The organism is Vibrio sp. 10N.237.312.B06 (assembly GCF_041464685.1).
Taxonomy (GTDB): Bacteria; Pseudomonadota; Gammaproteobacteria; order Enterobacterales; family Vibrionaceae; genus Vibrio; species Vibrio tasmaniensis_A.
Genome location: NZ_JBFSPI010000008.1, coordinates 1 through 57671, shown reverse-complemented (window position 1 = coordinate 57671; position 57671 = coordinate 1). Strand labels below are relative to the sequence as shown.

The 57671-nt window shown below is 44.1% G+C and carries 52 protein-coding genes and 1 pseudogene (1 of these 53 running past the window's edge); 32 read left to right on the top strand and 21 right to left on the bottom strand.

From position 1 onward, the window contains the following. The 5 genes from hutI to AB6C75_RS03805 form a co-directional block, all read left to right on the top strand. A protein-coding gene (gene hutI / locus AB6C75_RS03825; RefSeq protein WP_372106964.1) for an imidazolonepropionase crosses the window boundary here: on the top strand, window positions 1-406 show its 3' end. Its footprint begins 845 nt before the window's first position; 406 of the gene's 1251 nt are visible here — the last part of the coding sequence; the start codon falls outside the window, past its left edge; it ends in the stop codon at window positions 404-406. Continuing rightward, complete coding sequence (gene hutG, locus AB6C75_RS03820) at window positions 393-1460, top strand: formimidoylglutamase (RefSeq protein WP_372106962.1); 1068 nt, start codon at window positions 393-395, stop codon at window positions 1458-1460. The genes hutI and hutG overlap by 14 nt, the downstream gene beginning before the upstream one ends. Before the next feature lie 84 nt (window positions 1461-1544). After that, complete coding sequence (gene hutU, locus AB6C75_RS03815) at window positions 1545-3239, top strand: urocanate hydratase (RefSeq protein WP_017078666.1); 1695 nt, start codon at window positions 1545-1547, stop codon at window positions 3237-3239. Window positions 3240-3253: 14 nt separating this feature from the next. Next, a complete protein-coding gene (gene hutH / locus AB6C75_RS03810) occupies window positions 3254-4786 on the top strand; it encodes a histidine ammonia-lyase (RefSeq protein WP_017085756.1) in 1533 nt (510 codons plus the stop codon). A gap of 225 nt (window positions 4787-5011) precedes the next feature. Beyond that, window positions 5012-5737 (top strand): DUF3581 domain-containing protein, encoded by a 726-nt coding sequence (locus tag AB6C75_RS03805; protein ID WP_372106960.1) that lies wholly within the window; start codon window positions 5012-5014, stop codon window positions 5735-5737. Window positions 5738-5875: 138 nt separating this feature from the next. On the opposite strand, the gene AB6C75_RS03800 is transcribed toward AB6C75_RS03805, so the two are convergent. Together AB6C75_RS03800 and AB6C75_RS03795 are read right to left on the bottom strand one after the other, a co-directional pair. After that, a complete protein-coding gene (locus AB6C75_RS03800; RefSeq protein ID WP_372106958.1) occupies window positions 5876-6337 on the bottom strand; it encodes an isoprenylcysteine carboxylmethyltransferase family protein in 462 nt (153 codons plus the stop codon). Window positions 6338-6403: 66 nt separating this feature from the next. After that, window positions 6404-9439 carry an FAD-binding and (Fe-S)-binding domain-containing protein gene (locus AB6C75_RS03795; protein ID WP_372106956.1) on the bottom strand — a complete coding sequence of 1012 codons (3036 nt, stop codon included), beginning with the start codon at window positions 9437-9439 and terminating at the stop codon, window positions 6404-6406. Window positions 9440-9658: 219 nt separating this feature from the next. Between AB6C75_RS03795 and AB6C75_RS03790 the strand changes: the two genes are divergently transcribed. The 7 genes from AB6C75_RS03790 to AB6C75_RS03760 all read left to right on the top strand — a co-directional run bounded on the left by AB6C75_RS03790 (window position 9659) and on the right by AB6C75_RS03760 (window position 15709). Next, complete coding sequence (locus tag AB6C75_RS03790) at window positions 9659-10342, top strand: DUF3334 family protein (protein WP_009846485.1); 684 nt, start codon at window positions 9659-9661, stop codon at window positions 10340-10342. Window positions 10343-10562: 220 nt separating this feature from the next. Continuing rightward, on the top strand, window positions 10563-11252 hold the full coding sequence (locus AB6C75_RS03785; RefSeq protein ID WP_009846484.1) for a DUF2786 domain-containing protein: 690 nt from the start codon (window positions 10563-10565) through the stop codon (window positions 11250-11252). Between the two features lie 105 nt (window positions 11253-11357). After that, window positions 11358-12026, top strand: coding sequence for an OmpA family protein (locus AB6C75_RS03780; protein ID WP_372106953.1), 669 nt, complete (start codon window positions 11358-11360; stop codon window positions 12024-12026). Between the two features lie 142 nt (window positions 12027-12168). Further along, the gene (locus AB6C75_RS03775; RefSeq protein WP_372106951.1) at window positions 12169-13269 is read left to right on the top strand and encodes a hypothetical protein; all 1101 of its coding nucleotides are present in this window, start codon (window positions 12169-12171) and stop codon (window positions 13267-13269) included. A gap of 165 nt (window positions 13270-13434) precedes the next feature. Next, the gene (locus AB6C75_RS03770; RefSeq protein ID WP_017098749.1) at window positions 13435-13623 is read left to right on the top strand and encodes a hypothetical protein; all 189 of its coding nucleotides are present in this window, start codon (window positions 13435-13437) and stop codon (window positions 13621-13623) included. Window positions 13624-13944: 321 nt separating this feature from the next. Then, complete coding sequence (locus AB6C75_RS03765) at window positions 13945-14352, top strand: SulA-like leucine-rich domain-containing protein (RefSeq protein ID WP_269334863.1); 408 nt, start codon at window positions 13945-13947, stop codon at window positions 14350-14352. Between the two features lie 253 nt (window positions 14353-14605). Next, window positions 14606-15709 carry a phosphoribosylaminoimidazolesuccinocarboxamide synthase gene (locus tag AB6C75_RS03760; protein WP_371695729.1) on the top strand — a complete coding sequence of 368 codons (1104 nt, stop codon included), beginning with the start codon at window positions 14606-14608 and terminating at the stop codon, window positions 15707-15709. A gap of 219 nt (window positions 15710-15928) precedes the next feature. On the opposite strand, the gene AB6C75_RS03755 is transcribed toward AB6C75_RS03760, so the two are convergent. Together AB6C75_RS03755 and AB6C75_RS03750 are read right to left on the bottom strand one after the other, a co-directional pair. Continuing rightward, window positions 15929-16306 carry a hypothetical protein gene (locus AB6C75_RS03755; RefSeq protein ID WP_004733416.1) on the bottom strand — a complete coding sequence of 126 codons (378 nt, stop codon included), beginning with the start codon at window positions 16304-16306 and terminating at the stop codon, window positions 15929-15931. 203 nt (window positions 16307-16509) lie between these two features. Beyond that, window positions 16510-18888, bottom strand: coding sequence for a helicase-related protein (locus tag AB6C75_RS03750; RefSeq protein ID WP_372106948.1), 2379 nt, complete (start codon window positions 18886-18888; stop codon window positions 16510-16512). Window positions 18889-19072: 184 nt separating this feature from the next. Here AB6C75_RS03750 and AB6C75_RS03745 point away from each other — a divergent pair, with 184 nt between their 5' ends. From AB6C75_RS03745 to AB6C75_RS03735, 3 genes are all read left to right on the top strand, one after another. Then, the gene (locus AB6C75_RS03745; protein WP_004733414.1) at window positions 19073-20761 is read left to right on the top strand and encodes an NAD-dependent malic enzyme; all 1689 of its coding nucleotides are present in this window, start codon (window positions 19073-19075) and stop codon (window positions 20759-20761) included. A gap of 235 nt (window positions 20762-20996) precedes the next feature. Beyond that, window positions 20997-21797, top strand: a complete 801-nt coding sequence (locus AB6C75_RS03740; RefSeq protein WP_265123348.1) for a vancomycin high temperature exclusion protein — start codon at window positions 20997-20999, stop codon at window positions 21795-21797. Between the two features lie 196 nt (window positions 21798-21993). Continuing rightward, the gene (locus AB6C75_RS03735) at window positions 21994-23364 is read left to right on the top strand and encodes a DASS family sodium-coupled anion symporter (RefSeq protein WP_017082762.1); all 1371 of its coding nucleotides are present in this window, start codon (window positions 21994-21996) and stop codon (window positions 23362-23364) included. A gap of 301 nt (window positions 23365-23665) precedes the next feature. Here the strand turns inward: AB6C75_RS03735 and AB6C75_RS03730 are convergent, their stop codons facing one another. Beyond that, window positions 23666-24961, bottom strand: coding sequence for a GGDEF domain-containing protein (locus tag AB6C75_RS03730; protein WP_372106945.1), 1296 nt, complete (start codon window positions 24959-24961; stop codon window positions 23666-23668). A 302-nt stretch (window positions 24962-25263) separates the two neighbouring features. Between AB6C75_RS03730 and AB6C75_RS03725 the strand changes: the two genes are divergently transcribed. Next, complete coding sequence (locus AB6C75_RS03725) at window positions 25264-26088, top strand: DUF2797 domain-containing protein (protein ID WP_372106943.1); 825 nt, start codon at window positions 25264-25266, stop codon at window positions 26086-26088. 132 nt (window positions 26089-26220) lie between these two features. Here the strand turns inward: AB6C75_RS03725 and AB6C75_RS03720 are convergent, their stop codons facing one another. Beyond that, window positions 26221-27513: a diguanylate cyclase gene (locus AB6C75_RS03720; protein ID WP_372106941.1), complete on the bottom strand. Its 1293-nt coding sequence runs from the start codon at window positions 27511-27513 to the stop codon at window positions 26221-26223. Between the two features lie 205 nt (window positions 27514-27718). After that, window positions 27719-28597: pseudogene (locus AB6C75_RS03715) on the bottom strand (LysR family transcriptional regulator). A gap of 204 nt (window positions 28598-28801) precedes the next feature. Between AB6C75_RS03715 and AB6C75_RS03710 the strand changes: the two are divergent. Then, a complete protein-coding gene (locus AB6C75_RS03710; RefSeq protein ID WP_372106939.1) occupies window positions 28802-29473 on the top strand; it encodes a type 1 glutamine amidotransferase domain-containing protein in 672 nt (223 codons plus the stop codon). A gap of 187 nt (window positions 29474-29660) precedes the next feature. Here AB6C75_RS03710 and AB6C75_RS03705 read toward each other — a convergent pair whose 3' ends face one another. Further along, window positions 29661-30896, bottom strand: coding sequence for a cysteine desulfurase-like protein (locus AB6C75_RS03705; protein WP_372106937.1), 1236 nt, complete (start codon window positions 30894-30896; stop codon window positions 29661-29663). Beyond that, window positions 30880-31536 (bottom strand): 2OG-Fe dioxygenase family protein, encoded by a 657-nt coding sequence (locus AB6C75_RS03700; RefSeq protein ID WP_029223059.1) that lies wholly within the window; start codon window positions 31534-31536, stop codon window positions 30880-30882. The genes AB6C75_RS03705 and AB6C75_RS03700 overlap by 17 nt, the downstream gene beginning before the upstream one ends. A 907-nt stretch (window positions 31537-32443) precedes the next feature. Here AB6C75_RS03700 and AB6C75_RS03695 point away from each other — a divergent pair. Genes AB6C75_RS03695 through AB6C75_RS03680 form a run of 4 tightly spaced genes read left to right on the top strand, consistent with a single transcriptional unit; the run spans window position 32444 to window position 34900 of the window. Further along, window positions 32444-33193 carry a serine/threonine protein kinase gene (locus AB6C75_RS03695; protein ID WP_372106935.1) on the top strand — a complete coding sequence of 250 codons (750 nt, stop codon included), beginning with the start codon at window positions 32444-32446 and terminating at the stop codon, window positions 33191-33193. After that, window positions 33190-33939, top strand: a complete 750-nt coding sequence (locus tag AB6C75_RS03690) for a PP2C family serine/threonine-protein phosphatase (protein WP_372106933.1) — start codon at window positions 33190-33192, stop codon at window positions 33937-33939. Before AB6C75_RS03695 ends, AB6C75_RS03690 begins: the two co-directional genes overlap by 4 nt. Window positions 33940-33996: 57 nt before the next feature. Continuing rightward, window positions 33997-34716 carry a zeta toxin family protein gene (locus AB6C75_RS03685; protein ID WP_372106931.1) on the top strand — a complete coding sequence of 240 codons (720 nt, stop codon included), beginning with the start codon at window positions 33997-33999 and terminating at the stop codon, window positions 34714-34716. A 16-nt stretch (window positions 34717-34732) separates the two neighbouring features. Next, the gene (locus AB6C75_RS03680; RefSeq protein WP_017078686.1) at window positions 34733-34900 is read left to right on the top strand and encodes a hypothetical protein; all 168 of its coding nucleotides are present in this window, start codon (window positions 34733-34735) and stop codon (window positions 34898-34900) included. A 100-nt stretch (window positions 34901-35000) separates the two neighbouring features. On the opposite strand, the gene AB6C75_RS03675 is transcribed toward AB6C75_RS03680, so the two are convergent. Continuing rightward, complete coding sequence (locus tag AB6C75_RS03675; RefSeq protein ID WP_372106929.1) at window positions 35001-35390, bottom strand: DUF6575 domain-containing protein; 390 nt, start codon at window positions 35388-35390, stop codon at window positions 35001-35003. Window positions 35391-35703: 313 nt separating this feature from the next. Here AB6C75_RS03675 and trxB point away from each other — a divergent pair, with 313 nt between their 5' ends. From trxB to cydC, 3 genes are all read left to right on the top strand, one after another. Then, window positions 35704-36663: a thioredoxin-disulfide reductase gene (trxB, locus tag AB6C75_RS03670; protein WP_372106927.1), complete on the top strand. Its 960-nt coding sequence runs from the start codon at window positions 35704-35706 to the stop codon at window positions 36661-36663. A gap of 161 nt (window positions 36664-36824) precedes the next feature. Then, entirely contained in the window at window positions 36825-38609 is a 1785-nt protein-coding gene (gene cydD / locus AB6C75_RS03665; protein ID WP_372106925.1) for a heme ABC transporter permease/ATP-binding protein CydD, read from the top strand. Then, a complete protein-coding gene (cydC, locus tag AB6C75_RS03660) occupies window positions 38602-40323 on the top strand; it encodes a heme ABC transporter ATP-binding protein/permease CydC (RefSeq protein WP_372106923.1) in 1722 nt (573 codons plus the stop codon). The genes cydD and cydC overlap by 8 nt, the downstream gene beginning before the upstream one ends. A 154-nt stretch (window positions 40324-40477) precedes the next feature. Here the strand turns inward: cydC and AB6C75_RS03655 are convergent, their stop codons facing one another. Continuing rightward, complete coding sequence (locus AB6C75_RS03655) at window positions 40478-41344, bottom strand: LysR family transcriptional regulator (RefSeq protein WP_372106921.1); 867 nt, start codon at window positions 41342-41344, stop codon at window positions 40478-40480. A gap of 142 nt (window positions 41345-41486) precedes the next feature. Here AB6C75_RS03655 and AB6C75_RS03650 point away from each other — a divergent pair, with 142 nt between their 5' ends. Then, a complete protein-coding gene (locus AB6C75_RS03650; RefSeq protein ID WP_372106919.1) occupies window positions 41487-41861 on the top strand; it encodes a nuclear transport factor 2 family protein in 375 nt (124 codons plus the stop codon). A gap of 171 nt (window positions 41862-42032) precedes the next feature. Here AB6C75_RS03650 and proX read toward each other — a convergent pair whose 3' ends face one another. From proX to proV, 3 genes are read right to left on the bottom strand one after another with little or no spacing between them, the layout of a single operon-like run. Then, window positions 42033-43040 (bottom strand): glycine betaine/L-proline ABC transporter substrate-binding protein ProX, encoded by a 1008-nt coding sequence (proX, locus tag AB6C75_RS03645; RefSeq protein WP_372106917.1) that lies wholly within the window; start codon window positions 43038-43040, stop codon window positions 42033-42035. Next, the gene (gene proW / locus AB6C75_RS03640; protein ID WP_009846456.1) at window positions 43033-44127 is read right to left on the bottom strand and encodes a glycine betaine/L-proline ABC transporter permease ProW; all 1095 of its coding nucleotides are present in this window, start codon (window positions 44125-44127) and stop codon (window positions 43033-43035) included. Before proW ends, proX begins: the two co-directional genes overlap by 8 nt. 3 nt (window positions 44128-44130) lie before the next feature. Next, entirely contained in the window at window positions 44131-45318 is a 1188-nt protein-coding gene (gene proV, locus AB6C75_RS03635) for a glycine betaine/L-proline ABC transporter ATP-binding protein ProV (protein WP_009846455.1), read from the bottom strand. Window positions 45319-45998: 680 nt separating this feature from the next. On the opposite strand from proV, the gene AB6C75_RS03630 reads away from it, so the two are divergent. Continuing rightward, entirely contained in the window at window positions 45999-46736 is a 738-nt protein-coding gene (locus AB6C75_RS03630; RefSeq protein WP_029224018.1) for an HAD-IIB family hydrolase, read from the top strand. 38 nt (window positions 46737-46774) lie between these two features. Here the strand turns inward: AB6C75_RS03630 and AB6C75_RS03625 are convergent, their stop codons facing one another. The 3 genes from AB6C75_RS03625 to AB6C75_RS03615 all read right to left on the bottom strand — a co-directional run bounded on the left by AB6C75_RS03625 (window position 46775) and on the right by AB6C75_RS03615 (window position 50695). Further along, window positions 46775-46987 (bottom strand): TIGR02450 family Trp-rich protein, encoded by a 213-nt coding sequence (locus AB6C75_RS03625; RefSeq protein WP_009846453.1) that lies wholly within the window; start codon window positions 46985-46987, stop codon window positions 46775-46777. 145 nt (window positions 46988-47132) lie between these two features. After that, window positions 47133-49580, bottom strand: a complete 2448-nt coding sequence (locus tag AB6C75_RS03620) for a molybdopterin guanine dinucleotide-containing S/N-oxide reductase (RefSeq protein WP_029225303.1) — start codon at window positions 49578-49580, stop codon at window positions 47133-47135. A gap of 20 nt (window positions 49581-49600) precedes the next feature. Continuing rightward, a complete protein-coding gene (locus AB6C75_RS03615) occupies window positions 49601-50695 on the bottom strand; it encodes a NapC/NirT family cytochrome c (RefSeq protein ID WP_102250602.1) in 1095 nt (364 codons plus the stop codon). 316 nt (window positions 50696-51011) lie between these two features. Between AB6C75_RS03615 and AB6C75_RS03610 the strand changes: the two genes are divergently transcribed. Further along, window positions 51012-51287, top strand: coding sequence for a nitrogenase-stabilizing/protective protein NifW (locus AB6C75_RS03610; protein WP_372106914.1), 276 nt, complete (start codon window positions 51012-51014; stop codon window positions 51285-51287). Window positions 51288-51439: 152 nt separating this feature from the next. Continuing rightward, the gene (locus AB6C75_RS03605) at window positions 51440-52564 is read left to right on the top strand and encodes a M14-type cytosolic carboxypeptidase (RefSeq protein ID WP_372049817.1); all 1125 of its coding nucleotides are present in this window, start codon (window positions 51440-51442) and stop codon (window positions 52562-52564) included. Between the two features lie 138 nt (window positions 52565-52702). Here the strand turns inward: AB6C75_RS03605 and AB6C75_RS03600 are convergent, their stop codons facing one another. Both AB6C75_RS03600 and AB6C75_RS03595 read right to left on the bottom strand, forming a co-directional pair. Continuing rightward, window positions 52703-53059 (bottom strand): hypothetical protein, encoded by a 357-nt coding sequence (locus AB6C75_RS03600; RefSeq protein WP_012603678.1) that lies wholly within the window; start codon window positions 53057-53059, stop codon window positions 52703-52705. Between the two features lie 250 nt (window positions 53060-53309). Beyond that, a complete protein-coding gene (locus AB6C75_RS03595; protein ID WP_012603677.1) occupies window positions 53310-53936 on the bottom strand; it encodes a LysE family translocator in 627 nt (208 codons plus the stop codon). 210 nt (window positions 53937-54146) lie between these two features. Here AB6C75_RS03595 and AB6C75_RS03590 point away from each other — a divergent pair, with 210 nt between their 5' ends. The 3 genes from AB6C75_RS03590 to AB6C75_RS03580 all read left to right on the top strand — a co-directional run bounded on the left by AB6C75_RS03590 (window position 54147) and on the right by AB6C75_RS03580 (window position 56321). Beyond that, complete coding sequence (locus tag AB6C75_RS03590) at window positions 54147-55385, top strand: DEAD/DEAH box helicase (protein WP_372106912.1); 1239 nt, start codon at window positions 54147-54149, stop codon at window positions 55383-55385. Window positions 55386-55652: 267 nt separating this feature from the next. Beyond that, a complete protein-coding gene (locus tag AB6C75_RS03585) occupies window positions 55653-55874 on the top strand; it encodes a hypothetical protein (RefSeq protein ID WP_009846448.1) in 222 nt (73 codons plus the stop codon). Between the two features lie 144 nt (window positions 55875-56018). Beyond that, complete coding sequence (locus tag AB6C75_RS03580; RefSeq protein ID WP_017065764.1) at window positions 56019-56321, top strand: thiamine-binding protein; 303 nt, start codon at window positions 56019-56021, stop codon at window positions 56319-56321. A gap of 75 nt (window positions 56322-56396) precedes the next feature. Here AB6C75_RS03580 and AB6C75_RS03575 read toward each other — a convergent pair whose 3' ends face one another. Together AB6C75_RS03575 and AB6C75_RS03570 are read right to left on the bottom strand one after the other, a co-directional pair. Then, window positions 56397-56564 carry a hypothetical protein gene (locus AB6C75_RS03575; protein WP_009846446.1) on the bottom strand — a complete coding sequence of 56 codons (168 nt, stop codon included), beginning with the start codon at window positions 56562-56564 and terminating at the stop codon, window positions 56397-56399. Between the two features lie 109 nt (window positions 56565-56673). Further along, window positions 56674-56934: a DUF1289 domain-containing protein gene (locus tag AB6C75_RS03570; protein ID WP_009846445.1), complete on the bottom strand. Its 261-nt coding sequence runs from the start codon at window positions 56932-56934 to the stop codon at window positions 56674-56676. A gap of 191 nt (window positions 56935-57125) precedes the next feature. On the opposite strand from AB6C75_RS03570, the gene AB6C75_RS03565 reads away from it, so the two are divergent. Beyond that, a complete protein-coding gene (locus tag AB6C75_RS03565) occupies window positions 57126-57572 on the top strand; it encodes an META domain-containing protein (RefSeq protein WP_009846444.1) in 447 nt (148 codons plus the stop codon). The last annotated feature ends 99 nt before the right edge of the window (window positions 57573-57671 follow it).

Here is a 57671-nt window from a genome sequence, read left to right as displayed (position 1 = left end):
AGCACTGGCTGAATCAGGCACAGTTGCCACCTTGCTACCCGGCGCTTTCTATTTCCTAAAAGAGACTCAACAACCGCCCGTTGCCCTACTTCGTGAACACAACATTCCAATGGCGATCGCGACCGACTTAAACCCCGGCACTTCTCCCTTTGCTGATTTAACGCTGATGATGAACATGAGCTGCACCCTGTTTGGCACGACGCCTGAAGAAGCGCTACGCGGTGTAACTTGTAACGCTGCGGCTGCCATTGGCGACTCACAAACCAAAGGCAAAATTGAAATTGGTTATGCCGCTGATTTTGCTATCTGGAATATCGAGCACCCTGCCGACTTAAGCTATCAAGTTGGTGTTCCTCATCTGCATAAACGCATTGTTAATGGCGAGGTATGTCATGACTCAATCTAATTCCAACAGCATTCAAAAGAACGCAACAACCGTGCATAACTTTGTGTGGACAGGGCGTAATGATCTTGAAGATGGCGCACTCGGTACTCGCGTTCATCACATTACCAAACAAGTGCAAAGTAGCGATTTAAGTAACGAGCTGACTGACGGTGCTATCGCCTTGGTAGGCTTTGCCAGCGACGCCGGTGTTGCAAGAAATAAAGGACGCGTGGGCGCGAAACAAGCGCCTAACCTGATACGCCAAGCTCTGGCGAATATGGCTTGGCACAGTGACGCTCACATCGCGGACCTTGGTGATATCGAATGCAATGATGGTCCACTCGAAGTCTGCCAAAAACAGTGTGCTTCGGTTATTGCCAATGCTTTAGCAACCAACAAAGTGATTACCCTTGGCGGAGGTCACGAAGTGGCTTGGGCATCTTTCCAAGGGCTTGCTGAGCATCTACATAAAAAAGCTGAACACCTACATCAAACGGAACACCTTGATAAAGGTCAGACAGAACGCAAACCTAAGATCGGCATCATTAACTTTGATGCTCATTTTGATCTTCGTGAATTTGAAAGCAACATCGCCGACGTTAAACCCAGTTCAGGTACGCCTTTTAATCAGATCAGCGATTACTGCCACACACATCAATGGCCGTTTCATTACGCTTGCCTTGGCGTGAGTGCTGCTAGCAATACCAAAGCGCTGTTTAATAAAGCTGACCAACTGGGCGTTTGGTATGAACACGACCGCAACATGACCCAAGTGAACCAAGTCGCTCAACTGGTTAAGTTACAAAAATTCATCGCTGAGTGTGATTACCTCTATCTCACTATCGACCTTGACGTATTTCCAGCAGCGACAGCGCCGGGCGTCAGTGCACCAGCGGCAAGAGGCGTGAGCTATGAAGCACTCGCTCCTTTTCTAGAACAGATTTTCAAACACAGTGAAAAACTCATTATCGCGGACATTGCGGAATACAACCCAGACTACGACATCGATAGCCAAACTGCTCGATTGGCGGCACGTTTGTGTTGGGATATAGCCAGTGCAATGGCCAGCGACTAATCCAGCTATACCGATAACTACAACTACAACTACAACTACAACTACAACTACAACGATATAACGTGAAACAGAAGGAATTCCAAAATGACGGAACACCACAACAGTGACCCTCGTCTCGACACGACTCGCGAAATTCGCGCACCTCATGGCACCACTTTGCGCGCTAAATCTTGGTTAACAGAAGCACCACTGCGTATGCTGATGAACAACCTAGACCCTGATGTGGCAGAACATCCACATGCACTGGTTGTGTATGGCGGTATTGGTCGCGCTGCGCGTGATTGGAAATGTTATGACAAGATTGTTGAAGTATTAGAGCGTTTAGAAGACGACCAAACGTTGCTTGTTCAATCAGGTAAACCTGTGGGCGTGTTCCCGACTCATAAAAACGCGCCTCGCGTACTGATCGCGAATTCTAACCTTGTTCCACACTGGGCGAACTGGGAGCACTTCAACGAGCTAGATAAAGAAGGCTTGATGATGTACGGCCAGATGACCGCAGGCAGCTGGATTTACATTGGCTCTCAAGGCATCGTTCAAGGTACTTATGAAACGTTTGTCGCTATCGCGAAGAAGCACTTTCAAGGAGAAGCAAACGGCAAGTGGGTTCTAACGGGTGGTCTTGGCGGTATGGGCGGTGCTCAACCTCTCGCAGCTACAATGGCTGGCTTTTCAATGATCGCGGTTGAATGTGATGAATCACGAATCGACTACCGCTTGCGTACTGGCTATGTAGACAAAAAAGCCACCAGCATCGATGAAGCGATGGCAATGATTAAAGAATCAGACACGCCAATCTCTGTTGGCTTGCTTGGTAACGCAGCAGACGTATTCCCAGAGCTTGTTGAACGCAATATCACGCCTGACGTAGTGACTGACCAAACCTCTGCCCACGATCCGCTGAACGGCTACTTGCCTCAAGGTTGGACGATGGAGAAAGCAGCACAAGAACGAACCATTGATGAAGCTAAAGTAGTGAAAGCCGCTAAGCAGTCCATGGCCATTCAAGTACAAGCTATGCTAGATCTTCAGTACCGTGGCGCTGCGACCGTCGATTACGGCAACAACATTCGCCAAATGGCACTGGAAGAAGGTGTGGAAAACGCGTTTGATTTTCCAGGCTTCGTTCCAGCCTATATACGACCTTTATTTTGCGAGGGCGTCGGACCTTTCCGTTGGGCTGCCCTTTCTGGCGATCCTGAAGACATCTACAAAACAGATCAAAAAGTAAAAGAACTGATTCCAGATAACCCGCATCTACACAACTGGCTAGATATGGCGCGTGAACGCATTCAGTTCCAAGGCTTACCGGCTCGTATTTGTTGGGTTGGCTTGAAAGATCGCGAACGTTTAGGCCAAGCATTCAATGAAATGGTTAAAAATGGCGAACTGAAAGCGCCGGTTGTTATCGGTCGTGACCACCTAGATTCAGGTTCAGTGGCAAGCCCGAACCGCGAAACAGAAGGCATGATGGACGGGTCAGATGCCGTATCAGATTGGCCTCTATTGAACGCTCTGCTAAATACTGCAGGCGGCGCGACATGGGTTTCTCTGCACCATGGTGGTGGCGTTGGTATGGGCTTCTCGCAACACTCAGGAATGGTGATTTGTTGTGACGGCAGTGAAGATGCTTCACAGCGCATTGCTCGTGTACTTCACAACGACCCAGCAACAGGCGTAATGCGTCATGCTGATGCAGGTTACGATATTGCCAAGCAGTGTGCTAAAGAACAGAAGCTTGATTTGCCTATGCTAAACGAAGAACTTCGTCGCCTTTAATGTCTGGAGAAAACATGTTGAATTTATTACTTAAACCAGGACTTCTTGGCCTACCTGAACTGCGTAAGATTAGCCGTAGCCCTGTGAACTTATCACTTGATCCCGCAGCTATTCCTGATATTGAAGCGAGCATGCACGTTGTCGAACAAGTGATTGCGGAAGATCGTACCGTGTATGGCATCAATACGGGTTTTGGCTTGTTAGCAAATACCAAAATCGCCCCTGAAGATTTAGAAGTACTACAAAAAAGTATCGTGCTTTCTCACGCTGCGGGCATTGGTAAATTCATGTCTGATGAAACTGTGCGCTTGATGATGGTGCTAAAAATTAACAGCTTGTCTCGTGGCTACTCGGGTATCCGCCTCAAAGTGATTAATGCCCTTATCGATCTTGTGAACGCACAGGTTTACCCATGTGTTCCACAAAAAGGATCTGTGGGTGCTTCAGGAGATCTTGCTCCCCTCGCCCACATGAGTACGGTACTGCTAGGTGAAGGCCAAGCACGTCACAACGGAAAGATCATCACTGGCTTAGAAGCAATGCAGATCGCTGGCTTGGAACCAATCACACTTGCGCCAAAAGAAGGCTTAGCGCTGTTAAACGGCACACAAGCATCGACAGCATTTGCATTAGAAGGTCTGTTTGCAGCTGAAGACTTATTCGCGTCTGCAACCGTATGTGGTGCGATGTCCGTAGAAGCAGCGCTGGGTAGCCGTCGTCCGTTTGATCCGCGTATTCATCGCGTTCGTGGTCACCGTGGCCAAATGGATGCAGCACTTGCTTACCGTCATATGCTTGATCAAAAGAGTGAGATTGGTGAATCACACACTTGTTGTGAAAAGGTTCAAGACCCTTACTCACTGCGTTGTCAACCTCAAGTGATGGGGGCGTGTTTACAGCAGATTCGTAATTCAGCAGAAACCTTAAATATTGAAGCAAATGCCGTATCCGACAACCCGCTAGTTTTCGCTGACGATGGCGACATCATTTCGGGCGGTAACTTCCACGCAGAACCTGTCGCAATGGCAGCAGATAACCTTGCATTGGCCATTGCAGAAATTGGCAGCCTTTCTGAACGAAGAATGGCACTGCTGATTGATAGCGCGCTAAGCAAACTTCCACCTTTCTTGGTCGATAACGGCGGCGTGAACTCGGGCTTTATGATTGCTCAAGTAACGTCTGCAGCACTCGCTAGTGAGAACAAAACCTTGGCTCATCCGGCGTCAATAGACAGCCTGCCTACTTCTGCAAACCAAGAAGACCACGTATCAATGGCCACCTTTGCCGCTCGTAGGCTTAGATACATGGCTGAAAACACCCGTGGGATATTAGCAGTAGAATATTTAGCAGCAGCACAAGGGCTCGATTTCCGTGCTCCGAATCTATCTTCTCCTCGTGTGGAAGAAGCGAAACAGATTCTGCGTGAAAAAGTCAGCTTCTACGACAAAGACAGATATTTTGCTCCAGATATTGAGCAAGCTAACCTGTTACTCAAGTTATCCGTTCATAACCACTTAATGCCAGAAGGTACTTTATGTAGCTTTTAAAGCAAAAACATACTGAACAACACCATTAGAGTGTCATATAAACAAGGGCTATCGATTAGCCCTTGTTGCATTGAGCCAAAGGCCATATCTCCCTTGAAATCGTCACATACCATCCAACGTATTTATCTAATTGACTGATATATAAGCAAAGTTAACTGGATAGACCATTAGAACGAAGTTAGTTAGCTATAATCCCCGCCAGATTTGATGACTAATAGCGATACTATGTTTCTGACACCTTACTTTTCTACTGAAGACAATCAATTTCAATTCACTCGTGAACAGGCTAGCCACTTTGCTAAAAAAGTAGCTGCTGACTTCAACCCAATTCACGATGAAGACAACAAGCGCTTCTGCGTGCCTGGCGATCTTTTATTTGCAGTACTTCTGCAAAAAGAAGGCATCAGCCAAAAAATGCGTTTTGATTTTTCAGGTATGGTGGGTAACGGTATTGCGCTAAGCGTTGACAACAAATGTGAGAAAGAAAGCTCATTGGTTGACGAGAAAGGCAAAGAGTACCTACACATGTCTTGTGACGGTGAAAAGAGCCACGATCAAGCATTCATCGAGCACGTAGTAACAAATTACGTTAAGTTTTCAGGTATGAACTTCCCACATATCATGGTTCCTCTTATGGAAGAACAGCAAATGATGATCAACTGCCAACGTCCTCTTGTGATTTACGAGAGCATGGAAGTTGAATTTACTCGCCTAGACCTATCTCACCCAGAAGTTGAGTTCTCTAGTGCGACTTTTGATGTTGAAGGCAAGCGCGGTATCGTGACACTAAACTTTGATTTCAAAGAAGACGGCGAAGTAGTCGGTAAAGGCGTAAAGCGCATGGTAGCAAGTGGCCTTAAGCCATACGACCAAGCTTCTGTAGACGACCTAGTAAACCGCTTCAACGAACGTAAAGAGATGTTTCTAGCTCAGTTCGCAGCTGCCGCTTAATCAGCATCCTTATTTACATCACTTGATGTAAACAGCTAAAAACAAGATCAATAAAGCCCAGCTTGGTATCACAAGCTGGGCTTTTTCATTTCGATGACTAATGACATCAAGTCACTCAAGCCTGTATTCAAGTAAGAACTAAATCCAGCGCCTAACCTTTTGTTTGTAATCAACATATTCCGCACCGAATAATTGCTCTAGAGCGCGTTCTTCTGGCTTAATTTGGAACTGATTCATGTAGATTACGAATACAAAACTGAGTAAGACACTGAACAGGTTTTGGAAGAAGTAGCCAAAACAAAACAGTAGGATAAATAGCCCTAGATACATTGGGTTTCGCGTGTAGCCAAAGATTCCACTGTCCACAACTGCAGAAGCGGTGTCGACTTTGATCGGATTAACGGTGGTTTTCTGTTTGCGAAACTCCCATATGCCTGATATTCCAATAACACCACTCAAGACAATCCCGATACCGAGCACAACCATTCGATAAGGCAGTGCCAATGTTCCTTGGCTCAACTGCTGAGCGCAGAAGTATGATGCTACGAATACAATAATGAACAGTACAACGGGTGGTACTTTTAACTCTAGAAATTTCATACTTTTCCTTATTAACATTCCTTTGTTAGTTTAGAAAAAAGCCCAGCAATTGCTGGGCTAAATGTATTAAAGAATTTTTGCTAGCGCTTGTAATGGGTGAGCAAGCTTCTCACCTTCAAAACGCTTCACTTGGCTACGGCAAGAATAACCCGTCACCAAACAACGATCTTTTGGTAAGTCCTGCATTTGAGGCTTCCAGCTTAAACCGTATATGTCTTTCGACATTTGTAACTTATCAACTTCATGCCCGAAGGTGCCCGCCATACCACAACAGCCAACCGGAACGCTGGTTAACGCAGCACCAAAGTGCTTGAAGATAGTGCCCCACTCTTTTTCAGCGTTCGGCATTTTGGTTTTCTCAGTACAGTGAGCAAACAAGTACCACATATCTTCACTTGCTGAACGTGCTTCGAACTCACCTAACGATGGCATTAACCATTCATGCACGGTAAGCACATCAAAGTCGCCACGTTTGTCACCTAAGATCTCTACGTATTCATCGCGGTAACAAAGCACAAGAGCCGGGTCCACACCCACCAAAGGAATACCGATATCCGCCACCATCGACAAGAAATCCGATGTTGATTTCGCTTCACGCGCAAAACGACTTAAGAAGCCTTTAATGTGCAGAGCTTTACCATTTGGCTTAAACGGCAGCAACACCGGAGTTTTACCAAGTTTTTGAGCCAGAGTGACGAAGTCTTCAATCACCTCCGCATCATAAAAGCTAGTGAACGGGTCTTGAACGATCAGCACATGCTGTTTCTTCTCTTCAGAAGACAAGCCTTCTAAGTACTGTAAGTCGAAGAGTTGCAGCTCTTTGCTCGCCAGACGATTTTTAAGTGTAGGTACCGACATCAAAGGAGCATCAACATAACCGACCGTCCTAGCCGTTGCCGTTTGTATCCACTTTTGACCCAATGCAGCGTTCACTACTTTTGGCGCTTTCGCCATCAGCGGCAGCATGGTTTCAATGTTAGCGACTAAATAGTCTTTTGCTGGGCGCTGGTAACGCGAATAGTAGATGTTTAAGAATCGAGAACGGAAACTTGGTACATCAACTTTAATAGGACACTGGCTCGCACACGCTTTACACGCCAAACAACCGTTCATCGCTTCATGAACTTCATGCGAGAAATCGTACTCATGGCGTTTGTTCATCGTGTTACGAACACGTTCCACCATGGTTTTAATCGGAGTATTGTCCTTCAGCGCTTCTTGCTCTAAATCGAGAATATCGACGCCTTGTTCCGTTAACTGACGCAACCATTCACGAACCAAGCCTGCACGGCCCTTTGGTGAATGACGACGGTCAGCCGTGACTTTCATCGAAGGACACATTGGCGAACTCGTATCGTAGTTGAAACACAAGCCGTTACCATTACATTCCATCGCTTGCTTGAAGCTATCACGGACTTGTACGTCGATCTGGCGATCGTAGAAACCACGCTTGGTATCAGTGACTTTCACCAACTCAGCATCGCTTTCTAACGGCGTACAGATCTTGCCTGGGTTCATCTTGTTATGCGGGTCAAATGCCGCTTTAACACGTCTTAATTCGGTAAACAGCTCTTCACCAAAGAAGTCAGGACCATACTCAGAACGGAAGCCTTTACCGTGTTCACCCCACATCAAGCCGCCGTATTTAGCCACCAGCTTAACCACTTCATCAGAGACTTCATGCATCAATGCTTCTTGCATCGGATCACACAAATCTAAAGCAGGACGAACGTGCAGTACGCCCGCATCCACGTGACCAAACATGCCGTAGTTCAACTCTTTTGAATCGAGTAATACTCTAAATTCAGAGATGAAGTCGGCCAAGTTTTCTGGTGGTACACAGGTATCTTCAGCAAAAGCGACTGGCTTAGCTCGGCCTTTCGCCGCACCTAATAGACCTACCGCTTTCTTACGCATGTTGTAGATTCGGCCAATGCTCGCCAAATCACTGCACACTTGGAAGCCAATCACACCCGCGTCTTCAGTTTCTACCATGCTTTCAAGCTGTGCGGTCAGCGCTTGAACTTGTTGTTCAACTTCCGCTTCATCTTGGCCTGCAAACTCAACCATGTTGATGCCAAGCATCTCTTTATTTGGAACATCCATAAGCAAATCGCTCACGGTGTGCCAAACAATGTCTTGTTTCGCTAGGTTCAATACTCTTGAGTCAACGGTTTCAACAGACAGCGCTTTCGCTTCTACCATGAACGGCGCATTACGCAGTGCAGAATCGAACGTGTTGTATTTCACGTTAACCAACGTTCGTGCTTTTGGAATCGGCGTGAGGTTCAGCTTTGCTTCAGTGATGAATGCTAATGAACCTTCTGCACCACATAGAACACGAGTCAGGTCAAAGCTATCGTCTTCTTCGTTGATTGCGTTCTTTAAATCGTAACCAGTTAAGAAGCGGTTCAATGGTGGGAATTTATTAAGAATTTGAGCGCGCTTATCTCGACAAACGGCTTCAGTTACTGCAAGGGCATGGTGAGCAAATTCACCTTCAGCAGGTAAGCCGTGTGATAAATCGGATTCGAGACATGAACCATCTGCGAAGACCGCTTGCAGCGACAACACATGGTCAGACGTTTTACCGTACTTCAATGACCCTTGGCCCGAAGCATCGGTATTGATCATGCCACCTAAGGTTGCTCGGTTACTGGTAGAAAGGTCTGGAGAGAAAAAGTAACCATACGGACGCACAGCATCGTTCAATTGGTCTTTAACGATACCTGACTGAACTCTTACCCAGCCTTCTTGCTCGTTAATCTCAAGAACCTTGTTCATATAACGAGAAAGGTCAACCACGACGCCTTTTGTTAAAGACTGTCCGTTAGTACCGGTACCACCGCCACGAGGGGAAAAGGTCACGCGTTCGTAAGCAGATTTTGCACCCACTTTACCGATCAACACAACGTCTTGAGTTGTTTTAGGGAGAATAACTGCCTGCGGCAATTGCTGATAGACACTGTTATCAGTCGCCACAGCCAAACGGCTAGAATATTGAGATTCAATGTCGCCAGTAAAGCCCGCTGTTTTTAGTTCATCTAAAAAGCGTACGACAACTGGATCGACATCAGCATTGAGTTGAAGTCTTGGTAACATTTGCTTCCTGCCCCTACTTCGCTGATCCTATCAGCATTGGGTTATCTGAGATTTTTAATATTTTTCTTTGAATTTCGTCACTTTACTACTATTAAGATCATATAAAAAGGTGATCAAATAAGAATCTCGGTGCAAGAATGGAGAAATAGTCACTTTCGTCTTAATTCAGTAGTAAGATAGTAGATAACTTTTTTACGACATCTCCATGAGCAAATAACAATGAAAAAAAGCAAAACAGTCACAACTGAAGATATTCTTCTTAAGCTATGCCAATCAGTCTCAAACGTACTTACTTCAGCGACGGCTTCACAGGTGTCCTACTCAGCAATGGTTCAAAAGATCAACAAGACAAGCCTTAAGCCAGATTTTGGTTGTTTCGTCTTGTTCGACGGCGGTTTTTCAGGTCTTGTTGTTATCAATTTTACGTCGAAAGCAGCGCTAGAGATCTACACAAATTACATGCGTAATATGGGCATGCCTGAAGACGAACTCGCTGTACTTCATACTTCAGACGAAGTAGGTGATGTATTAGGTGAGTTGATGAACCAGTTGGTTGGCGACTTTACAAACAAAATCCGTAAAGAACTGCAAACTAACATCACACAAAACCAACCGAAAATGCTGGCACTGAACAAGCAAGTGAACCTTTCTGTTGATACTAACTTAGATCGCCCGCAAGCTCGTCGTGTTACTTTCTCTACTGCGGACAACAACATTTTCTACCTTGAGCTTGCAATGGACAAAACTGAATTCATCCAATTGGAAGAATTTGAAATCGCTGAAGACGAATGTCCAGACAGCATTCTTGAAGCGACTCAGAAAAAAATGCAAGAACCAAAGCAGCCAGAGCAAAGTTCAGGCAACGATTCTGCAGCTGATTTACTCGATGAACTTGGAATCTAGTTTGCGAAAGCTCTAGCACATTCTAAAAATCGTGTCACTAACGCCATCAATCCTCTTGATGGCGTTTTGTTTTGTCCGGGAGTCGCCGCTTCCTTACTATATCCTTATCTTCCATAATCGTTCACCACATTCCTACAAATGACTTTTGACTTTGCTGTTACTCGCCAAAACATGTAAAATGTTGGACTTTTAAAAATTTGCGGTAATGATTAAGTTGTCGATGGATAAGAAAAAAGCCCTAAAGAAAATTGCCAAGTGTCTTGAGCTTGGAAACTCTGCGAACGTCAATGAAGCTGCCAATGCGATAAAAATGGCGCATAACTTGATGCTGAAATATGGTCTCGAAAAGGACGATATTGAATTTATCAAGATGGGAAAAACTCAATCCAGTCACCTGTTACCTGCAAATATCAGCTCTACACTGCTGCGTGTTATTCGTGGTATTAACACCAAGTTTGGCGTAGAAGCCGTGTTACTGAATCACAAAGGCCTTAAACGCGTTGAATTCATTGGTGAAGCCGATCGCGCTATCTTCGCGGCTTTTGCGTTCGATATTATTTATCGCGAACTGAATGAGCACACTGGCCAATTCAGAAACAGTTTTGCGGGCTCGGGAACAGGGACACTAGAAGTAACACGTCGCGTAAACTCTTACGTTTCGGGTTGGGTAGAAGGTGCGCTTGAAAAACTGCCTGTTATCACCCCAGACGACGAGTCAAACAACAAGATCAATAACTACATTGATAAAGAATTCCAAAACATCGACCGCGAAACGTTCAAACAACAACTCAGAGAAGCGATGAAAAACCTCACCGCAGACTATGAAGTTGGTTTGAAGAAAGGTCGAAAACTGTCTGTAAATCGACCTGTTGGCGGAACTCAAGCCGTTAAAAAAATAACTAAATCATAAAGCCACTTTACATTGCTTCAGCGTATTGATAAAAACCACCAATAGGACTTATTGTTGTCTTTCGTAATTCATGCGTTTGACAGAAGTACATGATGGAGAAATACGTTGAAAAAAATCACACTAGCCCTGGCACTCACTGTTGCTCTAACGGGTTGTCAGGCAACTCAACGCCAAAACGCGACAACAGGCGAATCTGAGACTAATTCCGCAACTCAAGGCGCTTTAATTGGTGCAATCGCCGGTGCTGTTGCTGGTGCTGCTACGGGTGACGACTCTAAAGACCGTCGTAAGCGTGCACTCATCGGCGCAGCAGGTGGCGCCGCAGTTGGCGGTGGTATCGGTTACTACTTTGACCAGCAAGAAGCTGCACTTCGTGAAGAACTCATGAACTCAGGCGTTCAAGTCGAGCGTGTTGGTGAGAACCAACTTCTACTTCGCCTAGAGAACGGCATTGGCTTCGATTCTGGTTCTTACGCTTTAGAATCAAGCATCCACAAAACACTTCGCGGCGTTGCGCGCATCTTAGTTGGATACCCAGACACTAGCCTAGTGATCGAAGGTCACACTGACAGCACAGGCAGCGAGTCTTCTAACCAAGTTCTTTCTGAACGTCGTGCTGAATCGGTTCGTGCATTCTTGATCTCTCAAGACGTTGCTGCAGGCCGTGCCATTGCTCGAGGTAACGGTGAGCGTTACCCTCTATGTGACAACAACACCTCTCAAGGTCGCGCTTGTAACCGTCGCGTAGAAATTCAAATCTTGCCGCTTAAGTAGCACGATTAAAGCCCAGTTCGTCTTTATCTATTGAATTAACCTCTATATAGTCGCTTATCGTCGTGTTGCTTGTTCAAAGTCACACGACTAGCCATATTCATACTGATATACCGACTCTGGGCTTTTTAACGAGACTTATCTATTGTTTATCCTATCCAACTTTCTGTCATCATCACTTCTTAGAACTCTATTTTTCACCCTCATCTTTTCTACAATACAGTTCTCTACTGCACACATCGTTCATGCAGAAAGCAACGTTGCATTCTCGATAGAATCTCAACCTCAAGATCCAGTTTCTCAATACCAACTAGCTCAAGCTTATGAATCAGGTAATGATGTCCCTTTGAGCACCAACGATGCATTTTATTGGTACTCGCAATCCGCAGAAAACGGCAATGCAAATGCGCAATTTAGGCTGGCTGAATGGTACTTGGCAGGATCAGGTGTAGAGCAAAGCAACAAGCTAGCTTTAGAATGGTTTATTAAATCAGCCTTGCAAGGTAACCAGCGCGCGCCTATCGAAGTCGCAAAGCTCTACGAATCCTCACTTGAGAAAGAACTCCTAAAACCATTAGATGAAGCACAGCTATGGTATGAAGCGGCCTTAAAAAACAATCCAAAAGCCGAAGATGGCTATAACCGCATACTGGAAGCGCAATTCAACCAGCAACGTGCCAAGCAGATCTCTTCGATTGAAAAGCTCAACGACAACGTCATTGCTGAAAGCAGCACGAATCAGAGGCTATCTAATCCAGAGCGAGCAAGTAGCTCCCCTTCTTATCTGCCCTCTAGAGAGCAGGTAACACGTTCTAACCTAACGTATTCAGACTATCTAATTGGCACAGCCTTAGCCGTGTTGATTTCAATTGTCAGCATTATCATGACTCTGGTGATATCAAAAAGAAGACACGCTCTAAAATCGGGTGAATTGGGGCAACAAAAGCAGACACTTGAAGCACAGCTTAGCTCGAAGGACTTCACTATTAAGCAGCAGAAACGTCAGCTGCACACGATGTTCCATGAGTTAAAAAAACAGAAAAATGACAACAGCCTGAACAATTTACAAGTAGCCTGCGCTCTATTTGGGTATACACCTAGCTCAATTCCGAATCAAAAAAGCATTAAAATTCGATATAAACAGCTATCCAAAATCTATCACCCAGATGGTTACGGATGTGACGAAGAGATGAAACGTTTGAACAATTCGCTAAAAACCATCCTTAAGAGTGTTGCAAAAACGTAAACAACCAAGCAAACTCGATTTCCAAAGTCGCAAAGATATCGATTTTATTAGTACTGCAATCGATCCCCCTCTCAAAAACAGGTAACAAACTATTAACTAATGAGTCTTACTTGTGTCATAATTTGCGCAGAAAATACACCTGACTTAAACAGGTGAGGAGAGAATATGTTCACAATAGAAGGCGTTTGTGATTGGTGCAAAAAGCCAAGCCTAGTTAAAAAGCACGACTACCTAGATGGTAAGTGTCATCATGCATGTAAAGAGTGCAATGATATGGCCACCATTGATGTTCGCCAGTTCAATATTGGTGAAATGGAAATGAGAGCAAAACTCTCCCAAGCGACATTGAGATAAGCAACACCGTTGAAATATAAGAAAGCGCCTAAGGCGCTTTTTTTGTATCTGAGATTTATCTTCTTATCTTCTATACAGGTGTATACAGTACTTGTCTGTCAAACCCACTGTATACACCTGTATAAAGCTCACATTTCTTCAACTTATGAGACAAAACAACAAATTCATTCAAATTTAATTTTTATCATATTTTCAATAACTTAAATAAAAACCACTTACCCAACCAAGCAAGATCGTCCAATAATCCCTCAAAAAACGCTTGATCTTATAAGCAACAAAAACTACTGTATACACATACAGCATGTATATAAGGACAGCAAAATGATTCCAGCACACGTTAAAGCACAACACTCTAGCCCGCTAACTCACTGCGCATTTACATCCGTCTCTCGTGACACAAAAAGTTCAAACGAAGAAGCGTTGTTTGCCAAAATGGCGTTGCTGTCCAATCAACATCAGTGGTTACTGTTTACGGCTCAAACACCAAGACCATCGGCTAAACAACTGCAGCAACATAATGTTTGCTGTGATCGTGTTATTCACATGAAAGCCTCTAATCAAATGACAGAAGTAGAAACCGTCGAGAAAGCCATTCGATCTAAGAATGCGAGCGCGATTGTTGCGAGTGCTTCGATTGATCAATTCAGTCAGCAATACCTAAGAACATTAGGACTGCGCTTTCAGTGTGAAGTCTTCTTTATTGATGCCAATTCAGAGCGTATTCACTAAACCACCTTGCTTAATAACATTTTGGCTCAAAAACATAGCTCAAAAACACAGTCCAAATATACTGCCTTCCCCTGCCCTACAATTCGCCAATTTTTTAGCGGATTGTTAGGCGGGGGTTTTTATTTAAACAATAGATTTAGCAATCGTTTGCTTTTTCTCTGGAAGCAAATAGTAGATTGGGTATAATGCCCGTCTAATCATGTGCACACCGCACTTCTCTGTATGACGTTTGATAAAAGATAGGAATGTCTAAATGAGCCTTGCTGATCAAGTTCTTGCCGTAAATGATGACCTACCAATCCGTACTGATAAACCTGTCCACAGTGGCAAGGTTCGTTCGGTCTACTGGTTAACTGAAGAAGATAGCCAACGACTAATTAAAGAGAAAGGCTACGATGTAGCACCAGATGCGCCTTTAGCAATCATGGTGATCAGTGACCGTATCTCTGCATTTGATTGTATCTGGCGTGGTGAAGGGAATCTAAAAGGTGTCCCAGGTAAAGGAGCGGCTCTGAATGCTATCTCTAACCACTGGTTCAAATTATTTAAAGACAACGGCCTCGCTGACAGTCATATTCTTGATATCCCTCACCCGTTCGTATGGATTGTACAAAAAGCTCGCCCAGTCATGATCGAAGCGATTTGTCGTCAATACATCACAGGTTCAATGTGGCGTGCATACGCAAACGGCGAACGCGAATTCTGTGGTATCGAGATGCCAGAAGGCCTTGAGAAAGATAAGAAATTGCCTGAGCTACTGATCACGCCTTCTACAAAAGGGATTTTGCAAGGTATTCCTGGCGTTCCAGAAGCTGATGATGTGAACATCACACGTAACAACATCGAAGATAACTTCGCAGCATTCAATTTTACTCAAGCAAGTGACATTGCGCATTACGAGAAACTTCTAAAAGAAGGCTTCAACGTAATTAGCCAAGCGCTAGCAAAAGTCGATCAAACCTTTGTCGATACGAAATTTGAGTTCGGCTATGTGAACGATGCTCAAGGCAAAGAAAAGCTTATCTACATGGATGAAGTCGGTACTCCAGATTCATCTCGCATTTGGGATACTCAGGAATACAATAACGGCAACATCGTTGAGAATTCAAAAGAAGGTTTCCGCCAGTTCCTGCTTAACTACTTCCCTGATGCTGATATTCTTTTGAACAAAGAGCGTATGCCAGAGCGTGAAGCGTTAGCTCGTGACAATGAACTTCCATTGGATTCATTGATGTCTCTGTCGCGCACTTATCTTGATATCGCAGCGAAAATCACAGGTGCAGAGATCGTACTGAGCGAGAATCCTAAGCAAGAAATCATCGATGTACTGCGTGCTGACTATGGTCTAGTTGACTGATTGACTGATTGACTGATTTCAGTCTAGAAAGCGAGTAAGCTCGTAAACACAAATTTCAGATACTAAAAGGGCCTCATCATTATTGAGGCCCTTTTTACGTGTGCGATTTTTAATATTCTTTGAGCTAGCTTCTAAGCTGTATGCTCTAAGCTGTATGCTCTAAGCTCTAAGCTCTAAGCTCTAAGCTCTAAGCTCTAAGCTCTAAGCAATAATGAGAGATTACAGCTTGATAGTAAACTCTTCTCCAGTATTCTCGGCGATCACCAAATGACTGCGCGTCTCGATGTACTCTATCTGCTCTTCTTCAAGAGAATACGGCATAACAACTTTGAGCTCATTAATCCCTTCTAGCCTAGCTAGCTTAAGTAAGGTAACAATGTTTGACTCATCACTTTTACGCGTCGACATTGATTTTAATGCCATCTGCCATAAACGATCTTCAGGGCTTGCTAGCTCTTTAATGCTATCTCGCCAGACGGTACTGAATACTGGCGCAATTGTGGTTAGTGCTTCCAGAAAAGTCCATTTTTTACTGCATGAGGCGCCAAGAAAGGTTGTGTAATCGAACTCTACACGCGTCTCTATCTGTTTTTCCATGATGTCCCCCGACACTTTGACAACACAATATACTCAATATCTATCAACTCTTTCTTTATAGCAATAGGATATAGAAGAATAGTCTTTTATGACCTTTTGATTGGTTAAAAAGGCATATAAAAATCAATTTTGTAACAAAATAAGCACTGAATAATCATATATGCACCTATTTGATTAATATTTTAGAGATAAAACTTATCTATCTATTTTATATCAATTATCCGGCTCGCTTTTTTGTATTGAATACGCCAGCCAGACCATGTTGGCAGCTCCCAGCGTTTTGGTGATAACTTTCGGCTACCCGATTGATAGTGCACGTAAATCAGCTTTCGTGCGGGCAAGTATTCTACATCGAATTGTAAGTCGGCAAGGCTCAGTGCAAACGGGTATTTTTCAGAGAACTCTGAATAGAGCCAACTTGGAATCCCATCGAAAGGTATGTCTGCATGGTCGAACATTTCCAATTCGCTCACATCAGTGACACCTAGCACCTCAAGCTGCTCTATCAACCATAGCTCAAAGTTAATGTTCTCAATTTCTGGTGTGTATTGGGTTTGTTCATCGAGACCGAGTTTCACATACAGCTGCCAGTGTTTGATTTCTTGAGTGCGAACCTTTGCAAAACCGGGAAGTTGGACTCCTTTTAACACAAGATCGACAATAGGCTTTAATGATAGTTGCCCTTCAGCCGCGACGAGCTTGGTCGTAATTGTACGGCCTGCGTACACCAAAGCCATCTCGGTAAAGACTCCATCATCATTTATTCTTGTTTCACCTTGCTCCCACTCTCCGAGTTCAGCTTCGATGATAAGCTCAAGAGGAATAGGTGCCGTGACCGTCGCTAAGGTCAGTGTTTGCTTAACACCTCTTCCCGGCAAACTATGGGGATCAAGCACCAACATCGCTTGTGCATTGTCCGGGAAACGATTCTGACGGCCAAGTACTACCTCTAACACTCCATTGGCAAAGGCTTCTTTCCTCTTCAGTCGGCGCACAAACACCAGCTCAGGATGCAAATTCACAATAGTCTTAAGCAGTTCAATACGTTGGAAACGTGACGCGACTTCTAACTGAGGAAGTTCAAACACCTCACGCATTTGCTTTGCCAGCCCTTGTGCTTCATTCAGTGCCTGTTGGTCGATTTCTAAATGCGGATAATCACGACCGCGAACAATCTGAATCAACAGGCTTAAGTCACACTCTTCTTTCTCTTGCTGAGCCAGCGCTTCAAGATGTTCTGCATTGGTTGGCAATTGGTACAAGCGAGCAGGAACGGACAACGCAGCAGTGAGATCGACCATCGCTTCTTTTAATGCTTTGGTTTTGATTCGAGTAACAATATCGGCATACAAAGCGTCAATCGGCAACGGATACAGCTTTTTGCCATGCTCGGTAATTTGATGGTCGCTATTAATCGCCTCCATCGTGAGCAAGGTTTGAGTCGCGCTGTTTAATGACTTCTCAGGAATAGGATCAAGGAAGGACAAGCTCTCAAACGGAGCACCACAACATGCCGCGGCCAACATAGGTTCTGTCAGCTCTTCACGCTGCAATTCAGGTGGTGTGACTAACTCTAACGCCGCATGCTCGCCATATAGACGCACACAAATGCCATCCATCACCCTACCCGCGCGGCCAGCTCGTTGTTTGGCACTCGCTCGTGATATGGATTTAAGCATCAGTGTGGTTCTTCCGTTTCGTTGAACGGTGCGTCTTTCTAATCCTGAATCTATCACCACGCCAATATCAGGTATGGTGAGGGAGGTTTCAGCAACGTTGGTCGCCAAAATGACCTTTCTCAGGCTATTACCTTCAGTATTGATATTACGACCCGATAACGCTAAATCTCGCTCTTTATCACTGACCGACGCATGCAATTTCACTACTTGGATGTCTGGATTCTTTGCCAAGGCTTGTTCGCATTGCACGATCTCTTTTTTACCCGGCAGAAAAACCAACATATCGCCAGAAGAAGCGATCAGCTGATAATTCACTTCTTCCGCAATGCGCTGCTCTAGATGTCGAATGTCAGGCAGCGTTCTGGATTCATTCGCTCGGTGCTCAATCTCAACTTTATAAGTTCGCCCTTCACAGCTTATTCGATTCGCATCCAAATAATGAGCAAGACGCTCACCTTCAATGGTTGCTGAAGTGATCACCAAGCGATGGCTCTCTTTTTGTTTGAGAATCGCCACCAGCAGATCAATGTCCCAGCGCCTCTCGTGAAACTCATCCACCACAATCACATCAAAACTGGCTAATCCGTCTTCTGATAACCAACGCAGCGCGATACCGGGAGTAACAAAAACAACGTTAGTTTGCTCGTTGTACTCCGACTCAAGCTTAATCGCATAGCCAACCTTGCTACCAAGCTTCTCACCCGATTGCTGTGCGAGGTATTTAGCCAATGACGTACACGCGATACGTCTTGGTTCCACCACCAGCACTCGTCCATGCAGAGAAGCCCAAAGTGGCAAACGTGTTGATTTACCCGATCCGGTTTCAGCTTCGACTACAAGGTGAGAATTGGCGATTTGCTCGTGGAATACGTTTTGATAAGAATCGATAGGAAGTAATGACATAAAAAGGAGGAGTCGCGAAAAAGTGTGAGCGAAGTATAACGAATTATGGCGCTAGAATTCGATAAGTGTGGGACATAGGTAAGAATATCATTTTGTTTGCAAAGATCGGAGGGAAACTATTTACAATTGAATAACTAAACCGTTATCATTTTTCGGTTACCCTTTCTCCCATATTAGGCATCCAATGAACAACGATAAACGCCCTCTATATATCCCTTATGCTGGTCCTGCTCTACTAAGTACCCCTCTTCTAAACAAAGGCAGCGCATTCTCTGCTGAAGAGCGCAGTTCTTTCAACCTTGAAGGCTTGTTACCGGAAACGACCGAAACAATCCAAGAACAAGTAGGACGTGCATACAAGCAATATTGTAACTTCGAAAGTGATATGGATAAGCATATCTACCTTCGTAACATCCAAGACACTAATGAAACGCTTTTTTATCGTTTAGTTCAAAACCACATTTCTGAAATGATGCCTATCATTTACACGCCAACGGTTGGCGCAGCATGTGAGAACTTCTCAAATATTTACCGTCGTGGCCGTGGTCTGTTTATCTCATACCCGAACCGCGATCGTATCGATGACCTACTGAACAATGCGACAAACCACAACGTTAAAGTTATCGTGGTTACGGATGGTGAGCGTATTCTTGGTTTGGGAGACCAAGGTATCGGTGGCATGGGTATTCCAATTGGTAAGCTAGCACTGTACACAGCTTGTGGCGGTATCAGCCCAGCTTACATGCTACCTATCGTGCTCGATGTGGGTACAAACAACCCTCAACGTCTTGCAGACCCAATGTACATGGGCTGGCGTCACCCTCGTATCACAGGTGCTGACTACGATGCATTCGTTGAAGAGTTCATCCAAGCAGTTCAACGCCGTTGGCCTGATGCATTAGTTCAGTTCGAAGATTTCGCACAAAAGAACGCAATGCCACTGCTTGAGCGTTACAAAGATCGCCTCTGTTGTTTCAACGATGATATCCAAGGCACAGCAGCCGTAACGGTTGGTTCTCTACTTGCAGCATGTAAAGCAGCAAACAGCAAACTTTCAGATCAACGCATCACCTTCTTAGGTGCGGGTTCTGCAGGTTGTGGTATTGCTGAAGCTATCATTGCTCAAATGGTGTCTGAAGGTATCAGCGATGCACAAGCTCGCTCTCAAGTTTACATGGTTGACCGTTGGGGTCTGCTACAGGAAGGCATGCAAAACCTGCTTGATTTCCAACAGCGTCTCGTTCAAACCAACGAAAACACTAAAGACTGGGAAAGCGACGGCACTGGTTTCTCTCTACTAGACGTTGTTCGCCACGCGAAACCAACCGTATTAGTTGGTGTATCTGGTGCTCCAGGTCTGTTCAGCAAAGAAGTCATCAAAGAGATGAACCTACACTGTGAACGCCCTATCGTGTTCCCACTGTCTAACCCAACAAGCCGTGTTGAAGCAACTCCAAACGACATTATTCGTTGGACTGATGGCCAAGCACTGGTTGCGACAGGTAGCCCATTTGAGCCAGTAACTCATAACGGCACCACTTACCCAATCGCTCAGTGTAACAACAGCTACATCTTCCCAGGTATTGGCCTTGGTGTATTGGCTGTGAATGCGTCACGTATCACTGATGAAATGTTGATGGAATCAAGCCGTGCGCTTGCTACGTGTTCTCCACTTGCTATCAATGGTTCAGGTGCGCTACTTCCACCATTAGAAGAGATCCACACCGTATCTAAGAAGATTGCTCTTGCCGTTGGTAAGAAAGCGATTGAGCAAGGTGTTGCACTAGAGATCACTGAAGAAGCTCTTCAACAAGCGATTGACCAGCACTTCTGGCAGCCGGTTTACCGTCGCTACAAGCGTACTGCATTCTAATAAAGCGTGCTGTACTTTGAATAAAGCGTACTGCGCTTGGAATAAAGCGTACTGCGCTTGGAATAAAGCGTACTGCGCTTGGAATAAAGAGCGTTAACTACTCTTACAAGAGCCTCTGCAACTGCAGGGGCTTTTTTCTTTACACTGTCTTGTCTTTTTAACTGATTTTTCTCATTTTTATTTGGTATTATCGAGCACTCAAAAATTAATGCTCAGTCAAAGGACCATAACGAGAGTGAAATTTGATTCTCACATTTTCCGTAGCTACTTATTAAAAGCTTACAAAAAACTACAAGGTTTTCTGTTTGGCGCTTTCCTCGTGTTCTTAGTTGGCAGCGCTGCGGTTATTGCGATCGATTATTGGGTTTCATGGCAAGCGGAAGATCGCATCATCTACGATATTGATGACGTGCCCGAGCTTGAGGTCGCGGTTGTGCTTGGCACGAGCAAATATTTGGGTAGAACACTCAACGACTATTATAAACACCGAATCGAAGCCGCGATTGAGCTGTTCGATCGTGAAAAAGTTGACCAATTTCTACTGAGTGGCGATAACGCTCATCGCTCTTACAATGAGCCGTGGACGATGAAACGCGACTTGTTGAAAGCGGGTGTCCCCGATGAACGCATCAATCTAGATTACGCGGGGTTTAGAACCTTGGACTCGATTGTTCGCGCTAAAAAGATATTCGATACTGATAATTTTCTGATCATCACTCAGAAATTCCACTGTGAAAGAGCGCTCTTCATCGCCAATTCTTACGATATTCATGCGCAGTGTTTGGCGGTTTCAGGACCAACTCACCATTCGGGAACCTCAATACGTTTACGTGAAGTGTTTGCGCGCACCAAAGCATTCCTTGATCTGTATATTATGGGGACAACGCCAAAGTTCCTTGGCCCTAAAGAGCCGATTCAACCCAGTCCAAAACCGGAATCATTTCCGATTCCAAACCCTATGACTGACCCCACTGTAAACCCTGTTGTAGACCCTGCAGCAAGCCCTATTTTAGAACCAGCAGAGACCGATGTGTAGAAAACTACACATTTTGAATTTGTTGCCTCACACTTCCCCATTGTTAAGCAAAAACACACCAACACTCCTTTATTAACTTGAGTAACATTCTTCCAACAAAATCTGACCCTACATCAAGCTATATACCTCGAAAATAATAAGCACGACTCAATGAAGTCGTACACCAATAAAACGAGGATAACAAAAGGAGCGTCTTATGACGGCACTTGTTACTACACTGAAACACTGGTTGTTTACCCGCAACAGCATGATCTTAATTGGTAATTTCACGTTATTTGCACTTTTGCTCAATAATCTTCCTTTCGAATCACAAGTGAATACAGGTTTAAGTATTCTCGTGTTCGTTGCCATTTTATGGTTAACAGAAGCGATTCACGTTAGCATCACCGCTTTGCTCGTTCCCCTATTGGCTGTCTTGTTTGGTGTATTCAACACGCCCGCTGCGCTGGCTAACTTTTCGAACCCAATCATCTTCCTATTCATGGGTGGCTTCGCATTGGCAGCCGCGCTGAACAAGCAAGAGTTAGATAAAGCGATTGCTGACAAAGTACTGTTGATTGCAAAAGGCAGAATGTCGGTCGCCGTGTTCATGCTGTTCGGTGTGAGTGCGGGCTTATCAATGTGGATCTCTAACACAGCCACCACAGCAATGATGCTTCCTCTTGTTCTAGGCATCATGAACAAAGTTGACCAAAGTGAAGACCGCAACACCTACGTGTTCGTACTATTGGGTATCGCTTACTGTGCTTCAATCGGTGGTATCGCAACCTTAGTGGGTAGCCCACCAAACGCAATTGCTGCCGCAGAAGTTGGTTTAAGTTTCACAGAATGGATGGCGCTAGGTCTACCTATCTCAATGATCTTATTGCCCATCACAATGGTTGTCCTGTACGTGATGACTAAGCCAAAGCTCGACCATAAATTTGAGCTAGACCACGCTCCTGTAGAGTGGACAAACAGCAAAAAAATCACATTGTCTATCTTCCTTTTAACCGTAACGCTTTGGATATTCGGAAAACCAATTAATGCAATGATTGGCGGATTCTCTAAGTTTGATAGCTTGGTAGCGATTGGTGCCATTGTACTGCTTGGCGCTTCTAGAGCGGTTGAATGGAAAGATGTCGAGAAGACAACGGATTGGGGTGTGCTTATCCTGTTCGGTGGCGGTATCTGTTTAAGTAACATTCTTAAAGCGACTGGAACCAGCGTATTCCTAGCACACTCACTAAGCGGATTTTTAGAAACAGCAGGTGTACTTCTTACGATTCTAGCCGTGGTAGCGTTCGTGGTATTCCTAACGGAGTTTGCGAGTAACACAGCGAGTGCGGCATTGCTTGTCCCTGTATTTGCAACCATTGCTGAAGCGCTGGGTATGTCACCTGTTATCTTATCTGCACTGATTGCGATTGCCGCATCTTGTGCCTTCATGCTACCAGTCGCGACACCACCTAATGCGATTGTATTTGGCTCTGGTCATATCAAACAAAAAGAAATGATGCGAGTCGGTATGGTGTTGAACCTAGTTTGTATTCTAGTGCTAACACTGTTCGCGTGGATCTTTTGGTAAGCACTAACGCCCTATAGACTTATGTTTATAGACAAGAGCTTATAGGAATGCCCCCCCCCACACTCAAAAACATCTGGTTGCAGCTTCCCCCGGCTCAACCAGTACAAAAATGCCCGATCAGCTAACAAGATCAGTTTAACTAGCAAGATCAGCCAAACGGGCATCTAAAAACAAGAAACGCTTTTCCCTTTTGGTGGCCCCGCGCCACCTTTTTTGTTTTGGCTATTGGGATAAGAACCATAAAAACGCCACACGTCACATATGCACGTGTGGCTTATAAACCAATAAACTCTACTTCCGATTAGTGGCTCAAGATCACCTGATTTCGCCCTGAATGCTTCGCTTGATATAAGGCTTCATCAGCGCGGGCAATGGTCTCTGTCACCCGCTCTTGTTTCATCTCGGCAATGCCGATACTGCAAGTGAGAGAATCCCCATGAATCCAAAGATGTTGGCTAACCAAAAGTCGGATTTTCTCTGCCTTTCTCTGCGCTTCGCCAGCTTCGGTTTCAGGGCAAAAAGCAATAAACTCTTCACCACCCCAACGTACAAGTTTGTCCGTCGCACTGATAGAGCTGCCAACCACCATACTGAATTCACGCAAGATATGATCACCCATCAGGTGTCCGTATTTGTCATTCACACTTTTAAAGTAGTCAATGTCCAGGTAGAGCATACTTAACTTGCCGTGGCCTTGCTTCACCTGTTGCGACTGCATTTTCAACCAATCACGAATCGCGTGTCGGTTAAGTATCCCTGTCAATTCATCACGATGAGCCTTTTCAGAAAACTCGAAGTTTTGCTCTCTCAATGCCCGATTGACGTTTTTTAAGTGATGGTGTCTTTTTTCAGCGATCGCGATACGTTTTCTTGAGCGGTGTAATTCTGAAAGCAGAAACACAGTGCCTGTACCCACCCAGATAAACAGCAAGATCAGGAACAGGCTTTCAGCCGAAATATACGAACCCTCAAACTCAATACTTCGAATAATTATTCGATGATGACCTAATTTGGCACCAGAAGCGGTCGCAAATTCGACCATGTTAACGTTCGAATATTCAGGTGCTGAGTGCTCTAACGCAATCTCGTTATCCGCTAACCACCACGTCATGACTTGCAAGTTTTTGATCGGGATCTCGATCACGCCACCATCGATTCCTGGAGAGAACTCCATCCCATTGTACTTATGTGTGTACTCATCATCGGGAACCGAATAAGCAGGATTGTAATTACGTAGGTACGTTCTCAGACGACCACTAGAATCAGCCTTCGCATGGTAATCAATATTGACTCTAAAGGTGTGGTACTGCGAAAGGTCAAGACCAGTGGTTATATCTGGGCTAATACGAATCGATAGCCCACAGTAAGGCCACGGATATTCGGATTTTTTAAGCTCACAATCGAGAATATACTGCCCATTTTCATAGGATAATTGGGAGGTACTGACTCCTCTATCAACTTGATCGCTGGTCGCGATAAATTCATATTGTTCAGGAGTAATTGTTGTTATCACACGATTTCCACTTACCTGGTAATACTGCACAATGGCAAGTGTTGCGATAACTAGAAAGATAACAATTTTATGAATCCACTTCACATCTAAGCTTCCGGCTTTTGGTCCCTATAGTTGGGATTTGACGATATAAACAAGCAAAATTAATCATTAGATTGCATACTAACAATTGACTTAAAAACGTTATATCACACCTTAACAAAATGTCATACTATAATTTAGATGGCGTATTTCCAGTCAATTATTCACTGCATGAATCAAGTAATATTGCGTATAAATAGAGGCTCTATTTGTTATACTCATCGCATAATCATCGTTAACCGTAGCGACTGCTTACAAGGCGTTCGAGTCGACGAAATAATAATCAAAATACAACGAGTAATGTCATGTCTTTATTAGCAAAAGGAACACTCAAGAAAATGAGTGCTTCCCTTGATGGTACGGTTACCTACCGTTTACCTGTAGGGGAAGAGTTTGTAGAGCTAAACCCTCTGATTGGAAAAACCATCAACCTTACCCACACTGGTAATATTTTTTGTTGTTCGTGTGGTAAGAAAACTAAGAAAAGCTACTCTCAAGGTCACTGCTTTGTGTGCATGAAAAAGCTAGCGAGCTGCGATATGTGCATAATGAAGCCGGAGACTTGCCACTACGATGAAGGCACTTGTCGTGAGCCTGAATGGGGCGAAGCGAACTGCATGGTTGATCACTTCGTTTACCTGTCGAACACATCAAGCCTTAAAGTAGGTATCACTCGTCATACTCAAATCCCGACTCGCTGGATCGACCAAGGTGCCACTCAAGGCCTGCCAATCTTGAAAGTGAAAACTCGTCAGATCTCTGGCCTGATTGAAGTTGAGTTAGCGAAACATATTGCCGACAAAACTAACTGGCGCACCCTGCTAAAAGGCGACGGTGACGATATGGAGTTAGTAGAAAAAGCCAAAGAACTCTTGCCATTGGTTGAGGATAAAATCCAAGAGATCAGAGCGAAGTTTGGTGACGATGCTATCGAGATACTAAGTGAGAACATCACGTCACTCAGCTACCCAGTTGAACAGCACCCAGTGAAGATTGTCTCGCACAACTTTGATAAGAATCCAGAGGTGACAGGTGTACTTCAAGGCATTAAAGGCCAATACCTAATCCTAGATACGGGCGTGATTAACATCCGTAAATTTGGCTCTTACGAAGTTGAAGTGTCTGCATAATTTGTAGAGCTTAAGCGTTTCCCATAGTGAGAACAGCTTAGCTAATAACCAAAACTAACAATGCCCTGAAGCCAACACTTCAGGGCATTTTCGTTAGGAATTGGCTTCGTTTTGAAACATTAATTCGAGGAATTAAAGCGCAACCACATCGCCACATACGCGATTTTTGCCAGCCGCTTTCGCTCGGTAAAGAGATTGGTCAGTTAGGTTAACCAGCGCGTCGATAGAAACAGTGCCTTCGCAGGCTCGACTATCACTCACTCCGATACTCACGCTCACATTAAAACGAACTTGCTCATCAATCTTAAATTCGGTTTGATTAAACTGTTGGCGAATCAAATCAGCGACTTGATGAGAAACTTGAGGTGACGCGTTAGGGATAAATACAATGAATTCTTCACCGCCCCATCGACCCGTTACACCACCCGCTTTCTCGACATTACGCTTGGTAATATTAGCCAAAGCGCAAATAACCTCGTCACCCACCATATGCCCATAAGTATCATTGATCGATTTAAAATCATCAATATCAAGCAGCATACACACGAGGTGAGTATCAGAGACAAGATGCTCTCTTAACCATTCATAAATCGCCCTGCGGTTAAGCAAATCGGTCATTTCATCGTAATTCGCTTGGTGAACCAATTGCTTTTCCAGCATCACTTTTTGAGTCACGTCTTCGAGCACAACCTGAACGGCTGGCTGATCTTTCCAAGTAATCGCATTGTCGTAAATATTGAAGAACCGATGAACACCGTCGAACCCAATATTTTCAACCACCGTGCTCGTACCCGACAGTTCACCAGACACAATCGCTTGATAGTGCTTATAAATGCCATCTGTATTTTGCTGTGGCACCAACTCAAGAATGGATTCAAGCGCTAATACTTGCTCGATGGAAGATCCGCCTTGCAGTTTGATCCAGGATTGATTGACCATCAACGGCTTGAAGTCTCGGTGAACCAAGATGCCCTGCCCTGATTGCATGATCATATCGTGGTACATCTGATCTTGCTCACGCACCACATTTTGCAGCTGAATCGCAGGAGAAAGATCGATGACGGTTACTTGCAGTGCAGGCCAGCCTTGCCACTCAGTGACATGGTCAATAGAGAACACCGTGAACTCTCTGCCATTGCGATCAATATTGGTATAGGTATGAACCTGAGGGTCTCGTTGACCACCGACGGTTTCTAGATAATTTTTATAGGCCGCAACATGAAAACCTTCTGGAATGAGATCCAGAAAGCTATCGATATTAGACAGCAGTTCTTCGGGGGATGAGTACCCATAGATGCGAGCATAATTAGCGTCAACACTCACTACATTCATATCTTGAATAGTTATTACACCGTACGTGGATTCGAAATTTATTGAAGACATGGCCAACTCCGCACTCTCGCTATACTCCTCAAACTGGAGCATAACAACAAATCCTGCCAACGCTTCCACACAATCTATCACGCGCTAGGGACATTAATATGATATCTAGTATATCGTACTGCTTTAGGCTTCTCTACAACTCAATCGTAAGCGTAAGTCATCAAAAGTAGACAAATACCACCTTCTTGTTACGCACGTCAAAAAACAACAAGGATATTGTATAGCTATGTAAGCATTATCTATTCGGTTATTCATTCCAATCGGAAAAATAAGAAACTAAGAAGTCGATAGCCAGCCTTGCTCTCTGTGGAAGAAAGCGACGGTTTTGATATACGATCCAACTGCTTGTACCTGCTCCCCAATATTCTTCTAGCACTGGAACGAGCTTTCCATTGGCAAGACCGCCATTGAAGCTGCTTTTGGGAAGATAAACAATGCCAAGCCCTTCTTCACAAGCTTTAAGTACCGCACTCGAGTTATTACTTTTCCAACGCCCATGTACGCGCACCGCGTTTAACGGTTTTCCATCTTTCTCAAACAACCACTGATCACTGTTGGCAATAATACAGCTGTGCAACTTCAACTGTTCTGGCTGTGTTGGAGAACCGAATTGGTCGATGTAGTTCTGACTCGCGGCCGCTGCCATTGGCCGATCCACCAGCTTCCTTGCCACCAAACCCGAATCATCAAGTCGGCCATAACGAATCGCAAAATCAATACCATCTTCGATGAAGTTAACCATATTGGTATTGAAGTTCATTTCGATAGTCAGATCAGGGTGGTCTTTCGCAAATTCCATCAGCGCGGCGGCAACATGATTTTCAGCAAACGCACCCGCAGCACTCACACGCAAAGTACCGCTCAGCTGAGCTTGTTGAGATGTGACTTGTTCATTCGCCTGTTGCAGCCCAATAACCAGATCTTTGCATTGCTACGTATGCCCAGACTCCGTCAAACTCACCATACGAGTGGATCGAGCGAGTAAAGCCACACCTACCCTCTCTTCTAATCTCGACACTTGGCGACTTACATGACTGGTACTGCAACCCAGCTGTTTTGCTGCTGCAGAAAAGCCGTGACATTCGGCTACCGCAACAAACTCATTGATCCCTTCAAAGCTATCCATACTTCACCTGTTTGCGTCTAACTAATTCACATCTGACTATTGCTATATAGCAATAATGTTTTGTCTATTCGGCATATTATCACTCAAATGGTTTACTACTAGTATTACAGGTAACGAAACAGCGGTATCTAAATTGAAAGCTTTGGTTTTCTAAATAAAAGCCACGACGCTGAAACCAAACAAACGTGCTCAAAGGAACGAATCATGAAAAAAATACTAATCCCAGTAACTAACCACGCAACATTAGGCGATACAGACCAAGCAAACGGTACTTACGCTCCAGAACTGACTCATGCACTGAAAGAGATCATTGCTGCGGGTTTTGAGTACGACATCGCTTCTATCAAGGGTGGTAAAGGCCCACTGTATGGAACCGATATTGAAGGTGATTCAGTAAACGCAGAGATCTTGGCTGACGATGACTTCCAAAATCGTATTAACAACACGATTCCTGTAAGCCAAGTTAACGTAGAAAGCTACGATGCTATCTTCTACCCAGGTGGATTCGGCCTACTTTCTGACTTAGCAACCGATGAGCAATTCGCAACGATTGCAGCTAAGCATTATGAAGATGGTGGTGTGATCGCATCAGTATGTCACGGCCCAGCAGCACTGCTTTCGATTGTCCTAAGCAACGGCGAAAAGCTACTAAGCTCTAAATCAGTGACTGGCTTTACACGCGAAGAAGAGATCGACTTTGGCACCATCAATGACATTCCGTTCTTATTGGAAGAATCTCTTGCTCGTAGCGCAGCGCGTTTCAACAAGGTTCAACCTTGGCATGAGCTTGTAATTGTTGATGAGCGAGTGATTACAGGCCAGAACCCAACCAGTGCGCACGCAGTAGGTGCAGCTCTCGTTAAGCAGTTGTCTTAGTTAAATCACGGACTTTTTCGATTAGCGATTAGCGATTAACGGCTTTAGTATTAATAGACTTTGCTAAACAAATATAAGTTCATGAAACAAAAAGAGCACACTTCCCACTCAATATTATTGAGAGAAGTATGCTCTTTTCTAATTCTGTAGCTATTAAGTGCCTGTGACGTCTTGCTAATTACTTCTGCTAGCGGCTTCGCAAGATACCTTCAAGCACATTAAACAACAAGTCGATCTCGTCAATCGAGTTGTAATGCATACAACCAATACGCACCACGCCCTGCTCTTCAATACCCAACTGTTTCACCAGCCCTAATGCGTAGAAGTGACCATTCCACACACAGATATTATGTTCACCCAGCTTCTTAGCGATAAACTCTGGAGAATGGTTTTCAAAGGTAATCGCAAAGGTTGGGGTTCTTAGATTCGAATCAAACTCGGTTTTCCCGTAAAGCTTTGCCCCTTCAAGATCGGACAAGCGTTTCAGGAAGTACTCACTGAGTTGGCTCTCGTGCTTGTTATACAGCGCGTAGCTTTGCTCTAAACGAGAACGCAATGAATCGGCTGGATCACCTAACTGTGCCAAGTAATCCACTGCCGCAATAACACCGGCAAGGCCTTCAAAGCTTTGCGTGCCAGTCTCAAATCGACCTGGGCCGATATTGGTTGCAGGCTCAACCTTATAAGGCTTTAAAGTATGTAGCCATTGCGGCGCAACATAAGCAATACCCACATGCGGGCCGAAGAACTTATAAGCTGAACACGCTAAGAAATCACAATTCAGTTGCTGAACATCGATCAAATGGTGTGGTGCGTAATGCACGGCATCGACATAAACCTGAGCGCCATATTGATGTGCAAGCTCGATAACTTTCGCCATATCAACAATCGAGCCTGTCGTGTTCGAAGCAAACGTCACCGCGACAAGCTTGGTTTTCTCGTTAAGCAGCGATTCAAAATGCGTCATATCCAGACTGCAATCCGACTCGTCTACACGAACTTGGCGAACAATCGCGCCTTTGTCGTCTGCCGCTTGCTGCCAACTCGATACATTTGAGTAATGGTCTAGCGCTGTGACGATAACTTCATCGCCCTCTTTCCAATCGCGGCTGATCGCTCGGCTAAGTTGGAAGGTCAGCGATGTCATGTTCGCGCCGAACACAACGTTGCCAGAAGACTCCGCATTAAGCAGTGCTTGCGCCGCTTCTCGCGCTTGCTGCATTAAACTTGTGGTCTTTTGGCTAGAAAAATAGTGGCCGCCTAGGTTTGAATTGAAATGCCCTAGGTATTCGGTCATTGATGCTAAAACATTCTCAGGCACCTGAGAGCCACCCGGCCCATCAAAGAAAGTGACTGGCTTGCCATTATGATATTGGCCTAACGCGCTAAACTGTTGGCGCACGTCATTAAGAGTGAAGGACATTGCGCGCATCCTTAGCCGTTAGAACAAACACATCCATGTAGCCCATCTCGCCGTGGTCTATGGTACGAATCGGTTGTGCATTGTGCCAAAGCTTACTATCAGCAAGCATTGCCACCTCGCCATCTCCTAACACTTTTCTAAAAAATGGCGCTTCGTGGCTATCTTGATAAAGCATCACTTCACCACCAACGATGTTGTGACGAGTAACACCAATGATCGCGATGTGGTCAAAACCGTCTTGGTGAACACCTTCTGGTGCAACCTGAGTTTCTTCAAAAATAGCGGCAATGCGGATTTGATGGATTTCGATTTCTTGTCCGTCTTCAAGCCCGTTGGTTTCAATAAACAGTTCACACATCTCTTGCATGCCTTCGCTGCTTAGAATATTCGCTTCAATCGGCTCGAACTGACGAACAACATCACCTTGAAAGTGATTAATGTTTTCAGACTGAACAAAGTTATGTTTGTCTAGCTCAACGACTTGTCCATTACTGAATTCAACCACTGAGTACCTTCTCAATCGGAACTGGCCATCTGCATGCTCTGTGCTGGGTAGCTTAGAGAATGAAGGTGACAGCTCCTTAACTGCATGGTTACTGAGGTGGGTAATATGTAGGGTATTTTCGTGAGCATGTAACATCATCGACTCCTTAATGATTGTTAATTAACTTTCGATATTTAACGTTTTGTTTACATAAAGGATACTTGAAGATCTTGCCAAATCAACATTAAACAATCATTTATCCCGTCAGATTTAATAACTCAGACACTAAATCCAATCTAGAAATAAAAAGCAGTTTATAACACCAGAATAAAAGATGACCAACTCTTAAAACTAGCACACTCCACTAGCCAGTTATAAATACCTACAATTTAAATAATAACGATATTATTAACTAGAAAGACAAGTTTCATATTGTGTTGGCCCTTTCACTTCAATACGCCAGCCTCCTTGCATAAACTCAAGCACCACGGTTGCCATCATTCATTTCTATGATTTGCACATCGAAATACGATCTACCTATCAGTTGCCAAACTATTGATTATTTACACAACAAACTGAAATTGGTTAATTTATCAGTAAGCCAGAAACCAAACGCCTTTGCTTGCGCGTCTGGAACAGGTCGAGTTCGGGGGGAACTCGGCCGCCCCAAATGTTCAAGCCAATTAGACTAGATAGAAGAACCAAAATGATTCTAGGGATAGCTAATGTTTCAAATGCTATGTTTTCGATACCAAGCACTAATCGAGATGTTAAAGCATCCTTAATGTTAGGCGTTACACTCGACACGACCGAATTGAGCAGAGCCTAAATAAAACTTATACATATCCTATTCACACGCCTCTGGATTGTTAAAACTATCTACTTTCAACTCCCATGATGTAACACAAGGGAAACTCCAAAAAACATACTTTTAACAAGCTTCTTTTAGCTAATTGTTACCACTAGTTTAATAGCAATCAGTATGATATAAGGTTGCTAAAATAATGATTTAACGAACAATAGTTAAACGTTACATTATCTTATGTGATTAGTTGGAGCGAACGTGGAAATAGTCGCAAATTATAAGTTTGAAATTCTCGAGCAGATTGGTAAAGGTGGCTTTGGTCACGTCGAAAAAATTAGGCTCTTCAACATGAGTGAAACTCATTCCGGATTGTATGCTAGAAAGGTTTTAGACCCACAAGTTGAACTGAAACTTTATCATGAACGTTTTGAGAAAGAGGTTCTATGTCAATCTAAATGTCAGCATAAACACATAGTACAGATTTACATCGCTGTTCTTTATTCAGATAGACCTTATTTTATAATGGAGCTTGGTGATGTTGACCTTCAAACTTTACTCGACAACGATTTACTGGATGAATCAGAAAAATTTCAAGTCATGGATGCCGTGCTTTTAGGTCTGAAACATATTCATGACCAAGGGTTCGTTCATCGTGACATCAAACCAAGTAACATCATCCAGTATGCCGATGGCACGTTTAAAATTTCCGACTTTGGTTTGATACGCAGAACTGATGCCACAGAAGAAAGCAACCCTTTAACGTCAATTGGTTTGGTCTTGGGTACTGAAGAATACATGGCTCCAGAATTACGCTTTGTTGGAAATGACTACTCTGAAAAATCCGATATATTCGCGATGGGCAAGATTTTTGAGAGGCTGAACCTTCAACATGAGGGGATACGAGGCATAATCACAAAATGCTGTAAAATGGACCCATCTGACCGTTATGAAAGCATCGATGAAGTTTTAATGGACATAGAATCCTTACAAGGAGCTAATGCTGCATGACCGCATTCAACTTAAATGAAAGTAGTGCTTTCAGTTTTCCTAAGCCAGAAAAGCCAAATAATGAAGATTCTATATTGGGACCCGTCCAAGTTGATAATGGATTCTTGTTTGCTGTAGCTGATGGGGTTGGTTCTTACACTGGGGCAGATCTCGCATCTTTGAGTGCCATTGATGTATTAAAGAGCATAGAAACAAAAGATGCTCTTCTAGATTACAAGTCAATATTTCCTAAAATATTGGAACAGATAGCCTCATTATCGAGCTATGATTCTAAGTATGAACGAGCATCGACTACTCTTACCTACTGTTACTTAGATGAAACCAATCTATACGTAGCCCATATTGGTGATTGCAGAGCCTACGCCAAGAAAGGTAAGAAGCTAGTTCAATTAACGAAAGACCATACTCAGCATCAGTACTACCTCGATAATAAAATATTTAAGAAATCCGAACTAAAAAACGTTAAAGGTAAAGGTGTAATAACTACCGCTATTTCTCGTGTTGTAGATATGAAACCAGATTTTTATACATTTAACTTAGATGAAGTGACAAACAGTGAAGATAAAACTATTTCGATCTATTTAATGAGTGACGGAGCCCATTCTTTTTGGGAAAAATCACCTCGCTTCTCTGAAAACACTATGAATAGTGTTCTTTCAATGGCTGGAAGTTTAAAACGGAGAATCGAACGTAAAGGCCCAACTGATGATTACTCGTTCATCGCCTGTAAATTTAAGAAAAGATAGAAGAAATAAAGGCTCGATTAACGAGCCTTTTAAAATAGGACTAGAGGTTCAGATTGAATGGAGCTTAATGAACAAGAAAAAGAGATTATCGACAGAGCAATCGAATTCGCAAAAAGAAACAGAACCGCAATCTGTAGACGTATTACCGATAAAAACATATACAGCCCAGAAGAAGACCCAGTATCTGTATTTATGAGTGGCTCACCTGGCGCAGGCAAGACTGAATCATCTAAGGAATTAGTTGCTTCGATTTCAGACAATAATGACAGTGTCCTACGACTGGATCCTGATGAGCTAAGAGCTGAATTCGCAGACTATGATGGTTCTAACTCATACCTTTTTCAAAGAGCGGTTGTTATCCTTGTAGAAAGAGCCCTAGACTATATTTTCAAAGATGATCAAAGTTTTATTTTAGACGGCACACTTGCTAGTTACACAGTAGCGGAAAGAAATATTAAAAGGTCGTTAGATAAAGGTCGAGCTGTATTAATAATATTTGTATACCAAAGGCCTGATTTAGCCTGGGAGTTTGTAACTGCTAGAGAGAAAGTCGAAGGACGAAAGATTCTGCCCGAGCACTTTGTAGCACAGTACTTTGGATCACAACAGGTTATCGAAGACTTGAAAGCAAAGTTTGGTAAACAAATAAAAGTTGATTTGCTAATCAAAGATAATGATGGGAGTACTCGGGTCTACCATAGTAACGTGAATAGCTTGAAATCATATCTCAAACCAGACTATACTCTGGAACAAGTTAAAGAGATTGTTGACATATAGTGTAGAGGAGAGGCCTATGTCTAAAGAAAAAACGCACAAAGTAGCTTCCACACCATTGTCGAGTTTCGTGAAGCAAGCATCTTCTGGCGAGAAGAAAAAAGTGTACCGTAAGGTTATAGTCGCGGCTTCAGAGTCACAAAATATTACTATAGCGAAAGCAAAGGTACATGCAGTAGCTTCTTAAAGCATTACTTATAATATTAAGGTCGCATTAGCGGCCTTTTTTAATTTAGAGTTCATTAGCCGGCTCATCTAGTTTGGTGTAAGAACAACAGTTAAACAGTTCAAACTAAAACACAGTCTTCTTCAAGGTCGATTTCAAAATCAACGGGCGGTAGGTTTACTAAATGCTTGTTCGTTGCATTCAGTAGCTCGACTTTCGCGGGCTTCCCTACTTCGTTTGTGTAGATGGTCGCAAGATAAAGCTTGTCTGATCGGTGGAACGCATCATGAAAGCTCACTTCTCTGTTTAGCAAGCTGGCAAGCAATGGTTTGGTCACAGGAATGTAAGCCCACTTAATGCACTGGCCGTTGTCGTAATCCCCACTCCAATACACCATAAACCTTTGGGTATTTTCATTCTTAACCGAGAAACACTTCGGCCCTAAGACGTCTTGATACACTTCCAGTAGTTCCAATTTACCCAGCTGTGTACCTGTTGGGAGTAAGTTCATTGCTCGTTCCTCATCTTTCTAACTTTGCCTATCAAACCTTGCCTATAATCTTATAATTAAATACTGTTTTTATATACAGTTATTTGGGCGTATTTTGATATGGCGGTTCGAAATCGAAAAGGCGGCAGCAACAATCAATGAAGAAGGCGTTGGTTTCGCCGATCTTTAAGTCACGAAAACGTTTGTCTCCATTAAGTTCTAAACTATAACGATTAATTACACTTCAGCCCTTGTTTAACCTTTTATTGCCTCCATATTTTCCATACAATCCTAAGCGATTATAAATAAAAACAATTTCAATTTCGGAGTCCTCATGAGCGACGTAAAGCACTGTAATTTATTGATTCTTGGTTCTGGCCCTGCTGGCTATACAGCTGCAGTTTACGCTGCTCGTGCAAACCTAAACCCAGTACTGGTTACCGGTATGCAGCAAGGTGGTCAGCTTACCACCACAACAGAAGTTGAAAACTGGCCGGGTGATGCTGAAGGTTTAACGGGTCCTGCTCTAATGGATCGCATGAAAGAGCACGCAGAGCGCTTTGAAACAGAGATCCTGTTCGACCACATTAACGAAGTTGATCTATCAAACCGCCCTTTCCGTCTTAAAGGCGATTCAGGCGAGTACACGTGTGATGCATTGATCATCTCAACAGGTGCATCGGCTAAGTACCTAGGTTTAGAGTCTGAAGAAGCATTTAAAGGTCGTGGCGTTTCTGCTTGTGCTACGTGTGATGGTTTCTTCTACCGCAACCAGAAAGTAGCGGTTGTTGGTGGTGGTAACACGGCAGTTGAAGAAGCACTTTACCTGTCTAACATCGCGTCTGAAGTTCACTTAGTTCACCGTCGTGACACATTCCGCGCTGAAAAGATCCTAGTGAAACGCTTAATGGACAAAGTAGAGAACGGCAACATTGTTCTTCACACTGATCGCACACTAGACGAAGTTCTAGGCGACGACATGGGTGTAACGGGCGTTCGTATTAAAGATACTCAGTCTGATAAGACAGAAGATATCGAAGTAATGGGCGCATTCATTGCTATCGGTCACCAACCAAACACTGAAATCTTCAAAGGCCAAGTCGACATGAAAGATGACTACATCATCGTTCAGTCTGGTCTTGAAGGTAACGCAACACAAACTAGCATCCCAGGCGTATTCGCTGCGGGTGACGTAATGGACCACAACTACCGCCAAGCAATCACTTCTGCAGGCTCGGGGTGTATGGCTGCACTGGATGCTGAACGCTTCCTAGATGGCCTTAACGATAAGTAAATCTGAGATTGCAGATTTAAATATCGAAGCCCTCACCTCAATAGATGCAGGGTGTCATCACATTTTGTTGTAAATCCCTAGAGCCCAGTGGTATATCCACTGGGCTTTCTTTTGTATACTACCCGCCCTCAACAAATAATAATTATCATTAAGCCTTCATAATGGATAAGAAAAAACAACGCAGCTTGAACAAGTGGCTTAAGCAACAGAGTAAGTTAGCGAAACGCTGGCTTATGATTGCGATTAGCCTTGGCGTACTTTCAAGCGTGTTCTTAATTGCTCAAGCAGCTCTTCTCGCCTCTATTCTTCACCAACTGATCATCGAGAACGTCGATAAATCTGAACTGGTTGGTCATTTCGCAGGCTTGGCATTATCGGTCGTTGGCCGTGCTGGCTGTACATGGGGACGTGAAATCGCAGGTTATCGCTGTGGTGAACAAATCCGTGTCTACATCAGGCAACTCATCCTAGATAAATTACGTGAGTTAGGCCCTGCTTACATTAAAGGTAAACCTGCCGGTACGTGGGCAACGCTGTTGTTAGAACAAGTAGAAGACATGCAAGACTTCTTCTCTCGTTACTTACCTCAGATGTCTCTGTCGGTAATGATTCCATTCATTATTTTGGTTGTGGTGTTCCCAGTAAACTGGGCAGCAGGATTGATCTTCTTGCTGACTGCTCCGCTGGTGCCGATGTTCATGGCACTTGTGGGAATGAAGGCGGCCGATGCGAACCGTAAAAACTTCAAAGCGCTACAGCGCCTTTCAGGTCACTTTTACGACCGTTTGCAGTCAATGACGACTATCCGTCTATTTGACCGCACCAACGCTGAAACAGAAGTACTTAAAGGTGCGTCAGAGGTGTTCAGAACACGCACTATGGATGTATTGAAGATCGCTTTCTTGTCTTCTGCTGTACTTGAGTTCTTCACGTCGATCTCTATCGCGATGACGGCTGTTTACTTTGGTTTCACCTACATCGGTGAGCTTAACTTCGGCCACTACGGTGTTGGCATTACGCTATTCGCAGGTTTGTTCATCCTTATCTTGGCGCCAGAGTTTTACCAACCTCTGCGTGACTTAGGTACTTTCTACCACGCGAAGCAACAAGCAGTTGGCGCAGCCGAAAGTATTGTCGAGTTCTTAGAAACCGACATCACTAAGGTAAAATCAGGCGACACTCAACTCGATCCGGCTCAAGGCATCAATATTGAAGCTACCGACCTAAAAGTGTTAAGCCCTGAAGGTGTTCAATTAGTTGGTCCTATCTCGTTCGCATTGAACACTCGCCAATCAACTGCGTTAGTTGGCCCAAGTGGTGCGGGTAAAACGAGTTTGATCAACGCTATTCTTGGTTTCATGCCTTACGAAGGAAGCTTGAAAATCAATGGCATTGAACTGCGTGACTTAGACTTAGACTCTTGGCGTAAGACGATCAGTTGGGTTGGTCAAAACCCATTGTTGTTGCACGGCAGCATTCGTGACAACGTCACCCTAGGTAAGCACGATATTGCTGACCAAGTTGTCGAGAATGCACTTGAGCAATCATTTGCTAGCGAGTTCGTTAACGAGCACGGCTTGGATTATATGATTTCTGATCGCTCTGGCGGCCTGTCTGTTGGTCAATCTCAGCGTTTGGCTCTGGCTCGCGCAATGATTCAAGACGGTCAGTTCTGGTTATTAGATGAACCAACAGCTAGCCTAGATACTCGTAGCGAACAGTTAGTGATGAAAGGCATCAATAGCAATATTGAAAGCCGCACTGCCCTGCTTGTGACGCACCAACTCGCTCCTCTTAAATCAGTCGATAATATTCTGGTGATGCGCGATGGTGCTCTGGTTGAACAAGGTCATTACTCTCAGCTTTCGACTGCGGGTGGTTTATTCGAAGAGATGCTTAACGCGAACTTAGCTCAACAAGATAATAAGGGTAATTTAGATGCGTGATTTACTGCCTTACCTGAAACTCTATAAAAAGCATTGGTTTGGCCTATCGCTAGGCATGCTATTGGCTTTTGCTACTCTGTCGGCTTCTATCGGCTTGTTAACGCTATCAGGTTGGTTCATTTCAGCTTCCGCGGTTGCTGGCCTTACGATTGCACGTGAAACCTTCAACTACATGCTACCGGGTGGTGGTGTGCGTGGTTTGGCAATGAGCCGTACTGCGGGTCGTTGGGGTGAACGTGTTGTTAGCCACAATGCGACATTCAAACTACTGACTGATCTGCGTATCTTCTTCTTCAAGAAGCTGGCTCCGCTGATCCCAGGTCGTATCTCAAACCTTCGTGACGCTGACCTTCTCAACCGTTTGGTTGCTGATGTAGACGCCATGGATCACGTGTACTTACGTTTAGTAAGCCCAGTGACGGTGGGTGTGTTCGGGATTTTCTTCCTGACTCTGTTCTTAATGTGGTTCGATAGTTCGCTTGGTTTGATCTTAGGTTCTATCCTTCTGATCATGCTGTTGGTTTGGCCAATCTTGTTCTACAAGCTGGGCAAGCGTAACGGCGGTGAACTGACACAGAACAAAGCTGATCTTCGTGTGACTACGCTAGATTGGATTGAAGGCTACAGCGAACTGACTCTGTTTGGTGCTGAAGAGCGTTACCGTAATGCGATTCTAGAAACGCAACGAAAGCTGATGGCGAATCAGTTTGTGAATGCTAACCTAACCGGTATGGCTTCGGCTGCGCTAATGCTGTTCAACGGTCTGACGCTTGTTCTTATGCTTTGGCTTGCGGCTGACGGTGTGGGTGGTAATGCACCAGATCCGTTCATCGCGCTAATGGCATTCGCAACCATGGCAAGTTTTGAACTGCTGATGCCTATCGCAGGCGCGTTCCAGCATTTAGGTCAAACTCTGTCTTCTGCTCGTCGCTTGAATGAAGTTATTCTGTCAGAGCCTGAAGTTCAGTTTGCTGAAGAGAAACTCGACATCAACAAGCCGCTTGATATTACGTTCTCAAACATGACGTTCAACTACCCTGACTCTGAGCGCAGTGTTCTGAACGCTGTTGACCTAACGATCCCTGCCACGCACAAGGTTGCGATTGTTGGTCAAACGGGTTCTGGTAAATCGACTCTGATCCAGCTTCTGACTCGCTACTGGGATCCTAAAAAGGGCTACATCTCAATCGCGGGTATTGAACTGACACAGTGGAATGAATCACAGCTTCGTGAATCAATCAGTGTGGTAAGTCAGCGTGTCGACATTCTAAATGGTACTTTGCGTGACAACTTGTTGATTGCAAGACCAGAAGCGACCGATGATCACTTAGCGAATATCCTAAAAGACGTGGGTCTAGAAAAGCTACTTGAGAATGACGGTCTTGATAGCTGGTTGGGTGACGGTGGTCGTCAACTGTCTGGTGGTGAGAAGCGCCGTATTGGTATCGCACGTGCCATTCTTCATGATGCCCCTATCCTGCTTCTAGATGAGCCGACAGAAGGCTTAGATAAGCAAACTGAGCAGAGCATCATGGCGCTGTTCGAGAAGCACTTCGAAGGCAAAACGGTTATCTTCATTACGCACCGTTTGATTGGTCTGGAATCGATGGATTCGATCGTTCTGATTGAACAAGGCGAGATTGTTGAAAACGGGTCTCATGAGAAACTGTTGAACGAAGAAGGACGTTACTTCCAACTTCGTCAGGCAATCTAGCTTCTCATAAGTTATAAAGAAAACGATTCAAAGCCCGAGTTTATACTCGGGCTTTTTAGTGTCTTTATGTTTTTGTATCTTCACTCTTGAGCAATCTATTAGGCAAGTTTGGTTTTAAGCCTCTTTACTAAATCACTGACTTATCGAATTGGTTTTAAACAAAGTTCTGTTTGAGCTTCTCTTCCAACGCTTTGACGCACAGTTTGATGGCAATCGGTGTGTTTGAGGCGAATGGATTCAACGCATAAACCGTGTTTGTGGGTAGTTGAAAACTTGGTAAGAGATCGACCACTTCATTGGATAACTGAGAGAGGTAGAAATCTGGAATCACACCGATACCGACACCAGATTTGATCAACGCGAGACAACTATGAAAGGAGTTCGTAGTGCAGCTTGCTTGTTGTTGGTAAATAAAGTTTTGATCTGTTTGAGAAGTAAAGTGATGAGAGACTTGCTTACCTTGCCATGAGTTAGCAATGTAAGGAATAGATTCAAGCTCACGAGAACGCATGCTTTCAACGCCACACAACACGTCTTTAAACTCGCCCAAGCGTTTCTGCTTTAGGTTACTGTCACGAGAAGTTCCTACTCGTACTGCGAGATCAATATCGTGTTCCATGAAATCTAAGTGCTGATCATCGCTTATAAGCTCGGGTTTTAGCTTGGGATATTGCTTCATTAGATCTGCGACAACAGGGGCAACGAGCAAGTCCATAAGAGCATTCGGTGCAGTAATACGAATCCGACCTTGTGGCTCTTCTAGCTCAGCTTTGGCCATATCCCAAGCCGAGTCAGCAATCACGTTGATGTCTTTGCAGCTTAAATAAAAACGCTCACCCATACTGGTCAGAGATTGCCTCCGTGTTGTGCGTTTGAGAAGTGAAGCACCTAGTTCTTGTTCCAGAATTTTGAGGTGCTGACTGACGACGGACTTGGATAACTCAAGCTTTTCAGCCGCAGCTGATACTGAGCCCTGCTCTACGATGTGAGCGAAAATCGACATCTGCTTTAGCTTACTCATCTTATCGTTCTCTTTTTACATACAGTATTTTCTATTATCTCTGTTTTTCAACTTAATTTCCAAGGCTAAACTGAATCCAACTTATCGAGACACCCAAATCAAAGACACAGTGTTTGAAAGAAGACTGTTATGGAGAAAGACAATGTTAGACAACCAAATTTTAGAAGCATGTAAGCAAGGCATTAACGCGTGGCAGAAAGCATTCAACAGCCAAGATGCGAAAGGCTGTGCCGATCAATATACTGAAAGCTGTGTAATGGAAGCGCGTCCATTTGGTACTTTTGAAGGTCGTGAAGCGATTCAAGCATTTTGGCAAAACATCATCGACCAAGGCTTCAAAGACGTTGACTACACCGATGTTAAGTGGGAAGAACACCCAGAAGGCGGCTACATTCTGACGGCAAGTTGGACAATGAACAAAGCGTTTGGTGTTGTGCATCGTGAGCACTGGGCACTAGAAGCCGATGGTTGCGCTCGTTTAATCAGCGATGACTTTGAGGTTCAAGGCGAACGCTAGCCTGCTCGCTTTTAAAAGAACAAGCCGCTTTAAAAAATAATGCGATAACAGTAGTTATGTCGCTAAAAAATAGTTATGTCGCTAGAAAAACAAAGGCCGGTAGTCTGAATCAGACTACCGGCCTTCTCTTTTTATTCCAGCCTGTCATCGACTGCTTACGAAAAACAACCGTTATAGAGCCGCTTTCTTCGCTTCTGTAATCCAAGCATCAAACGTATTTCGGTTCGCTTTAATCCAACCGTTTACGTGCGCTTCGATATCAGCCGAGCTGTTCTTACCTTTACTCATCATCATGTTCTGAGCACTTACATCATTAATGTTAAGTTTGATGATTTCAAAAAGCTTCGCCGCAGATGGGTTGTTCTTAGCAAACTCTTTGTTCGCAATAATACGCATCGAGTTCATTTCGAAGCCGTAGTTCTTACCGTTAGACAAAGTAGTATCAACATTCGCACGATCACCCGGAAGTGAAGAGAATGGAACTTCTAACCAAACTACGTCTTCGTTAGGAACCAATACACCACTCACCCAATAAGGTGTCCACGTGTAGTAAAGAACTGACTCGCCCTTTTGGTAACGTGAAATCGTATCTGCGATGATCGCTGCATAGTTACCTTGGTTGTGAGTAACGGTATCGTCCAATTTGAATGCAGAGATTTGGTGTTCGATGACCATCTCACAACCCCAACCAGGGTTACAGCCCGTCAGGTCTGCTTTGCCATCACCATCAGCATCAAACAGCTTAGCGATTTTTGGATCAGTCAATTGACCAATGTTAGTGATGTTGTACTTTTCAGCGGTTTTCTTATCAATAAGATAACCTTGAGCGGCACCACTTACATATTGGCCTTCACGGTAGAATTTGTTATCGCCACCCGCCATTTTGTATTTGTCAGCGTGTAGTGGGAACCAACCTACTGTTAGGAACGTTGCGTCACCTTTTGCGATAGAAGTGTAAGCTACGTTGTAGTCCACTTCTTGCGTTGATTTCACATCGTAACCAAGCTCTTCTAAAGCACGGTTAACAATCAGTGTTTGGAACGTTTCTTCAGCAACTGAAGATTGAACGGGCTGAACTGATACACCTTCACCCGGTAAGCTTGCAGCCCACACGTTCGTTGATACAGCCAGTGTCGAAACGATGCTAACGGCTAGCTTACTCTTCCATGAATTATTCATTGGTGTTTTTCCTTAGTTGTAGTTCTGATTGTTTACCGCGATTTAAAGCTTTTAGCACAAGGGAAACAGGCCCCATGTGATACCAGCGTAATTTTGTATTACCTGCATTTACCCCGAGAACTTGGGTAATGCGGTCAAGTAGGATTGCAAGAATAACAATGCCTAGGCCACCAACAGCGGCTAATCCCATATCCAGTCGGCCAATACCTCTCAGTACCATTTGACCTAATCCACCTACCGCGATCATTGATGCAATAACCACCATCGATAGCGACAACATCAGTGTTTGGTTCACGCCCGCCATGATGGTTGGCAGTGCAAGTGGTAGTTGAATTCGGTAAAGCATCTGCTTTTTGCTGGCACCAAATGAGTGACCCGCTTCGATCAACTCTTCCGGTACTTGCTGAATACCCAAGATAGTCAAACGTACAACAGGAGGAAGTGCGAATATGATGGTTACCACCACACCCGGAACGTTACCGATACCAAACAACATTACGATGGGTACAAGATAAACGAAGGCTGGCGTCGTTTGCATGGCGTCGAGAATTGGGCGTACGAATTTAGCCGCGGTATTGCTGCGGGCGAGCCATATCCCCATGGGTAAGCCGATCAGCAGACAGAAGAATACCGATGTCATGACCAGTGAAAGCGTGGTCATCGCTTCAGACCAAGCGCCAATCAAGCCAATAAAAGTCAAAGAAACGGCTGTAGCCAAACCAAGCTTCAGGTTCGAAAACTGCCATGCAACTAAAAACAAAATGATCAACATGAATGGTGCAGGTGTCGACACCAACGCCGTTTCAAATGAACTTAGAATGAAATCGATAGGCACACGGATTGCTTGAAACAATGGACGTCCGTGCTCAACTAACCAATTCAGTCCAGACTCTACCCAAGTGTCGACGGGCAAAACTGCTTCTGCAAAAGGGTTAAGTGGATCAAAAGGTGTCGTTTCGACTGTTTCGCTGCTTAACCAATCTGCTGATGGTGAGGTATCAGCTGCTTGACCCCAAGGATCACTTGATGGCTGAGCTGCTGGAGCTGATTGAGACCATGGGTCATTATTTGTTTGTTCAGACGACATGATCTACCCCTTATCCAATGTTTGTAACAGTCGTGACTTAGTTACCACGCCAAAGTAATTACCTTGCTCATCCACAACAGGAACGGAGTAAGGCACACCGCCAACAAGGCCAAGCACATCGTTGATTGGTAAATCAGGGTTCAGCGTTAGGCCATCATCGAGCTGCGCACTGACGAGTGATTTGTTCTCTTTGTGTGCTTTACGAAGGGAATCAACAGAGACAATGCCGGAGTAACGACTGCTTTTCTCAACAACAATGCCGTATTCACGGTCGTTATCCATCAAGATTTGTAGAGCGGACGCTGGGCCGTCATGTTCTGATTTTTTAAATACCGCCGCTGGCTTCTTACGTGCAATGTCTTTCACCGTAAGAACACTTGCTACATTCACACCGCGGAAGAAAGCTTCGACATAATCGTTCGCTGGGTTGTTAAGAATTTCGTCTGGGGTACCCACTTGAACCACCTCACCGTTTTGCATAATGGCAATACGGTCACCGATTCGCATCGCTTCATCCAAATCATGGGAGATGAAAACAATGGTTCGTTTATCGTCATTTTGAAGGCGAATAAGCTCATCTTGCATTTCAGTACGAATCAAAGGATCGAGCGCCGAGAATGCTTCATCCATCAACAAGATATCAGGGTCACATGCTAGAGCACGAGCCAAACCAACACGCTGCTTCATACCGCCAGACAATTCATCAGGGTAAGATTCTGAATACGGCCCGAGACCGACTCGTTCCAACGCTTCAAATGCTGACTGTTTTCTCTTATCGACTTCAACACCCGCTAGTTCAAGACCAAACGCGGCGTTTTCAATCACTGTCATGTGAGGCATCAATGCGAAGTTTTGGAAAACCATGGAGATGTTGTTGCGACGGACTTCGCGGAGCTCATCTTCTGAGGTGTGGGCAATGTCTTTGCCTCGAAGAAGCACATTACCTTTGGTAGGTTCAATCAAGCGGTTAAGAAGGCGTACTAGGGTTGATTTGCCAGATCCTGACAGTCCCATTATGACGAAAATCTCGCCTTCTTGAATGCTAAGAGAAACATCGTTAACGCCGATCGTTAACCCTGTTTCTTCGAAAACTTTATCTTTGTTCGCGCCTTCATTAATCATTGTAAAAGCACGGTCGGTGTCTTCACCAAACACCTTGTACAGTCCCTTAACTTCCAGTATGGGATCCATGTAATTTAATCCTTTCTTAGTTATCTAAACTAATAGTTATTTAAACTCAAAACCGATTATTTAAACTTAAAAACGGTTATTTAAACCCGAAAAACGATTAGCACTCTAAGCAATTAACCCATGCAAATCAAGGGGCGTCGTTCTGTAAAGTCGATGAAAAACCGTTAAAACCCCAGCCCAAACAAAGGTCAAATATCAAGCCTATACAAAGCAAAATATTGATAATAAAGAAATTTAAATCACACTCAACACCTGCGGCATTATGTATTACTTACAGATAGATTATTGAATATTTATTTCACATCAGAACAATTAATAGGCTAAATAGACCAAGAATATGCACAAATAGTTCGTGTACAAATAATTCGAATACAAACCAATTAAGAGAGTTTAAACGCCACCAAGACTGGTAAATTAACACCATTACGAGGCGCGCACTCCCAATGACTTTTACACACATATGAAGGGCAATCTGGATAGAGTCCGTCCAATTAGGCACAGATCAGATTGATACCTTAATCTCCGATATGGAAGACATAACACCAACTGTGATACTTGCTGCAAACTGTCAAAAGTCGATTACCCAGGCCGAAAGACAACTTGTAGAGTACACATTGCTGTTCCATTCTTTACCTAAAGGTTGGGCACTCTTTCGGACGGATAAAAGGACAGGTATTAGAATGATAAAAATGCTGGTGTGTGACTTTGATGGAACGCTTGATGGCGGCTCGTCTCATGGGGTTGATCAGTTGTTTAACTACTTAACAAAGCAACCGGATATCCGCTTTATCATCGCGACAGGTAGAACACTGCCCTCAATTCGTGTGGGTTTAGCTTCTGACAACTACCCGAAACCACACACGATTATCAGCGACGTAGGCACGAGAATTCATCACGAGCACTCCCAAACGCCGGATCACACCTGGCACAATCAATTAGAAGCATCTTGGAACAAGTCAAAGGTTGAGTCTGCACTTGCATCGCTCGATTTCATGGGAGAGCGCTTAGAGATCCATCAAGGGGAATACAAGATCACTTTCGAAGGAAAACTGTCTGACTCTCAGCACGAGCTAATTGAGTCAAGCTTGGAGTCACACGGATTGGATGTACACCTTACTTACTCCCACGATTGGTACTTAGATATCACGCCTAAGGGTGTCAACAAGGCCACAGCGATTCATCATCTACTTAAACAGCATCAGTTAAGCATTGAAGAGGTATGCGTGGCTGGCGATTCAGCGAACGACACCTCGATGCTAACCATAGATGGCGTAAATTCAATATTGGTCGCGAATCATTACCCTGAGATCGCTCACCTCTCCGATCGAGATAACGTATACACCAGCAGAGCAACACATGCAGAGGGTGTGTTAGAAGGCCTTAAATACTGGCAAGGGCTTGCTGCGTCGGGGAATTAATACAAGTGTATCAAGCAGATCGCCTCGACTTGATACACTTATTTCCAACCAGGAAGCCAATGATCCTTATCGGTTAGATCGCGCCAGTTAATGTCTTCTTCTCGTTTCGTCATCACCGCTTCTATTAAGCAACGAATGACCTCCCCTTCTTCGAATTCGACCTCCGTGATCATAAAGTGCTTTTCTTTCTTTACTGGGCTAACGGCCGTCCATTTACTGCGAAGTAGTTTCTTTGGATTGATTCGATTCATTGATTTTATCTCTCGCTGTGATGTCGTTGATTAATATGAGTTGTCTACTCGACACTGGGTAATAGTCTCTATGACGCAAAAAAGATCATAAAAAAAGCCAGCGATTAAAGCTGGCTCTATTCTGGTGATTGTTTCTCGTTAGAGATTAACCATTTTTAGGTGGATCAAATGCCGTCAGTTCTAATGCTGGGCCTGTGTATTTTTCAATTTTCACAAGCGCAGAATTCGCAGCACAACCATTTGCCAAACGAGAAGTTGGAATATCCAACGTGAGCACGTTACAGCCACCATTTTTACATAAACCTGTCTCTTTATCTAAATCTGGCCAACCGCCTTCATGGATACATACAGCACCCTGTTTGATACCATCAGTCACTAATGCACCAACCAGTACTTGTCCACGATCGTTATATGCACGAACCAAATCTCCGGTTTTGATGCCACGTACTTTCGCGTCTTCTACGTTAATGGAGATAGGTTCACGGTTACCAATAGCGTACTCTTCACGCAATTTTGCATAGTTAAATTGACTGTGTAAACGGTGGGCCGCATGCGCTGTCATCAACTGAAGTTCATCACTCTTCGCTTTACCAAAGAACTCTGTAGGCTCAATCCACGTTGGATGCGCTGGACAATCCGCAAGATTGTAGCCTTCGATTGTTTTAGAGAAGATCTCGATCTTACCACTTGGTGTACCTAGCGGATTCATCACAGGGTCTTTACGGAAATCAGCATGGCGAACGAACTGTGCAGCTTTCTTGTTGTATTTCATTTCAATAAGCTGGTTATCATCCCAGAACTTACCAAACTTAGGCATACGTACACGTGCAGATTTACCCGCTTTTTGCGCTGCATCGTAGAAGCCTTTCAACCAAGCCATTTCGTCTTTACCTTCAGTAAAGACATCGCGACCACCGGCTTTGATCATCTCAGACATATCTGCAAATACATCAAAGTCGTTACGCGCTTCACCTTGAGGTTCAACTACCTTCTTCATTGGTACTAAATGTTGGTTACTGTAGTCACCTGTCATCGTCATATCATTACGTTCAAATGACGTAGTGATTGGCAATACAATATCCGCATGCTTAGCCGCTGCAGTCCAGTAGATCTCAGAGATAACCACAAGTTCAGGTTTTTGCCACGCTTTGATCAAACGGTTGGTATCTTGGTGATGAGTAAAGTTACCACCGCCCGCCCACCAAATCATTTTCAGGTCAGGGAACGTCAGTTCATGACCATTGTGCATATATGATTTGCCTGGGTTTTCCAGTGCTTCTGTAATACGAGCAACAGGGAAGCTGTTCACCGCACCTGAAACTGCCCAGTCGTTACCTGCTGAAGAACCACCACCGATCGAAGCTGAAATCGCAGGTAATACACCAGCATCGCGTGTTGGGTTACCACCATTAGAATAGTGGTAAGACAGACCAAAACCACCGCCAGGAAGACCAATCTGACCAAGCATTGCAGCTAACGTCGCAATCATCCAGTGGCGTTGCTCACCGTATTGTTGACGCTGAATGCCCCAACCCGCCATAAGCATAGTGCGGTTCTGGCTAAAGATGTCTGCTAGAAGCTCAAGTTGTTTCGCAGGAACGCCTGTGATCTCTTCAGCCCATGCTGGCGTCTTTTCAACACCGTCTTCTTTACCCATTAGGTACGCTTCAAACTTATCGTAACCACTGGTGTACTTATTCAGGAACTCTACGTCATGCTTACCCTTCTTAACTAAAGAGTGCGCGATACCCATCATCATTGCGACATCGGTCATTGGGCGCGGCGCAATCCACTGAACTGTGTCACCAAAGAAATCAACGGTTTCGGAACGCATAGGGTCAATCGCGATGATTGTCTTGCCGGACTTCTTAAGTTGATGGAAGAACTCTAGGCCTGAACAGTCGGTTGAACTCCATGCAATCTTAAGCGTGTTCATTGGGTTCATACCCCACAACACAACAACGTCTGAGCTCTCTAGTACCACAGGGTGAGTGGTTTGCTGTTCATAAACTTCGATCGATCCCATTACGTGCGGCATGATCACTTGTGCCGCGCCCGTTGAGTAATCACCTAAGTGACCAGAGTAACCACCAGCCAAGCTCATGTAACGTTGCAGCAACGTTTGTGCTTTATGCAGTACGCCACTTGAACGCCAACCGTAAGAGCCCGCAAATACAGATTCAGGTCCGTTCTCTTTACGAATACGCGTTTGCTGTTCGTGGATCAGCTTATAAGCTTCATCCCAAGACACTCGAACGTAGTCGTCATCACCACGAGAGCCTGTTGGCGCCGATGGATTGTCTAGGAAACCTTTACGTACCATTGGGTATTTGATACGCGCTTTGGTATGAACCTGATCAGGGCCTGTCGTTTGCAAGCTGTTTGGCACTGTTTGTGCCAGAGCATTAGTCGTTGAAACCAACTTGCCATCTTTTACTTCACACAACATCGGTCCCATGCGGCCTGCAGTTAATACACCTTTACCACGCTTATTCGCAGCTGATGCTGTCATTGGCGTCAATGATGTAAATGCCAGCGCACCAGCAGCCATGCCCGATCCTTTGAGGAATCCGCGACGAGTAATATCTGTCATAATTATTTCCCTTTTGTTTCTTAGTGGCCAGCCACATCTTTTGCGTGGTTCTGGAAGTATTTAGTAAGAAGTTCTAAATCTTGGTCTGAAATGTCAGTTCTTTCGCCCATGCCTTTTGCAACAGGGCCCCAAGCATTAACGGTGAAGTGGTTCGCGCCAATTTTTGCGTGGCATGTCGAGCAGTAAACGTTGTCGAGTTCTTCAGCGTACTCCCAGATTGGCTCGAGTGAATCCAGTACAGGCGCATCAACGTTCGCGGTTAACACCGCCGTTCGCCATTCATTGCCGTACGCATCCGTTTTAAAATCACCAACGTCAAGGTTCTGTTGCCCTTGGTCTGTCAGCATCGCAACGATTGAGCGCTGACCTTCGCCGTAGTAAAGCACCTGTTCTGCACCCTTCATTTGGTAAGCATGCAACTCGATTGTGCGCTCAGTACCTTCAACACTTTTCACATCTAGGCGTGCCGTTGGATTAATAGTGCCAAGGTCACCAATACTGATGGTTTCTGCTGAGTAAACGACTTTCGCATTCGGGTCTGTTTTTTCGGTGAATGCCATCAAATTATCAAAGGCTTCGCTGTCCATTTCTGGCTCAGGAGCAAAGTGAGCAACACCTTTGTGGCAGTCGATACAAGTCTGATTATTCTCTTGTCCGTACTCATGCATTTTTGCTGCATCTTCAGATTGCTCGTAGCTGTCCATCGCATCGAAAGTATGACAAGAACGACACGTGGCTGAATCGCTTTCACGCAGTTGTGCCCACACTGTTTCTGCCATTGCCATACGATGTTCTTCGTATTTATCTTCTGTATCAATTTTGCCGGTTACGAACTCATGATAAATATCTTTAGACGCACGAATTTTTGTGATTACGTAGTCAATTGGATCAGAAGGAATATGACAGTCAGAACACTCAGCTCGAATGCCTTTTGCATTGCTGAAGTGGATTGAACCTTCATATTCTTCATACGGAATTTGCATAGTGTGGCAAGAAGTACAGAACTCAGTACTCGATGTGTAGTGCATAACGGCTGCAGTACCGCCCAGCGTTAGCCAACCAATACCTATACCAACAGCGGCAATAAGAGCGATATATCGTTTTTTAATAGACATATTTAGAAATCATCTTCAACAATTAGTAACAATTGCGATCAGAATAATACTTTAGGGGTAGTCACTATTGATTCACGTCATAAATTGTCTTTATTGACAATAAAGAAAGTGAGCAATGAGACTTCAATACAACTCACTTATAACCGTGAATATCAAACCAATTGGTTTGATATTCACAAAACAAATAAAGCCAATCTCATTTATAAAATTCAACTAAAAATAACTACACGCCTTCCTATTTAAATCGCACTAAAATCAAGATAAGGAGTAACGAACCCGCCTATAATATTTGCAAAATTACGGCATTGAATTAGGCATGAACCAAACAGAGTTCCAACAAAAAATAGTGAGTTTTACTTCGATTGAACAAGCCCTTGATTACTTTGAAATTGGGTTTGATAGCAAGTTCATCAACCAAAATAGAGTCGAGCTTGTGAAGCGCTTTAACGGTTATCTGATTCTGTCAAAACCCGCTGATTGGTTTTCTGGAAGAAGAGCGCTGAAAAACGCGTACTGTAAGGTGCAACGCAGTAAACTCGATCGCTATACACGTTCTGCCTGTCGTGGTTGCACGACTTGCCAACGTCGATAGCTCAAAGTTAACCGTTAAATAGCTGTCGATTTAAAAGTAGGCAGCTAAAAAACAGATAGCTGAAATAACATCTCATTACGATTTAGTTAGTGGTTTGCTCGAAAAAAAGTGTGCTAATCTTACGGCAACTCAACTACGAGATAAAAACTACAATGAAAATTTTCAGCAACTTCGAAAGCGGCAACATTCACGTCGTTTCAGCAGATTCACCACAAAACATTCAACTAACTATTCCAGCGGATAATCAAACTGAAATCGCACAATGGTTTCATTTCCGCTTAGAAAGTGAAGCTCAACAAGCTCACCACTTTGAAATCGGCCAATTGGCAACATCTGCCTACCCTGAAGGCTGGAAAGATTATGATGTGGTTGCATCGTATGACCGTGAAGAGTGGTTCCGTATTCCATCTCAATTCGATGGCGACACATTAAGCTTTGATATCATTCCTGAACACGATTCAATGTACTTCGCGTACTTCGCACCGTATTCATACGATCGTCATCAAGATCTCTTGCACAGTGCTCAAACGCACCCTGCTTGTAAGCTAGAAACTCTCGGCCATACGTTAGATAACAACGACATCACTTTGCTAACCATCGGTGAGCCAAGTGAAGAGAAGAAAAACATCTGGGTTATTGGCCGCCAACATCCGGGCGAGACCATGGCTGAATGGCTGATCGAAGGTCTGCTACAACGCTTGCTTGATGAGACAGACACAGTAGGCCGCTCACTGTTAGACAGCGTTGTATTCCGCGTTGTACCTAACATGAACCCAGACGGCAGTATCCGTGGCCACCTACGCACTAACGGTATTGGCGTTAACCTAAACCGTGAATGGCAGTCACCTTCTATGGAACGCAGCCCTGAGGTTTTCCTTGTTCGCGAGCGCATGCTAGAGACTGGTGTTGACCTGTGTCTAGACATCCACGGTGACGAAGCGATTCCATATAACTTTGTTGCTGGTAGTGAAGGTACGCCTTCATACAATGAGCGCATTGCAAAACTAGAGAATCACTTCAAGCAAGCTCTTCTGACTATCACGCCAGAGTTCCAAGATGAATTTGGCTACGATAAAGACGAACCGGGCAAAGCAAATATGACCGTCGGCACAAACTGGATCGGCGAACAGTTCAAGTGTTTGGCATACACTGTCGAGATGCCATTTAAAGATCACATCAGCCACGCGGACGAACTGTACGGTTGGTCTCCAGAGCGCAGTGTTGCATTTGGTCACGACATGCTAGCAGCGGTTTGGGCAACAGTAGACGAGCTATAAGACGAAACAAACTCGTTAGTTTGTCTTTAGAAGTAGTTTGTTCATATAGATGACAAAGCCCAGCACTCGTCAAAGTGCTGGGCTTTTTATATCAGATAACGATGAGTTACTTGGGTTTTAGGCGTTTAGAAGCTTTGCTTATGCCACTCTGAGGTTCGCGAAGAAAACCGGGTACCTTTGCCTAATGTGTCGTTGTTCAGCCACCATATCTTTGAAACTCGGGCCTTGTGATAACAGAACGATCACTTCATCGCCTTCTTGCCTCAATACAGAACCACGAATATCAATGCTGTTATTACCATGCAACCATAAAGTGCCTGCCATTGAGAAGCCTCGATAGACCGGGATGATGTTACTCATCATCAAGCGCACGCCTTTTTCAGAAACTTCACTGACATGAAAAAGTTCATCTTTGATTCGTATCACTGGGCGCGCCTTTTTAGGGTACTTCAGGCGGTAATACTCACGTTTCTGGGTGAATGACTCTTCACTCATCGATGACTCCCTATCTTTGTTTCATGTTTCTGTTTCTTGGTAAAAATGAACAAGCTAACTATCCGTTGTTTTCTGTTTCAAATCTAAGCTCGAAACATACACATTCATCCAATTGATGACTGTCCATTATATCGACTTTACATAGCAATGCTTTAGCCATTTATGAAGAGACTCTAAAATTCCTGAGGATTCAGTAAAAAATGAGAACTGAATAGAATATGGTATATGCCCCATTCTTAGCAACACTACCTCAGAGCTGAAACAATGCTAGTTGAATACTAAAGCCCACAAATAGAACACCACAAACAATGTTCATCATTTGTGAGGTTCGCTTTTGAACCAATAAGCGCTTGAACGTATCCGCCATTAAGATCACAATCAAGAACCACATCGACACTACTGTCGCCTGAATCCCACCAAGCATCAAACTGTCTGTCACAATCGCATCTTTTGAAACAAATTGAGGGAATATAGAAAGATAAAACAGGACGATTTTAGGATTCAGTAGATTAGTGAGGAGCCCTTTGAAAAATTGATTGTATAGCTTACTTCCCGATGCACTTACCGCATAAAGTACACCCTCTTGAGCACGCAGGGCCGCGCGAAAATGGTTATACCCAAGCCAGACAAGATACAAAACCCCAGCCCACTTAAGCCCTTCAAAGGCCATTGGGGTGTTCGACAATAACAAACTTATGCCGTTGGCCGAGATAAAGGCGTGAAAAAAGAAACCACATGACACGCCCAACACGTTCACAAATGCGAACAGCTTCCTTTGAGTTAAGGCTGTGCTTAATACCAACAAAGCATTAGGGCCTGGAATAATGGCAATAAAAAACACGATAACAATAAACAGCGATATACTGTCCCAACTCATTTCGAACTCATTTCATGAACATTTTTAGGGCGGACATTGTACGTCCATTCAATGCCATTACAATATGATTAACGTTTAATTATCGCGTATGGCTAACATACATAATTCACGCATAAAATGAGAGCGTTTATCGTGTAACGTTACAAAACTGATTTTCTAACATTTGCAGCCCTGTTAGACTCCACCTCCCTTTTGATACTTGGTTCATTTATGTCATTTGATAGCCTAGCCCTTAACCCAAAAACCGTCTCCGCGATCCCATCTCAATTCAATAAGCCGACAGAGATACAGCAAGCGGTAATTCCTACAATTATTGCGGGGAAAGACGTGCTGGCGTTGGCTCAAACGGGTAGCGGAAAAACGTTGGCATTTGGCTTACCTTTGCTGAACAGCATCAAGCATGATGTAAATGAACTACAAGCGATAATCATTGTTCCAACCCGTGAACTTGCCTCTCAAGTAGCCAAAGCACTAGAACCCATCGCAACCACACTTGATATCAAAACGGTGACACTGACTGGTGGAGTTGATATCGAGATCCAGCAACAGCAATTGTTAGAAAAGCCACAACTCGTGATCGCAACTCCTGGCCGCCTACATGCCGTTATTCAAGAGAACAAGCTCGAGCTAACCCAATGCAAGTCTTTAGTTCTTGATGAGGCAGACCGTTTACTCGACATGGGATTTTGGCCAGATGTTCAAACCATTATTTCTGCTCTTCCTAAAAAGCATCAAACACTGCTGTTTTCGGCTACGCTGCCAAAAGAGCTGATCAGTCAGACTGAGGCGCTTCTTGTTAATCCAGTAAAGGTCACGACGCATCAAGAAAACAGTGTGGTCGCGGCTATTGAAGAAACTCTGTACTTAGTGAACAAAGGCAGTAAAGTTCAAGCGCTGATCGCCCTACTCAATCAGCACGCATGGTCGCAGGTATTGGTATTTATTGGCGCAAAAGACAATGCAGATGCATTAACCAAGCGATTGAGTAAAGCCAAAATAAGTGTGAATGCGCTACACGGAAATAAGAGCCAAGAAGAGCGAGAGCAAGCATTAGAGAGTTTCAAAAATGGCAAGACTCGTGTGCTTATCGCCACCGACGTTATGGCTAGAGGCATCCATATTGATCAACTACCTGTCGTAATTAACTTTGATTTGCCATCGCATTCGGCGACTTACGTCCACCGAGTTGGTCGCACAGCAAGAGCAGGAAGTACTGGCAGCGCGATATCTCTGGTTAGCCACAGCGAAACTGACTACCTGAATGCAATTCGTACTCTGACCAATAAACCTCTTATGCTACAAGCGTTGGAAGGCTTCCCTGTTACAGACAAACCTGCATCTGAAGCGACAGCTCGCAAACGTCCGCCTAAAGACAAAATGGCTAACCGAAGAACCGCAAAAAAGAAGAGTGTTAAGCAATTTAAGAGCAAACCAAGTTCTTCGAAATAACCTGTTATTCAAAGTAACCACAGAAAATCGAATAGCCCAGTTGCACTGGGCTTTTTTATGGTTGATCTCATATTAGCAGGACCAAAATACAAACTTATGCCCTCAAACCTCCATAAAGATGCCAACCTAAATGACACTTTTATGAATTATGATGCCAAGGTATTGATTCTTGGTTGCTCAAAAAAAATACTCTAAAATCACGTTGACGCCCCTATATCTGACAACTAGATTTTTCTATTAGCGTCTAAAAACCGGGAGGTCATTGAAATGAAACGTGCAAGCTCTACATATCGATTACAACTGATTAAGGAAGTGGCTACTCGCCGAGATCGTCAGCGTTCTAATGACCCGATGGCAAACTACATACAAAACCTAATAGACAACAAAGATGACTGTGATACCTCGGTGGAACGTAACCAGAGATTCAGTGGCAGTCATTTTGATGAGCATATTGGTGGTTGGGTTAGCGACCATTGGGGTAGCAAGTAAGCCTATATCTCTAGTCACTGATATAGTCGATAGAACAGCATCGTTAGCTGTAGAATTAATATCCGTATTAACCTATCATCTGCAACAATTCCCTATCCAAGAGTAAGCAGAAAGTGCCTGAGTTAAAAAGAGAAAAAAGAAGTGATGGTTGCCTTCCAAGTGATCCCTCGCGTTAAAGAAGGCAACAACTTCGAAGTGGTTGATAAAGCAATTGAAGTTGTGAAAGCTGCCGATGTGCCTTTCCAAGTCGGAGCTATGGAAACCACGATGAAAGGTGAACTCAACCAACTGCTAGATATCGTTAAAAAAGCAGAACAAGCTTGCTACGATGCAGGGGCTGTAGAAGTGATCACAAACATTAAAATTCACAGTAAAACCACGGAAGCCGATGATACATTTTGCACGTATCATCGTGGTGTAACGAAAGCGAATCACATGTTTGTTTAATAACATTTTTATTTTAGAAAGCTGTTTATTTAAGAAAACAGGGCCTTTAAGAAAGACTCTGAAGAACCAGCGGTATTATTGAAAAGGCATGTCTGAAAGGTGAGAAAGGATTTCCATTCGCTCTTCTTCTGACATCGAATGCCAATCACGCGGAGTCTCTTCAGGGTCATCTTTCGCCCCGATCGGTTTACGATCCAGTGCTTTGACTGGCTCTTTTTTGAGTTTTACGTTCTTTTTATTCATACCGACACCACTCCTTCAGGTACAAAGGTACCTACCTTAATATTACACCCCAACCATTATGTAAAGTAATAGTTACCTCGAGGTTAAATGAAATCTCAATACTTCCTCTTTAGCCGAAAAGATCTCTTTGGGGACTTGTACTTCCCTCTTCGTCGACCGAGTTACCAACCAAGTTTTTTTGCTTCATTATTTTTCTTCTATAGCGTTGACGACACAGCTTTATGACGTGTAACTGTTCTGACGGCGTCATCGACATCCAATTAAAGCGCTCCTCCCTTTTACGCATACAGCCATTGCAATAGCCTTTGTCATCGCTTGAGCAAACCCCAACGCAAGGGCTTGGAACTTGGAAAAACTCTAACTGCTCCACCGCGCCTCCTTACATATTCAAAATTACGCTTACTATCTCAAAAATAAGCGATTAATTTGTCGCCTAGCTCATGAAATCCATACTAAACTATGACCTTATACTGACACATATAGTGTTTTGTAAACTATACTTTGAACCCATCAAGTTACACTTATTCGGTAACTTCGTTCTTTCCTTTGGAGCCTTATAATATGAAGTTTAGTTCAAAAAAATTACTAGCAGTAGCCGCTTTACCTATGATGCTAGCAGCATGCACAACAACAGGTGATAACGCGATGCAAGTAACACCAACCGATCTACAGCACCATAATTGGGAACTTGCGCAAATTGATGGCAAGAACATTGAGAAAAGCGAACACCAAGCGACACCTCGTCTAGAGATCGGCGAAAAGATGACAGCAAACGGCATGGCTGGTTGTAACAATTTCTTCGGTCAAGGCGAACTAAAAGACGGTCAATTCCGCATTAAGCAAATGGGCATGACAATGAAAATGTGTCACGGGTCTGCGATGGAAATCGAACAATCGGTTTCAGCGACTCTAAGTGAGTGGAGCGACGTAACACTAACAAACGATACGCTAGTATTGAAAAACGATGTACACACGCTAACGTACACAATTCGTGACTGGGTAAACTAATCCGTCAGAGAAACCAAATAATTGATTAAAGGAGCCCTAGTGGCTAATGCCGATCAGTTAAAGCCAAAGTGATCGGTTGAAGGATCCTTCCGAGCTGTC

Bases quoted from the DNA above. Each gene is read 5' to 3' on its own strand.
- AB6C75_RS03600 (WP_012603678.1), bottom strand. From the start codon at position 53,059: ATGAGTGAAGAGTCATTCACCCAGAAACGTGAGTATTACCGCCTGAAG.
- AB6C75_RS03690 (WP_372106933.1), top strand. From the start codon at position 33,190: ATGACCGCATTCAACTTAAATGAAAGTAGTGCTTTCAGTTTTCCTAAG.
- hutH (WP_017085756.1), top strand. From the start codon at position 3,254: ATGTTGAATTTATTACTTAAACCAGGACTTCTTGGCCTACCTGAACTG.
- AB6C75_RS03745 (WP_004733414.1), top strand. From the start codon at position 19,073: ATGAACAACGATAAACGCCCTCTATATATCCCTTATGCTGGTCCTGCT.
- proW (WP_009846456.1), bottom strand. From the start codon at position 44,127: ATGTCGTCTGAACAAACAAATAATGACCCATGGTCTCAATCAGCTCCA.
- AB6C75_RS03605 (WP_372049817.1), top strand. From the start codon at position 51,440: ATGAAAATTTTCAGCAACTTCGAAAGCGGCAACATTCACGTCGTTTCA.
- AB6C75_RS03790 (WP_009846485.1), top strand. From the start codon at position 9,659: ATGAAAAAAAGCAAAACAGTCACAACTGAAGATATTCTTCTTAAGCTA.
- AB6C75_RS03765 (WP_269334863.1), top strand. From the start codon at position 13,945: ATGATTCCAGCACACGTTAAAGCACAACACTCTAGCCCGCTAACTCAC.
- AB6C75_RS03590 (WP_372106912.1), top strand. From the start codon at position 54,147: ATGTCATTTGATAGCCTAGCCCTTAACCCAAAAACCGTCTCCGCGATC.
- AB6C75_RS03700 (WP_029223059.1), bottom strand. From the start codon at position 31,536: ATGTTACATGCTCACGAAAATACCCTACATATTACCCACCTCAGTAAC.
- cydD (WP_372106925.1), top strand. From the start codon at position 36,825: ATGGATAAGAAAAAACAACGCAGCTTGAACAAGTGGCTTAAGCAACAG.
- trxB (WP_372106927.1), top strand. From the start codon at position 35,704: ATGAGCGACGTAAAGCACTGTAATTTATTGATTCTTGGTTCTGGCCCT.
- AB6C75_RS03565 (WP_009846444.1), top strand. From the start codon at position 57,126: ATGAAGTTTAGTTCAAAAAAATTACTAGCAGTAGCCGCTTTACCTATG.
- AB6C75_RS03805 (WP_372106960.1), top strand. From the start codon at position 5,012: ATGTTTCTGACACCTTACTTTTCTACTGAAGACAATCAATTTCAATTC.
- AB6C75_RS03800 (WP_372106958.1), bottom strand. From the start codon at position 6,337: ATGAAATTTCTAGAGTTAAAAGTACCACCCGTTGTACTGTTCATTATT.
- AB6C75_RS03650 (WP_372106919.1), top strand. From the start codon at position 41,487: ATGTTAGACAACCAAATTTTAGAAGCATGTAAGCAAGGCATTAACGCG.
- cydC (WP_372106923.1), top strand. From the start codon at position 38,602: ATGCGTGATTTACTGCCTTACCTGAAACTCTATAAAAAGCATTGGTTT.
- AB6C75_RS03795 (WP_372106956.1), bottom strand. From the start codon at position 9,439: ATGTTACCAAGACTTCAACTCAATGCTGATGTCGATCCAGTTGTCGTA.
- AB6C75_RS03720 (WP_372106941.1), bottom strand. From the start codon at position 27,513: ATGCTCCAGTTTGAGGAGTATAGCGAGAGTGCGGAGTTGGCCATGTCT.
- AB6C75_RS03785 (WP_009846484.1), top strand. From the start codon at position 10,563: ATGGATAAGAAAAAAGCCCTAAAGAAAATTGCCAAGTGTCTTGAGCTT.
- AB6C75_RS03615 (WP_102250602.1), bottom strand. From the start codon at position 50,695: ATGTCTATTAAAAAACGATATATCGCTCTTATTGCCGCTGTTGGTATA.
- AB6C75_RS03705 (WP_372106937.1), bottom strand. From the start codon at position 30,896: ATGTCCTTCACTCTTAATGACGTGCGCCAACAGTTTAGCGCGTTAGGC.
- AB6C75_RS03710 (WP_372106939.1), top strand. From the start codon at position 28,802: ATGAAAAAAATACTAATCCCAGTAACTAACCACGCAACATTAGGCGAT.
- AB6C75_RS03625 (WP_009846453.1), bottom strand. From the start codon at position 46,987: ATGAATCGAATCAATCCAAAGAAACTACTTCGCAGTAAATGGACGGCC.
- AB6C75_RS03630 (WP_029224018.1), top strand. From the start codon at position 45,999: ATGATAAAAATGCTGGTGTGTGACTTTGATGGAACGCTTGATGGCGGC.
- AB6C75_RS03760 (WP_371695729.1), top strand. From the start codon at position 14,606: ATGAGCCTTGCTGATCAAGTTCTTGCCGTAAATGATGACCTACCAATC.
- AB6C75_RS03655 (WP_372106921.1), bottom strand. From the start codon at position 41,344: ATGAGTAAGCTAAAGCAGATGTCGATTTTCGCTCACATCGTAGAGCAG.
- AB6C75_RS03580 (WP_017065764.1), top strand. From the start codon at position 56,019: ATGGTTGCCTTCCAAGTGATCCCTCGCGTTAAAGAAGGCAACAACTTC.
- AB6C75_RS03725 (WP_372106943.1), top strand. From the start codon at position 25,264: ATGTCTTTATTAGCAAAAGGAACACTCAAGAAAATGAGTGCTTCCCTT.
- AB6C75_RS03610 (WP_372106914.1), top strand. From the start codon at position 51,012: ATGAACCAAACAGAGTTCCAACAAAAAATAGTGAGTTTTACTTCGATT.
- AB6C75_RS03770 (WP_017098749.1), top strand. From the start codon at position 13,435: ATGTTCACAATAGAAGGCGTTTGTGATTGGTGCAAAAAGCCAAGCCTA.
- AB6C75_RS03595 (WP_012603677.1), bottom strand. From the start codon at position 53,936: ATGAGTTGGGACAGTATATCGCTGTTTATTGTTATCGTGTTTTTTATT.
- AB6C75_RS03675 (WP_372106929.1), bottom strand. From the start codon at position 35,390: ATGAACTTACTCCCAACAGGTACACAGCTGGGTAAATTGGAACTACTG.
- AB6C75_RS03680 (WP_017078686.1), top strand. From the start codon at position 34,733: ATGTCTAAAGAAAAAACGCACAAAGTAGCTTCCACACCATTGTCGAGT.
- hutU (WP_017078666.1), top strand. From the start codon at position 1,545: ATGACGGAACACCACAACAGTGACCCTCGTCTCGACACGACTCGCGAA.
- AB6C75_RS03585 (WP_009846448.1), top strand. From the start codon at position 55,653: ATGAAACGTGCAAGCTCTACATATCGATTACAACTGATTAAGGAAGTG.
- AB6C75_RS03755 (WP_004733416.1), bottom strand. From the start codon at position 16,306: ATGGAAAAACAGATAGAGACGCGTGTAGAGTTCGATTACACAACCTTT.
- AB6C75_RS03750 (WP_372106948.1), bottom strand. From the start codon at position 18,888: ATGTCATTACTTCCTATCGATTCTTATCAAAACGTATTCCACGAGCAA.
- proV (WP_009846455.1), bottom strand. From the start codon at position 45,318: ATGGATCCCATACTGGAAGTTAAGGGACTGTACAAGGTGTTTGGTGAA.
- AB6C75_RS03575 (WP_009846446.1), bottom strand. From the start codon at position 56,564: ATGAATAAAAAGAACGTAAAACTCAAAAAAGAGCCAGTCAAAGCACTG.
- AB6C75_RS03620 (WP_029225303.1), bottom strand. From the start codon at position 49,580: ATGACAGATATTACTCGTCGCGGATTCCTCAAAGGATCGGGCATGGCT.
- proX (WP_372106917.1), bottom strand. From the start codon at position 43,040: ATGAATAATTCATGGAAGAGTAAGCTAGCCGTTAGCATCGTTTCGACA.
- AB6C75_RS03735 (WP_017082762.1), top strand. From the start codon at position 21,994: ATGACGGCACTTGTTACTACACTGAAACACTGGTTGTTTACCCGCAAC.
- AB6C75_RS03685 (WP_372106931.1), top strand. From the start codon at position 33,997: ATGGAGCTTAATGAACAAGAAAAAGAGATTATCGACAGAGCAATCGAA.
- hutG (WP_372106962.1), top strand. From the start codon at position 393: ATGACTCAATCTAATTCCAACAGCATTCAAAAGAACGCAACAACCGTG.